This is a genomic window from Hymenobacter mellowenesis (assembly GCF_030581005.1).
GTDB classification, from domain to species: domain Bacteria; phylum Bacteroidota; class Bacteroidia; order Cytophagales; family Hymenobacteraceae; genus Hymenobacter; species Hymenobacter mellowenesis.
Map to the genome: position 1 here is coordinate 115,344 of NZ_JAUQSX010000012.1, position 57,671 is coordinate 173,014.

Sequence of the window (57,671 nt, forward strand, 5' to 3'; positions counted from 1 at the left end):
CGATTTGGTGGGGCAGTTCCTGGTCGAGAACGTGGTGCTGGCTCTGGTGGGCGGGCTGCTGGGCCTGGGCTTGGCCGCCGGCGCCCTGGCCCTCGTGAACGAGGCGCACCCCATTGCCTATGCCCACTTCGCCTTGAGCTGGAGCGTGTTTGGCTGGGGCATGGTGCTCACCCTGCTCTTCGGCCTGATGAGTGGCGTGTACCCGGCCTGGAAAATGTCGCGCCTCAACCCCGTGGCCGCCCTGCGCGGCGGGGGAGAGCAGAAGTAAGGTGAACAACAGGGCAAGAGAACGTCATGCAGAGCGCAGCGAAGCATCTTGCCCGCAGTTACTAATCCAATCCCAAGGGCGTCATTGATTACTGGTGGCGGGCAAGATGCTTCGCTGCGCTCAGCATGACGTTCTTTTTTCTTCCTGCCAATTCCTAATCCCCATGCTTCGCCACCTCTTCACCCTCATCTGGAACCGCAAGCGGGCCAACCTGCTGCTGATTTCCGAAATCTTTTTCTCGTTTGTGGTGCTGTTCGGGGTGGGCACGGTGCTCATCACCGCCGCCCGGAACTACCTGGCCCCGCGCGGTTTCGAGCCCACGCAGGTGTGGCGGCTGCTGGTGCGCGCCGGCCAGGGCCAGAAGATGCCCCGCGCCGAGCTCGACGACGTGCTGCGCCAGGTGAAGGCCCTGCCCGGCGTGCAAACCGTGGCCCTCACCAGCAATAACCTGCCCTTCACCTTCAATACCAACAACTCAGACTTTATCTACAAGGACCGCAAATCGCCCTTCGCCAACACCTACGACGCCGACGACCACTACGCCGAGGCCCTGCGCCTGCGCCTGCGCGAGGGCCGCTGGTTTGCGCCGGCCGACGACGGCACCCACCACCGCCCCGTGGTCATCAGCCAGGACCTGCGCGACATCCTGTTCGGCGATGAGCCGGCGCTGGGCAAAATCTTCACCTACAACATCCCCGGCAAAGCCACCAAGCCCGAAGACGAGTTCCAGGTGGTGGGCGTGGTGGACAACGTGCGGATGACGACCGATTTCGACGAGGCCATTCCCAGCGTGTGGAAGCGCCTCATTCCCTACGATACCACCCACTGGGAAACGGCCGCCGTGCTGGTGCGCGTAGCCCCGGACCAAGGCGGCGTGCTGCAGGAAAAAATAGCCCGTACCGTGGCCGGCGTCACCCGCCAGTGGAGCACCGAGGTGCGCGTGATGGAAGACGACCGCCTGCACCGCCGCTTATACACGCTGGTGCCGGTGGTGGGGCTGTGCATCATGGGCTTGTTTCTGATTATCAACGTGGCGCTGGGTTTGTTCGGGGTGCTGTGGTACAACATCAGCCAGCGCCGGGCCGAGATTGGGCTGCGGCGTGCCATGGGGGCCACGGGCGCGGGCATCGGCTGGCAGTTTCTGGGCGAGATGATGGTGGTCACCACTTTTGGGGTGATATTGGGCAGCCTGCTGGCGGCGCAGTTTCCGCTGCTCAATGCCTTCGACTTGCCGGCCCAGCCCTACCTGCTGGCCATCGGCGCGGCGGCGGGCGCGGTGTACCTCATCACGGCGCTGTGCGCGTGGCAACCCAGCCGGCTGGCGGCGTCCATTCAGCCGGCCGTGGCCCTGCGCGAGGAGTAGCGGCCGTGCGATGTAGGGGCGGGGCCTGTCCCCGCCCGGACGCTCACGCCGCCGTAACGATTCCGTTCAACGACGGGCGGGGGCAGGCCCCGCCCCTACATCGTTCATTGGTCTATTTGCTTTAAAGCTTCAGGCAACCCCGGCTGCCGCAGTCGCATCTGGCTTCCCGAACCCAGTCGCTTTTCTCATCTTTTCCCCTCTGCAGTTTTATGAAAAACCTTCTCGCTCTCGCCCTGCTCTGGTTGCTGGCTCTCGTGCCCGCCCTCGCCCAAACCGCTCCGGAAGTGCGCGTCGTTGGCGCCTTCCGCGCCCTCAAAGTGTCCGATGGCGTGCAGGTCACGCTCGTTTCGGGCAGCACGCCGCGCGTGGAAGCCAGCGCCGACAACGAAGAATTCCTCAACCGCCTTAAAACCGACGTGCGCGACGGCGTGCTTCGCGTGAGCTTCGAGCACAAAATGAACGAGAGCTGGAGCAAAGACAACCGCCCCAAAAACCTGCGCGTGAGCATTGTGGCCGCGCCGCTCACCGGCATCGAGGCCAGCAGCGGCTCGCGGGTAGACGTGAAAAACGCCTACGACGCCGGCGATTTCACCTTGGAAGCCTCATCGGGCGCCGTCGTTTCGGCCCCCAGCTTCACCGGCCGAAGCGTGAAGGCCAGCGTGAGCAGCGGCGCCGTGGCCAGCCTCGGCGGCAAGGTGCAGAGCCTGAACGTGCAGGCCTCCAGTGGCGGCGTATTCAAGGGCCAGGACGTGCAGGCTGCCACCTGCGACGCCTCGGCCAGCAGCGGCGGTACCGTAGCCGTGGCCGTGCAAGACAAGCTGGTGGCCAACGCCAGCAGCGGCGGCGATGTGCGCTACAGCGGCTCGCCCCAGGTGACGAAGCACACCAGCAGCGGCGGCAGCGTGAAGGGCCGCTAGTGGCGCGTTGAAACCTCCAACTTCGGCCGTCATGCTGCGCTGCGCTCTGCATGACGTTCTGAAATAACGTTTTACATACACTTTCCTTTCTGCAATCATGTTCCTCATTGTCGACGACGACCTCGCCGTCCGCACTTCGCTTAAGCTGCTGCTCAAGCAGGCCGGCTACTCCGCGCAAGCCGTGGCCACGCCCGCCGAGGCCCTGGCCGCCGTGCGCGAAGCCGCCCCGCAGCTGGTGCTGATGGACATGAACTACTCCCTGGCCACCACCGGCGAGGACGGTCTGGCCCTGCTGCGCCAGGTAAAGCAGCTGGCCCCGCAGGTGCCCGTCATCCTCATCACCGGCTGGGGCAGCATTAGCTTGGCGGTAGAAGGTATGAAGGCCGGCGCGGCCGAATTCGTGACCAAGCCCTGGCACAACGACGCGCTGCTCCAAACCATCCGCACGGTGCTGGCCGTGCAGGAGGCCGCGCCCGACGACCCGGCCGGCAGCCCCGCCGCCAGCCGCCGCCAGCTCGATAAGCAATACCGCTTCGCCGATATTATTGGCCACGACGACCAGCTGCTGCACGTGCTGCGCAACGTGGGCCAGGTGGCCGCCACCGACGCCTCGGTGCTCATCGAAGGCGAAAGCGGCACCGGCAAGGAGCTCATCGCCGAAGCCATTCATCGCAACAGCCAGCGGAAAAACCAGCCCTTCGTGAAGGTGAACCTGGGTGGTATTTCGAGCAGCTTGTTTGAGAGCGAGATGTTTGGTCACCGGCGCGGCGCCTTCACCGACGCCAAGGCCGACCGCGTGGGCCGCTTCGAGCTGGCCAACGGCGGCACCATCTTCCTCGATGAAATCGGGGAGCTGGAGCTGGCCAGCCAGGTGAAGCTGCTGCGCGTGCTGCAGGACCGCACCTACGAGGTGCTGGGCGACTCCAAGACGCGCCGCCTCGACATCCGCGTCATCGCCGCCACCAACCGCAACCTGGCCGAGATGGTGCAGCAGGGCCGCTTCCGCGAAGACCTGTTCTACCGCATCAACCTGATAACCGTGCGCCTGCCCGCCCTGCGCGAGCGCGCCGCCGACATTCCGCAGCTGGCCCAGCACTTCGTGGACCAGCTGCGCGCTACTTACCGCCGCCCGGCCCTGAAAGTGGGCACCCGCGCCCTGCACTGGCTGCGCGAGCAGCCGCTGTCCGGCAACATCCGCGAGCTGAAAAACCTGGTGGAACGGGCCGTCCTCGTCAGCGGCAAAGACGAACTGGGCCCCGAAGATTTCCAGGCCAACGCCCAGCGCCTGCCCGCCCGCGCCCCCGCGCCCGGCGAGCTGCCCACCCCCGGCACCATGACCCTGGACGAGCTCGAAGCCCAGATGATACGCCAGTCGCTAACGCACTACGAAGGCAACATCAGCCGCGTAGCCAAGGCGCTGGGGCTGAGCCGGGGTGCGCTGTACCGTAGGTTCGAGAAGCACGGCATCCCGTACGACGAGTAGGGGCGAGGTTAGCAAAAACCAATAGGAGCGTCATGCTGAGCGCAGCCGAAGCATCTCTACCGCAGCAGTAAATCCAATAATAAGGGATTGCGTTGCGCGGTAGAGATGCTTCGGCTGCGCTCAGCATGACGTTGTTTTACCAATCGTTCTGCCACTCCGAATCCATGTCCCTTCGCCTCCAGTTCCTGTTCTTCGTCACGCTCATTCACGCTGTGCTCATCGGGCTGGCGTGGCAGGTGCGCACCACCAATCTGTATCTGTTCTTTGGCAGCGAGGTGCTGTTGATAGCCAGCATCACGCTGGCGGTGCGGCTATATCGCGGCTTCGTGCGGCCGTTTGAGTTGATTGCGGCGGGCACGGCCGCCATCCAGGCCAAGGACTTTAGCATGAAGTTCGTGCCCGTGGGCCAGCGCGAGATGGACCAGCTCATCGGCGTCTACAACCAGATGATTGACGAGCTGCGGCAGGAGCGCGTGAGCCAGCACGAAAAAAGCTTCCTGCTCGAACGCCTTATTCAGGCCTCGCCGGCCGGCGTGCTCATTCTGGATTTCGAAGGCCGCATCGAAAGCGTGAACCCCGCTGCCGAACGGTTTCTGGCCCAGCCCGCTGCCGCGCTGCTGGGCCGCGCGCCCGCCGAACTGCCCGGCGCTTGGGGCCCGGCCCTGGCCCAACTCACCGAAAACCAGCCGCAGGCCCTACAGCTCTCGGGCCTGCAAACCTACCGAGCGCACGTCGCGCACTTCTTCGACCGGGGCTTTATGCGCCGCTTCATCCTGCTCGAAGAGCTGACCCAGGAGCTGATGCAGCAGGAGAAGCAGGCCTACGGCAAGCTCATTCGGATGATGTCGCATGAAATCAACAACTCCATCGGCGCCATCAACTCCATCCTGCACAGCTTCGCCTACTACGCCCCCCAGCTCGATGCCGCCGACCAGCCCGATTTCACCCAGGCCCTCGACGTGAGCATTGCCCGCAACACCCAGCTGGCCAACTTCATCGGCAGCTTCGCGCGCCTGGTGCGGCTGCCCGCCCCCGCGCCCCAGCCCACCGACCTGCACGCCCTGCTGCGTAGCATCGCCCGCCTGCTGCAGCCCCAGAGTGAGGAGCGCCACATCCGCTGGCACTTGGACTTTGCCGACGCGCCGCTCATTGCCGCCTTCGATGCCCAGCAGCTAGAGCAGGCCCTGCTCAACATCGCCAAAAATGCCATCGAAGCCATTGGCCATGGCGGTAATATCTGGGTGCGCACCACAGCCGTGCCGGTGAGCGTCGTCATTGAAAACGACGGGCCCGGCCTCACGCCGGAAGTAAGCAAAATGCTGTTCACCCCCTTTTTCAGCACCAAGCGCGACGGGCAGGGCATTGGCCTCACGCTGGTGCGGGACATACTGCTCGGGCACGGCTTCCGCTTCCGTCTGGAGACGAACGAGGCGCAACGCACGCAGTTTGTTATTGAGTTAGAGCCTGCCTGAGCGAAGGAGGTGAGGGGCAAATAATGTTTGTTTTTGGAAAATACCCCATTAAACGGAAGGGGTAATTTGAAAATTGAGTATTAATTTCGTGGAGTAGCTCTAAAATATGCTCCCGTTATGACGCGCAAACAATATTTAGCCACGGCCTGTCTGGGCGTTATCCTATTGTTGGCCGGTCTGGCCGCCTTCCTGCCCCAAAACCACCCCGACGCCAAGCCCGACGCCTTCAACCCCGCCGACCTGGCTTGGATGCTGTCGGCCTCCGGGCTGGTGCTGCTGATGACGCCGGGCCTCGCCTTTTTCTACGGCGGCATGGTGAGCAAGCGCAACGTCATTTCGACCATGCTGCAGAGCTTCATCGCGCTGGGCGTGATTTCGATATTGTGGTACGTGGTGGGCTTCTCGCTCTCGTTTGGCGACAGCATCGGGGGCGTTATCGGCAATCCGATGACGTTTTTCATGTTTAATAATGTGGGCACGGCCCCGCACCCGCGCCTGGCCACCAACCTGCCGCTGGTACTCTTTGCCGCCTTCCAGCTGAAGTTTGCCATCATCACGCCGGCCCTCATCAGCGGTGCCTTCGCCGAGCGGATTCGCTTCTGGGGCTACCTTTTGTTCATGTGCCTGTTCAGCCTGTGCATCTACTGCCCGCTGGCCCACTGGACCTGGCACCCCGACGGTTTCCTATTCAAATGGGGCATCCTGGACTTTGCGGGCGGCACGGTGGTGCACATTTCGGCCGGCTTTGCGGCGCTGGCGGGCGCGCTGGCCCTGGGCCGCCGCCGTACCCACCTCGAAGGCCACACCCACGTGCCGCCCAACGTGCCCTTCATCCTCATCGGCACCGGCCTGTTGTGGTTTGGCTGGTTCGGCTTCAATGCCGGCTCGGCGCTGGCGGCCAATGCTACGGCCGTGCAGGCCTTCATGACCACGCACTTAGCCTCAGCCGCCGCCATGCTCACCTGGATGATGATTGAGGCCGTACGCGGGCAGCGGCCTTCGGCGGCGGGCGCAGCCATTGGCGCCGTGGTGGGCCTGGTGGCCATCACGCCGGCGGCGGGCTACGTGAGCTACGGCCCGGCGCTGTTCATCGGCGTGGTGTCGGCGGCCATCAGCGCCGGCGCGGTCGATTTGAAAAACAAAACCACGCTGGACGATACCCTGGACGTATTTCCCTGCCACGGCGTGGGCGGCATCGTGGGCATGATTCTCACAGCCGTATTTGCAAAAGAAGGCGGCTTGGCCACCACCGGCGACTGGACGCTGCTGCTCAAGCACCTCGGGGCGCTGGCCTTCATCTCGGTGTTCACCTTCGGTGGCTCCTACCTGCTCTATAAGTTCACCAACCTGCTCATACCCATCCGCGTCAATGCCCTGCACGAAGCCGATGGCCTCGACATGAGCCAGCACGGCGAAACGGTATTGCCCGTGGTACCGGAAGCGGTTCCGGAAAGCGAGCTGCGCTACGTGGTACGGGCCTCGTAATGTAGCGTGGACTCTGAGAGTCCGCGCATCGTTGAATGTTTGGGCAAACGCGGACTCGCAGAGTCCGCGCTACGTTCCCAGCACAAATACCGTCGGAATCTTGTGCAGCTCCGGGGCCGGTAGCCGCTTCCAGTCCGAAACCGTCAGGGTTTTGATAAACTCCCCGGTGCCCGTCACATCGGCCGCCACGCACAAGCGCGTGCCGGGCTGCAGGTGCGCCAGCAAATCGGCAAACAAAGCCCCGTTGCGATAAGGTGTTTCGATGAACAGCTGCGACTGTTGCCGCTGCTGCGCCTCCTTCTCCAGTGCCTTAATGGCCGCCACGCGTGGCGCCTTCTCGATGGGCAGATACCCGTGGAAGGCAAACTGTTGCCCATTCAGCCCCGACGCCATGAGCGCCAGCAGCAGCGACGACGGGCCCACCAGCGGCACCACCCGTAGGCCCTGCCGGTGCGCCTCCCGTGCCAGCGCCGCGCCCGGGTCGGCAATGCCGGGGCAGCCGGCTTCGCTCAGAATACCGGCGTCAATGCCCTCTTTTACCAGCGGCGCGAGGGCGGCTTTCACGTCCGCATCGGTGCTGTCTTTGTCGATGACGACGAAGCGGATGTCCTCAATAACGCGGTGCGGGGCCACGCTTTTCACAAAGCGCCGGGCCGTGCGGGCATTCTCGACCAGGAAGTAGGGGAGGGCGGCCACGGCCGCCACTACTTGCGGAGGTAGCACCTGCGGGGCCGTGTCGTCGGCCAGCGGCGTGGGAATGAGGAAGAGGGTTTTCAATAGAAAAGTAGCTTGGACTCTGCGAGTCCGAGCCGCGAGCAGAGCGAGCATCGCGGGGCAGGACCCATTGTTTATTATCAACCAGACGCCAGCGGCTCGCTTTGCTCGCGGCTCGGACTCGCAGAGTCCAAGCTACTTTCAGCTCAGCGCGAACGCCTTCACCATCTCAAAAATCTCCTCCGGCTTTTCGGCGTGCACCCAGTGCCCGGCATCGACCACAGTAGCTACCTGAGAGTGCGGAAACAGCGCCGGAATGCCCGTCAGCTTGTCCTCGGCGGTGATGTAGTCGGACTTGCCGCCGCGGATGAATAGCGCGGGCTTCAAAAACGGTGCGTGGCCGGTGGTTTCTTCGCCCACGGCGGGCAGCTGGGCGGCCAGTACGTCGAGGTTGATGCGCCAGGCAAAGGTGTTGTCTTCCGTGCGATAGAGGTTTTTGAGCAAAAACTGCCGGGTGCCCACGTTGGGCACGTACTTGGCTAAGGCCGTATCAGCTTCTTGCCGGTTGGTGCAGGTGGTGAAATCGACGGACTTGAGGCCGGCGATTATATCGTCTTGGTGCTCCATATCGGAGAATCGCGGGGCGATGTCGACCACGATGAGCTTGGCCAACCGCTCGGGGTGGTCAAGGGCGAGGCGCATGGCTACTTTGCCGCCCATGCTGTGGCCCATGAGCGTGGTGTCGGGCCCGAGCTGCAGGTGGTCGAACAACGCCAGGACGTCCTGCGCCATGAGGGCGTAGGTGTGTTCGGGCGAGTGGAACGAGCGGCCGTGGTTGCGCAAATCGACGCTGACGACGCGCAAGCCGGCCTCGGTGGCCCAGCGGCGGGCCAGGCTCTGCCAGTTGTCGAGGGTGCCAAATAGACCGTGGAGGATAACCAGCGGGCGGCCCTGGCCCTGGTCGAGGTGATGGAGTAGCGGCATGGCGCAAAAGTAGCGAAGGCCCGCCCGGCACGGTGCCAGCGCCACGTTGGGCTGGGAATAAGCTTCACAGTTTCAACATCTGAAAACCGGGACCTTTCGCCCAATTTTACGCCTGCTTCTTACTTCTTTGATGCTGAAACGCCCTTCTTTTCTGCTCGGCGCGGCCTTGCTGCTGGCTGGCACTGCCCACGCCCAGGTCACGCCGCCCGGTTCCACCACCCCCCCTACGCCCCCCAACGCCGCCTCGGCCCAGGAGCCGCTGCACCAGCCCGCTGAGAAAGCCGGCAACTGGAGCCTGCACTTTCAACAGACGCTCATCGACCAGTGGCACAATAACCTGACCACGCCCTACACCGGCGACTACAGCCTCGCCGACCGTGAATCGGCCAAGCTTTCGCTCACCAGCACGTTCTTCATCGGGCGGCGGCTGTGGAAGGGCGCAGCCGTGTACTTTAACCCCGAAGTGGCCGGCGGCAGCGGCCTGAGCAGCGCGCGCGGCATCGCGGGCTTTCCCAACGGCGAAACTTTCCGCATCGGTGTGGCCGACCCGGTGCTGTACCTGGCCCGCCTCTACGTGCGCCAGGTGTTTGCCATCGGCCCGGAAAACGATGTGGACGAGGACGACCTCAACCAGGTGGCCGGCCCCACGCCCCGCCGCTATTTTGCCGTCAACCTGGGCAAGTTCAGCGTGGCTGACTTTTTCGACCAGAACAGCTACTCGCACGACCCGCGCACCCAGTTTATGAACTGGAGCCTGATGAGCGCCGGCGCCTGGGACTACGCCGCCAACACCCGCGGCTACACTGTGGGCGGCGTGCTGGAGTACATCACGCCCGGCTTCAGCGCCCGCTTTAGCTCCACGCTGCTGCCCACCTACGCCAACGGCCCGGAGCTGGACTACCGCTACGGCCGGGCCCACGCCGAAACCCTGGAACTCACCAAAACCTATCACCTGGGCGCGCACCAGGGCACCGTGCGGGCGCTGGGCTTCCGCAACGTGGCGCCCATGGCCACCTACCGCAGCGCCGTGGCCCTGGGCTTGGCCACCGGCCAGCAGCCCGACGTGGAGCTGTTGCGCCGCGACGGCCACACCAAAGTGGGCTTCGGCCTGAACGCGGAGCAGGAAGTTGCCCCCAACGTGGGCCTCTTTGCCCGCGTGAGCTACAACGACGGCCGCAACGAAACCTGGGCCTTCACCGAAATCGACCACAGCGCCAGCCTGGGCCTGGTGAGCACCGGCGCCCGCTGGCACCGGCCCGACGACCGCCTCGGCGCCGCCGTGGTGGCCAACGGCATCAGCGCCGAGCACCGGGCCTACCTGGCTGCGGGCGGCTACGGCTTCATTATCGGCGACGGGGCCCTGAACTACGGCCTGGAACAGATTGCTGAGGTGTACTACAGCATAAGCCTCTCGCACTACCACGCCGCCATCAGTCCCGATTATCAATTCATTATGAACCCGGCCTACAACAAGGACCGCAGCGGGCCCGTGCACGTGGTGGCCATGCGCCTGCACGTGGAATTCTAAAAAAGCGAAACGATTTTTTTAGGTAGAAAAGGAAAAGAATAAATTCGGGCAACCGCCGTAACGTTTCTGGCATCAAGGGGTAATCGGGCTTACTCACTCACCCCTTTACCTTTTTTCGCATGAAGAATTTCCGAATTACCTCGATGTGCGCCAGCCTGGTGCTGCTGGCCGCGGGCGCGCTGTCGTCTTTCACCACTGCCACCACCCGGCCGCTGGCCGACCGCGAAACCCGCTCGGTGGGCGCATTCACCGAAATCAGCCTGGGCAACTCAGCGCACGTGATAGTGAAACAGGGCAGCCCCCAAAGCATGGCGTTGGAAGGCAGCAAAGAGGACTTGGCCGATTTCGAAACCGACGTGCAGGGCGGCAAGCTGCGCCTAAACTTCCGTAACCAGGAGGGCAAGATGTTCAGTAACAAAAACCACGGCCCCGTGACGGTATACGTGACCGTGCCCGTCCTGACGGCGCTGCGGGTGGGCGGCGCGGGCAAGCTCGAAATGAGCGGCCCCCTGCAGGCCGACGCCCTGACGCTGGCCTTGAGCGGCTCGGGCGACCTGGTGGTTCCCCAGCTTCAGGCCAAGCAGCTCGAAACGAGCGTATCCGGCTCGGGCGGGGTGATGGTGGGCGGCAGCTGCGCCAGCAACGACATCCGCATCAGCGGTTCGGGCAAAGTGAAGGCCCACGACCTGAAAACCGAAACCAGCCGCGTCCGCATCAGTGGCTCGGGCGATGCCCACGTGTACGCCAGCCGCACGGCCGAAGGGTCGATTTCCGGTTCGGGCAGCCTGTACGTGGCCGGGGGCGCGCAGCTCAGCAGCAACACCCGCGGCAGCGGCCGCGTGGTGAAGGAGTAGGGGCCGTTAGGCCTTGGGCGGCTGTTGGAAATTAAACCGTCTGTCATCCTGGGCATTCTGCTTTAATCGCAGAATGCCCAGGATGACAGACGGTTTTACGCTTAACGCTTAACTGAATACCGGCCTGTTGGTGTAAAATTCGGGCATATCCGGGGGCGGGGCCGACCGCCGCGGGCGCGGCGCCGTACCTTTGCCCGGCCGCAAGGCGCGTTAGATTTCCCCACCCAACACCAGTCCGTGTACCTTCATCATGTGGCGTCCTACCTTCCGGAGGCCGTCGTAACCAACGCTCACTTCACCCGCCTCAACGGCCTGGCCAGCGAGTGGATAATTGAGCGAACCGGCATTCAGGAGCGCCGCAAAGCGGGCCCCGGCGAAAATGCCAACACCATGGCCATTGCCGCCACCCGCGCGGCGTTTGCCGCCGCTCCCGCCTTTGCTTCGGATAGTGTCGACCTGATTGTGGCCGGAACCTACACGCCGCACGACACCATTTTCACGGCCGCGCACGCCGTGCAACGCGATTTGAACGTGAACGAGATTCCGACGGTGAGCATCTCGTCGGCCTGTTCGTCGCTGCTCAACGCGGTGGAAATCGTGGAAGGCTACTTTGCCATGGGCAAGGCCAGCCGCGCCGTGGTGGTGGTCACGGAGCATAACACGGCTTACAACAACGAGGAAGACACAATGGCCGGCCACCTCTGGGGCGACGGCGCGGCCACGCTGCTCATCAGCAAGGAGCGCCTCAGCCCCGATGACCTGCACATCAGCGAAGTGCTGACCGGCGGGGCCGCGCCCGTGAGCAAGGCCGACGAGGCCGTGACGCTGAAGCCCGTGGAAAAAGGCATTGTGATGCCCTTTGGCCGCGATGTGTTTCAGCAGGCCTGCCTTTACATGGCCAAGGTGACGCAAACGCTGCTCGACAAGCACCACATTGCCACCGACGAGCTGACTTACCTCATCCCGCACCAGGCCAATCTGCGCATCTCGAAAAACGTGGTGAAGCAGCTCGGCCTCGACCCCGCCCGCGCCGTCAACAACATCGACCGCCTCGGCAACACCGGCTGCGCCGGCGCCGCCATCGGCCTGGCCGAGGTGTGGGATACGCTGAAAAGCGGCGACAAGGTGATTATTACGGTGTTTGGCGGCGGGTATTCCTACGGGGCCATGCTGTTGAATAAGTAATGTAGCGTGGACTCTGCGAGTCCGCGCCTGCCCGATGTGGCTAACCAGATAATGCGCGGACTCGCAGAGTCCACGCTACTTTCGCCCAATGCTTCCTCCTGCCGCCGCCTTTCTGCCCGAAATCACCTTCCAGACCAGCCGGGCCAGCGGGCCGGGCGGGCAGAACGTGAACAAGGTTGAGTCGCGCGTGGAGCTGCGCTGGCACCTGATGGATTCGCAGGTGCTGACGGAGCCACAGAAGATGCTGATAGGGGAGAAGCTGGGCAACCAGCTCACCGCCGATGGCCTGCTGCTGCTGGCCGCGCAGGAAGACCGGAGCCAGCTCCGCAATAAGGAAATTGTGCTGGCCCGCTTCCACGACTTGCTTTTGAAAAGCCTGCGCCGGCCCAAGCCCCGTAAGGCCACCAAGCCCAGTAAGAGCGCCGTGCGCAAGCGCCTGGAAGGCAAGAAAATTCAGGGCGAGAAGAAGGCCAGCCGGCGCCGGCTGGAGTAGCCGATAAGCCCGCGTATTTGCGGGTTTTGACAGTGTGGCGGGCTGGTAGCCAACTGACGGCTTTCGTGGCGTTCCTTTGCCGAGCGCCTTCGTTTCGCGCACCCAACTCATGTCTTGGTCGACCAACTTCCGCCGTTTTTGGTGGCTACTGCCCGCGGGCGCCGGGCTGGTAGGAATTCTGCTGCTGGCACTCGCCAAGGGGCACCCCCGGCGTCCCGCAGCCGCCTCAGTGCAGAAGCTGCCGCGCCCGAAGGCCGCGCCGCGCGTGCCCGGTGTCGTCAGCTCGCCCTTGGGCTCGGAAGAGCACATGGTGGTGATGGCCGATTTCAACGGGGACGGCCACCTCGACCTTGCCCATGCCAATGAGAATTACGGTGAGTTCAATTTCGACCCGCAGGGCACCGTGAGCGTGTGGTATGGCGACGGCCGCGGCGGGCTGCGCCACGGGCCGGTGCTGGACGACACGGATGTGGCGGTGCTGGCCACCCTCGACGCCGATGGCGACGGCGATGCCGACCTGCTGGCCGGGGGCGATACCTTGCTGCTGTGGCGCAACGAAGGCCGGGGCAAGCTGGTGCCGCAGCCCGTTCCCATGTCCACCGATGTGGGCAGTGGCATCGATGACGTGGCGACCGGTGACCTCGACGCCGACGGCGACATCGACGTAGTGCTGGCCGGCGGGGCGCGGCTGGCGGTGGGGCTGAACGACGGGCGGGGCCATTGGCAATTCCAGGAAGTGGCCCAGAAGCACGGCTTCTACAACGAGCCCTACAAGCGCGTGGCCCTGGCCGATGTCGACGGTGACCACGACCTGGACATCCTGTCGCCCGGCCGGCGGGGCAATATGCTGCTCAACGACGGCCGGGGCCGGTTTGGCCACGAGCAAATCCTGCCAGCCAGCAGCGGCTACAGCGTAGCCATTGGCGACCTCAACGGCGACGCCCGGCCCGACCTGGTGATGGAGCTGGGCGACATTGGCGAAGGCCAGTTGGGCGTGTTCCTGAACGACGGCCGCGGGCACTTTGGCACGCCGGCCCTGACGGACACGCTGGAGCAGGACGGCCAAAGCCAAGTGGCGCTGGGCGACGTGGACCACGACGGCGACTTGGACCTGGTCATTGGCAACGGGGAAGTGGGGGTGCGCCTCAACCAGGGCCAGGGCAAGTTCGAGCCCCTCTACGGGGTGCCGACGCCGTCGTCGCACCTCCAGGAGCTGCATCTGGCGGACATCAACCACGATGGCCAGCTCGATATGCTGGTGCCGGACACGGGGCCGCTGTTCCATCCTCCGCGGCCACGCCGCGCCACTTTGGCCACCTTGCGCCCACCCACCGGCGAGGAGTGTTACGAAGCCCCCGACCAGCTGCCCACGGCCGTGGACGGCGGGCCGGCGCAGCTCGTGGCGGAAGCCGCCATGCAGGCCCGGCTCGTGCTGCCCGCCGGCTACAGTGTCACCTCGGCCTACCCGCCGTACCGGATGGAGCTTGTTATCGGCAAAAGTGGGGCGGTGGAGCACGTCTGGCTGGGCGGGCAGATTGCGCCCGCCGTCGATTCGGCCATGCTGGACACGCTGCGGCACCTGCGTTTTGCGCCCGGCCGGCTGCATGGACGGGTGGTGCGGGTGCGCCTGCCCCTGCAGCCCCGGCTGGCGGCGCAGGGCCCCCCGCGCACCTTGCTCGCCCCGGAGCCCGGCGAGGCGCCGATATACGCCCGCGTCGGGCGCATGCCCGCCCCCGTGGGCGGCGGACCCCTGGTGCCGTACCTACGCGAGCAGGCCCTGAATCAATTTATTCTGCCCGACGACGCACCCGTGCCTCCGCACGGCCGCGTGGTACTGGGCGCAGTGGTAGAAAAAAACGGGACCGTAACCAGCCGCCGCGGGCTGGCCGATGTGCGTTCGGACATTGACGAGACGCTGGTACCGGGCCTGGGCAACTGCTGGCCGGTGGTGCCCGGCCGCTTGCACAGCCGGCGGGTGCGGGTGGCCGTGCGGGTGCCCATCGAGCTCACCGGGCCGCACGCGCCCTTGCGGCAGTCCGAAGCCCAGCGCCTCGAAGACCAGACCCGGCAGCGGGGCTGGGCCCGCCGGCGCCCCGGCGAAACCGACGACCAGTTCATGCGCCGGGCGCTGCCCCTGACGCTGACCTCCGGCGGCCTGGGGGCCCACGCGTGGCGGCCCGGGGCGTATGGCAGGCAGCTGTTCATCGTTTCCAGCTCCAGCCAGGGCGACAACCAGCACGGTGAAGACCTGCTGGTGCTCGACCCCTACCGCCCCCATCTATACGCCCTGGGCGTGCTGCCGATACCGCCCCTGGACGACGCCATTTCCGTGGTCGACTTCTTTTTTGCCGACGTGAACCGCGACGGGCGCCCGGAACTGCTGGTCCTGAAACGGTGCGACCTGCGCGGCACCCTGCTCACGCGCCACGGCCGCTCCACGTACTCCGGCTCCGAGCCGCGCTTCGCGACGGACGTTTTCTTCCTCGCCGGCACCAGCCGCACCGGCCGCCCGCGCTACCGCCCCGATACGGTCTATCGCCCTTACCTCGACGACCTGCCCACCGTGGCGGCCGTGCGGCGCGCTCTTACTCGGCACTGGATATGGGCCAGCCGGCGCAAATTGGAGTAGCAGCCGAAAGCTTCCGCCGCATGCGGCGGGTTATATAGGCACTGTACCCAAAGGGCCCGGCATCGGTAACGGTAGTGTAAGGCATGGGCGGCAACCCATACTAGTTCAAATCCAGGCCGAACAGGACGCCGAACCAGAGCTTGTGCTGGTACACCCAGTGCGGCCCATCGGGGCCCAGCAGCTGGTCGAGGCCGGCGGCGAGGCCGATGTTGAAGGCCCGGGCGTCGTAGATGGCGGCCAGGCCGCCGTGTAGCACCACGCCTTCGTAGTCGGCCGCGGTGGGACGGGTGGCGGCCGTCACGTCATCGGTGATGAAGGTAGAACCCGCGCCCAAGAAGGCCCCGTAGCCCAGCCCCGTGGCCCGGATGTGCGGCGTGGCCCCAAACGGCGTGGTGCGCTTGGTGCGCAGCGAGTAAAAATCGAGCCGCCGGCCCACGTAAATGGCGGCGTTGAAATTGGTGTTGAGCTGCACCGGCACCCCGGCCTGCGGCGGCCGCACCTTGAAGGGAATGGTGAACACGTCGAGGTCGAGCCGGCGGCGCAGCAGCCACAGCCGCTGGGTGGGCTGCAGAGCGTAGCGGTAGGTGCGGGGCTGGCCGGGAGGTGCATCGGGCGTGAGCAGCAGGGTATCGGCCCGCTGCTGCACGTAGAGCGGCTGCCGCGCCGCCAGGGCCGCGAGGGTGTCGGTAGCCGGGCGGTGTACCACCCGGTAGTAGCCGTCGTCGAGCTGCGTCACGTTGCCCAGCACCGCGCAACCGCCCAGGGCCAGCGCGGCGGCGGGCAGCAGGAGCAGGAATGGGCGGTGCTGCGGCATGAGCGGGTGATGGCAGGTTGGTGTAGAGACGCATACTTGCGGCTCGCCATTGAACGGTGATGCCTGAACGGGATGGACAAAGCGGTTCCGCGCGTTCAACGACGAGCTGTAAGTATGCGTCTCTACAGCAGCGTGCCGCGCAGTATCAGCAGCGCTACCGAGAAGTAGATAATCAGGCCCGTCACATCGACCAGCGTGGCCACGAAGGGTGCCGACGAGGTGGCCGGGTCCAGGCCCAGCTTCTTGAGCAGCAGCGGCAGCATGGAGCCCGCCAGCGAGCCCCACAGCACAATGCCCACCAATGCCACGCCCACCGTGAGGGCCACCAGTGCCCAGTGCTCACCATAGATGGGCGTGATGGATTGCCAGATGGCAATGCGCCCGAAGCCCACCAGCCCCAGAATCAGGCCCAGGGCCAGGCCGGTGATGATTTCGCGCCGCAGCACCCGCCACCACTCGCCCAGCGTGAACTCGCCCAGCGCCATGGCCCGGATGATGAGCGACGTGGCCTGCGAGCCCGAATTGCCGCCGGAGCTGATGATGAGCGGCACGAACTGCATCAGCACAATGGCCTTTTGCAGCTCGCCTTCGAAGAACTGCATAGCCGACGCCGTGAGCAGTTCGCCCAGAAACAGCACCACCAGCCAGCCGGCCCGCTTCTGCACCAAGCGCAGCAGGGGCATGGTGAGGTAGGGCTCGTCGAGGGCTTCGGAGCCGCCGAACTTCTGGATGTCCTCGGTATCTTCTTCTTCCCGAATGCTGAGGATGTCGTCGATGGTCACGATGCCGAGCAGGATGCCTTGGTCCGACACCACGGGCAGGGCGTTGCGGTCGTTGCGCCGGAAGATGTCGATGCCCTCTTCTTGGTCCTGGTGGGCCATCAGGCTCACGTAGCGGCGGTCCATCAGCTCGCGCACCCGCACGGTGGGCGCGGCCAGCAGGAATTCCCGGATGCGGATGTCGTCAATCAGCACGCCGTGGGCGTCGGTGACGTAGAGCATACTCAGCGTTTCGGACTGCCCGCCGTGCTGCCGGATGTAGTCGAGCACCTGCTGCACCGTCCAGTTCTCGCGAATGGCGATGTAGTCGGGCGTCATCAGGCGGCCCACCGAGTATTCGGGGTAGCCCAGCAGCTGCAGCGTCACCTTACGCTCTTCCTCGCTCAGGCTTTGCACGAGCTCGGCCACGAAGTTGGCGGGCAGGAATTCGAGCAGGGCCGTACGGTCGTCGGGCGACATCTCGTTGAGGATGTCGGCCATCTTGTCCTGGGCCAGATTGTCGAGAAAGTGCCGCTGCACTTCCAAATCGAGGTATTCGAACACCTCGGTGGCCAGCTTCAGCGGCAAGAGCCGGAAGATGATGAGCTGTTCCCGTTCCTCCTCGGCCTCAATGAGCGACACCAGCTCCGAGGGCTGGAAATCGCGGAGCAGCTGCTTGAGCTTAAAAAATTCGCCCTCCTGAATCAGGGACGTGATGGTTTCCACGGTCTGCGGCTGCATGAAAAAGAGGAGGGGGAGATGCTTCGCTAGGCAAGCGGGGTTGATGAAGGGAATAAGCGCCACAAAAGTAGGGCGAAGCAGGCGGTAAATGGGTACCGTAGACCGATAAAAGAACGTCATGCAGAGCGCAGCGAAGCATCTCGCGTGTGGTAGTAATCCAATCGCCAGGATTAGTGGTGGCACGCAAGATGCTTCGCTGCTTTCTGCATGACCGCCTTAATTGCGTCTCGATACGTAACAACCGCGCGGGCCGCCCCATCTTGCCGCCCCAACCCCGTGCTTATGCCCACTGATACTTCCGTTGCCCCCGCGCCCCTGGGCACCCTCGTGGTGCTGGGCGGCGGCGACGACGACCCCATGCTGGCCCTGCTGGCCCGCCTGCTGCCCGACCGCAACGTTCCCATCGAAATCCTCACTACGGCCAGCCGGCGCCAGCCCGCCCGCACCGCCGCCGCCTACGCCCACGCCCTGCACCAGCAGGGCTGCCCCCACGTGCGCCACCTCCAGGTGGATGAAACCAACCCCGCCGACGACCCCGCCACCCTCACGCGCCTGCGCCGGGCGGCGTTGGTGTTCATGAGCGGCGGCGACCAGGAGCGCATCACCGAGTTTCTGCTCGGCACTGAGTTTCTGACCATCCTGCGGCACAAATACGCCACCGAGGCCCATTTCATCGTGGCCGGCACCAGCGCTGGCGCCTCTGCCATGGCCGAGGTGATGCTGGTGAACGGCCACGGCTGGCGCAGCCTGCTCGGCGGCAATATCGAGGTGAAGCCCGGCCTGGGCCTGCTGCCCGGCGTGCTACTCGACCAGCACTTTGCCGAGCGCGGCCGCTACCCGCGCCTCATGCACGCCGTGCTGGCCCGGCCCGAGTTGCTGGGCATCGGCCTGAGCGAAGAAACCGGGCTGGTGGTGCGCGCCGGCCAGCCCGCCGAGGTGTTCGGCGAAGAAGCCGTGGTGGTGGTCGATGCCGCCGATGTTACCCACAACAACCTGTTTGATTTGGCCGAAGACCAAGTCATCAGCGGGCACAACCTGCGCCTGCACCTGCTGGTGGCCGGCCAGCAGGTGGATTTGACCACGCGGAAGGTGAAGTAGTGGGTTGGCGAATGAGTGGGTTGGTGGATTGACGTTGGACCGTAACCTAAATATCGTCACAATTGAAAGTCAATCCACCAATCCACTCATCCACCAACCCACTACTTGGGCACCAAAGCGCGCTACATTTGCGTTAGGGCCGCGTCAATATTTAAGGCAATTCATGCGTAATTCTCGTTTGTGGCTGCGGCCGCTGCGTTTCCTGGGGGTTTGGTTGGCGGTGCTCACGTTGTTGCCGTGGGCCTGCACGCGCAAAACGGTATCGTTCAAAAGCACGCCCGATGAGCCGCTGGCGCTGGTGTCGGACACGCTCACCACTACCGGCGACACCCTCAACGGCAAGCCTTCGCTCAGCACGGCCCGCAAGGCGGTGCTCACCAAAGAGCAGGAAAAAGCTGCCAAAGACGCCGAGAAAGACGCCCAGCGCAAGTCGAAAAAGAAGAAGAAAAACGTCTTCCTGGGTGAGAAGATGAAGAAGGCTTTCGTGAAGACCGGTCCGAAGGGGCGCAACCAGAAAATCACCATTTTCTACTACCTGAAGTACCCCAAGGCGCTTAATGCTTACGCCCCAGCCTACTATTACTACGACACTAAGAAGCACAAGATTCTGAAGCTGGCGGCTGTGGAGGAAGACGCCTCGCAGCTCAAAATCCTGCACGGCCCCTACAAGGTGATGCAGAACAACAAGGTGCTCGAATCCGGCTATTATGCCCTCGGCACCCGCCACCTGCGCTGGGAAACCTTCGACAAGAACGGCGTGCTGCTCACCAAAACCCACTACGAAATGGGTTTCCCGCGCGACGCTAACGTGAGCTACTATGGCGAAGACCGGGGCAAAATCAACGAAATTGTGCCCTACGTGAACGGCAAGCTCGAAGGCGACTACGCCAAATTCTTCCAGAACGGCCAGCCCGAATGGCGCGGCCAGTTTGAAAACGGCAAGCGCGTGGGCACTTGGACCAAATTCTGGGGTTTCCGCTCACGTCGGCGCTACGAGTACCAGTACGGCGAATCTGGCTACGACCCCGAGGTGACCGAGCCCGAACTCGTCCGCGAGTACTCGCGCGAGGCCAAGCTCATCTTCGACAAGGAGAAGAACCTCGATACGCGCAACGAGCCCACCGCCGACCCCAATCCGGCCCGCCGCCCCGGCTACACGCCCCGCACCGTGCCCAAAGCCGCCCCCAAGGTGACGCCGAAACGGCGGTAACTGGTTGGCAGGAGGCGTAGTGAGAGCAGTTCGGAAAGAATAAACGCTATGTCGAGCTTGCCGAGACATCTCGTGTGCCACCACTAATCCTGTCGATTGGATTAATGTTGCACGCGAGATGTTTCGGCAAGCTCGACATGACCGTTCTAGAGCTTATTAAACCGTCTCATTAATAAAACGCATCCTCAAAATGCTCGATGCGGAAGCCCTGGCTGAGCAGTGTCAGGGCCACGATGTCGAAGCGGATGTCGCCGCGCCAATCCAGCTCTTCCTGCAGATGCGTGGCCGCGAGGCGGAACAACTCCTTTTTGCGGGCCGAGACGAAGGTTTCCGGCGTGCCGTATTGACCCGAAGAACGGGTTTTCACTTCGGCAAACACTAGCAATTCATTGCCGCGCCGCAGCACAAGGTCGACCTCGGCGCGGCCGTGGCGGTAGCTGCGGGCCAGCACCTCGTAGCCGCGGGCCACAAAATAGTCGGCGGCGGCCGTTTCGCCAGCTTGTCCTAGGTCGTGGGGGGCGTGGGCCATGAGCAAGAGTGGGAGAGGGCGCCGGCTGGCCAAAACCAGCCGCACGGTACGCAAGCTAGCTGCCGGACGGCGTAAGCCAAAGCCTACGGCGGTTAGTACCTTTGTGTCCCGTTTCATCAACCCTCGCTCATGGCTTCCCTCGCCGAACCAACTTCCGCGCCGCTGCTCGACGCCCGACTGCCCGCTGGCCCGGTACCCAACCGGACGCTGCAGGTGCAGCGCCTCGGTCTGGTGGAGTACGTGCCCACCTGGGAGATGCAGGAAGAGCTGATGGCCGCCACGCTGGCCATCAAAACCCTGAACCGCCAGGCCGAAACCACCGGCGCCGCGCCGCTGCCCACGCCCAACCACCTGCTCCTTTGCGAGCACCCGCACACCTACACGCTGGGCAAAAGCGGCAAGCCCGAGCACCTGCTGCTCGACGACGAGGCCCTGACTGCGCACCACGCCAGCTTTCACCGCATTAACCGGGGCGGCGACATCACCTACCACGGTCCCGGCCAGCTGGTGGGCTACCCCATCCTCGACCTCGACAATTTCCGCAACGACATCCACTGGTACCTGCGCACCCTGGAAGAGGCCGTCATCCGCACTCTGGCCGAATACGGGCTGAATGCCGGCCGCATCGCTGGCCTCACCGGCGTGTGGCTCGACTGGGAAGAAGGCGCGCCCAACCCGCGCAAAATCTGCGCCCTCGGCGTAAAGTGCAGCCGCTGGGTGACTTTGCATGGCTTCGCCCTGAACGTGAACCCCGACCTTTCGTACTTCGGCCACATCGTGCCCTGCGGCATCACCGACAAGGCTGTGACCTCGCTGGCCCAGGAACTGGGCGCCGCGCCGGCGGTGTCGGTAGGGGAAGTGCAGGAGCGCCTGCTGCGCCACCTCACAGACCTATTGGCCGCGGCCGGGCCGTCTGCCTCTCCAACCTCATCTACCTCCAGCCTCAACGTTCCCTCGTGAAACAAGATATCCCCTTCGACCCCGTGGAAGGCGTCTCGGTTGCCGTCATCCCCGACGAGCAGGCCCTGACGCCCGAAGGCCAGCCCTTCTGGCAAGTGTACTTGCTCAACCACAATGCCTTTCCCCTCGAAAACGTCATCATCAACGCCAAGGGCTACGGCGAGCAGCCCGACGGCGAGAAGGTGCAAACGTCCACCCTGCGCTACCTCTTCGAGGAAGTGCCGGCCCACACCGCCGTGCCCGTTGAGTCCATCGACCCGGCCGTGTTTCACCTCAACAACCAGTATTGGGTGAGCTACTACCGCGGCGCGCAGATTTTCGACAAAAAATTTGTGTTCGTGCCCGATTCCATTGTGCCCGACAACCTTATTCACATTGCCCTACTCAACCGCCAGGGCGTTTTGCACAGCTAATTCCGTTTCTGCCTTTGCGCTGGTGACTGCTTCAGTCACCGGCATTGCTTATGCCGTAACCTGTTGTCTATGAATCATACTGATATTGCCCTGAGCTTGTCCTGGATGTGGGCGTTGCTGGTGTCGCTCTTCGCGGTGCCGTCCATCATCTACATCGCTCACCTCAAAAACATGCTTGATACCCCCAACGGGCGCACCGTGCACCAGTCGCTCACGCCGCGGCTGGGGGGCGTGGCCGTGTTTGCCGGATTCATGTCGGCCCTCACCATCTTCGCACCGCTCGAAAATGGCGTGAAGGAACTGCTGGCCGGCTGCATCATCCTGTTTTTTGTGGGCCTGAAGGACGACCTAGTGGGCATGTCGGTGGCCAAAAAGTTCGTCGGTCAACTTCTCGCCACCGGCATCGTGATGGTAATGGCCGATGTGCGCATCACCAGCTTTCAGGGCATCCTGGGCATCGGCACGCTGCCCATTGGCGTCAGCTACGCCTTCACGCTTGGCGTCATTGTTGGCATCACCAACGCCATAAATCTCATCGACGGCCTTGATGGCTTGGCCGGCACCATCGTGTCCATCATCTGCAGCACGTTTGGCTACTACTTCTACGCCTACGGCGGCCCCGGTTTCGGCAATTACGTGTACGTAGCGGTGTGCCTGGTAGGCGGCCTGTTCGGTTTTCTGCGCTACAACTTCCACCGGGCTCCCATTTTCATGGGTGACACCGGTTCGCTGGTGTGTGGCTTTATCGTGTCGGTACTAGCCATTCAGTTCATCGAAATGGGGCTGCACGTGGGGCAGCCGTTTGCTTCCGCTTCGCCTTCGGTAGCGGTGGGCATTCTATTTGTGCCTTTATTCGATACCCTGCGGGTTTTTTCGCTGCGCATGCTGGCCGGCAAGTCGCCCTTCTCGCCCGACAAGAACCACATTCACCACCGCATTCTGGCCATGGGCTTCCAGCAAATCAGCACCGTGCTGCTGCTGGGCCTGCTCAACATTCTGGTTATCCTGTTCGTCATCCGCTTCGCCTACCTCGGCAACACCATCCTCATTGCCGCGCTGGCCGTATTTTCCGCCCTGCTCAGCATCTTCTTCGGCGTGTATCAAAGCCGGATTTCCCGTCGCCAGCTCGCCGCCGCCCAAAACGGCAATTAGCCCCTTATGGCCACGCGCGGCGCATTTCGGTGGGTTTGGCTACTGCTCTGCAGCTTCGGGCTTGCGCTGCCCGGCAGCCTGCGCCCCGCCCACGCCAGCGAATACAAGCAGTTGCCTCCGGCCTCGCCCACGTCCCTCTCCTCCGATTGGCTGATTCACGACGCGGCGCGCAATCGGCTAATTTTCTATCTGCCCGGCTACCACCTGCCCGCCCACGCCTACTACCAATGGGTGCGGCTCAGCCACAGCCAGCCGTTTCCGCTCTCGTTTGCCGCGCAGCCTGGGCTGAGCTTGTTTATCGATAACCAGCTGGTTTTCACGGCGCGCACTGCCACCACCTACTTCCTCGACCTGGCCCACCTGCTGCCTGCCCAGCTGCCGGTGGGCTCGCACCTGCTCGCCGTCTGGCAGCCCGATGGCTACCCAGCGCTCACCTCCTTCTCCAGCTTGAGCGCCAGCGCGTCGGCCCCCGGTCAGGCTATTTCCAAAGTAGTGCAGGCGGCCCAGCCCCGGCTGCCCGGCCCGCAGGGCCAGAACGTGTACTTGGGCTTTTTGCTGGTGCTCGGCCTCTCGTACGGCGCCGTGCGCACCACTTACCAGCCCGGCCTGGCCCGTATTTTTCAGATTGAGGAGCTGTTCGGCAACGGCAGCGACCAACAGGCATTCTTGGCCAAGCCGGCCTTTTCGCTGCTCAACCTGTTGCTGGTGCTGCTGTTCGCGCTGTCGTTTGCGCTCCTCCTCACCGCCATTCACACCGACCTGCAGAACCTGCCCCTGCTGCGCCGCTTCTTCAACGTGCCCGAAACCGCCATCGTGGCGCGGGTACTGCTCTATACGGCCATCATCACCGCCTTCGTATTCGGCAAATACCTCTACGTAGGCATCTTGGGCTATACTTTCGGCTTGCAGCCACTGGTCGATATACAATACCGGGAGTTTCTACGCACCACCTTGCTGGCGGGGTTGGTACTGCCCGTTGTGCTCCTGCTCTACCTGAGCCTCAACAGCGGCCATCCGCGCACAGTGGCCTGGGCGGCCAGCGCCGCCATTGCGTTGGTATTGGTCGGCACGGTGCTGCGGGTGGGGCGCACCCTGCACCAGCACGCGTCGCTGATGAATCTGCATTTGTTTGCCTACCTTTGTGCCACTGAAGTACTGCCTTTACTGGTTTTACTTAAACTTATTGTTTTTACGTACTGATTAGCACCGCTCTGCGGCCTGCGCTTTTTTCATTTACTTACTCTTATTGTCCTAATACTACTCTTTTTCTTCCTGTATGGCCGAGAGTGCAGAAAAGCCGGGCACAGGCCGGCATGCCAAACGCATCAGTAGCATCCTGGTTACCCAGCCGAAACCCACCAACGATGTTTCTCCCTATTTCTCCATTGCCGAGAAATACGGCATCAAAGTGGATTTTCGCGAGTTCATCGATGTGCAGCCCGTATCCTACAAGGATTTTCGGCGCGAAAAAATAAATATTCTGGAATACACGGCCGTCATCTTCACGAGCCGCAACGCCGTCGACCATTTCTTCCGCATCTGCCAGGAAGCGAAGTTAGAAATGCCGGCGGAAATGAAGTATTTCTGCATTTCCGAGCAGACGGCCAACTACTTGCAGAAGTACATTGTGCTGCGCAAGCGCAAGCTGTTTGTGGGCGAGCGCACGGCGGCCGACTTGTTCGAGGTCATCAAGAAGCACAAAGGCGAGAAGTTTCTCTATCCCTGCTCCGACATTCGGAAGGACGACCTTCCCGTGTTCATGCGGGCCAACAACCTCAAGTTTTCCGAGGCAGTTATCTACCGCACCGTGGCCAGCGACCTGTCTGACCTCGCGGAGGTGAAGTACGATTGCATCGCATTTTTCAGCCCTTCCGGCATCAGCTCGCTTTTCATCAACTTCCCCGATTTCGTGCAGGATGGCACCCGCATTGCTGCTTTTGGGCCCACCACGGCCAAAGCCGTCATCGACGCCGGCCTCATCCTCGACATTGAAGCGCCCCACCCCAACGCCCCATCCATGACCGGAGCCATCGAGGCCTACATTCGTCGGCATGCCCAGCCCGATGTAGGCAAGAGTAGTACTAAAAATACCAAACCCGACGCCTGATAAGGGTAAAAGGTTGAAAACCGGAGCAACACCCTTGCGCCGGTTTTTTTTGGTTGAATTTTTTGAAGCCGGTTTTTGCCTTACATTTGGAAGCTATTCTTCCATTCGCAACACCCACCACCCCCACCTCCCTCTTCTTCACCCGTTACCACCACACCTGTCCTATGAAAGGAACGTTACTCGCGACCCTGCTCTTCACGGCCGCGGCCGGTTCGGCGTATGCCCAACAGCAGCCCCAGTTCACCCACTACGGTTTTAATGGCATGGCTCTGAATCCGGCGTATGCCGGCATCAAAGGGCAAGGCGAGGTGACCCTCATCGGCCGTTACCAGTACTTCAACTACGGCAACTTCGGCGATGCCAACGGTTCGCCCCGTACGGGCCTGATTTCCGCTTCGCTCCCCATTCTGGCCACCGGTGGCGGCGTGGGCGCCGTGGTGTACTACGACGTGCTCGGCCAGTCGAAAATGACCAACGCTGCGCTTTCTTACTCGCAGCACATCAAGCTGGGTTCAGGCAAGCTAGGCATCGGTCTGCAAGGCACCTATACCTACCTGAGCAAAGGAACCTATATCGCCCTCGACAAAGACGACGTGAACGTGCCCAGCGGCGCCTCCGACAGCAAGTTCGATGCAGGCGTGGGCTTGTGGTACGAGTCGCCCAAGTTCTACGCAGGTCTGAGCATGAATAACCTGCTGCGTTCGCAGTACACGTTCAAGAGCGCCGGCACCGCCGGTACGCCCAACCAATACATCGCCGAGAACCACGCCTATTTTACCGCCGGCTACAATATCGATGCCTCGTCGTCCGTTGTGGTGACGCCTATGGTATTGGTGAAATCCGTATTGCCGGGTGACTTTTCCAGCAGCAACAAATTTAATAACTCTAAGAACTACTCCTTTGAGGGTGGTGTTCGGGCGACTATCGACGACAAATATTGGATAGGTGCCAACTACCGGACCGAGGAATCCGTTTCGGGCCTGTTGGGCATCAGCTTTGCTAAGGACAACGCCGTCCGTCTGGGCTACGCCTTCGACTTTATTGCCTTCAACCAAGATGCGCGCGCTTTCAGCTCGCATGAGATTATGCTCTCCTACCGCTTGCCCAAGCCGGCTTCTAATATTCGCCCGGCTATCCGCACGCCCCGTTACAGCTTCTAATTGTCATATTCCTCGTTCGGCACCCAGAATGAGCATTATCCTAATCAAGTTAGGATAAATTTTAGGCGGCTTCGCAAGATATAATAAGGATTAACCGAGTTATTTACGCTATCCAGCGTGTTTGCCCTGAATTTGGTCGTGTGCAGTAAAGTTTAAGTATTGCACAGTTTCCTAATTTAGTGTAGATTTGCCAGCCCATCTAAATGGACTTTAGCGGTATCGGCAATTACTAAACAGAATTCTAACCCCATGAACAAGTTTCTAGCATTATCCCTTTTTGCTATCTCCGGTACATTATTGGGCGGGTGTTTTGGCAAAGGACCAACCGGTGACCTGGTTGGTTCCGAGGACCGGCCCTTCTTTATTCCTCAGGAAGTGCCATATGGCATGGTGCCCTGCCCCGGTGGCACGTTCCACATGGGCCAGACCGACCAGGACATTTCTGCCTCAATGGTGAACATGAACAAGCAGGTGACCATCGCCGGCTTCTACATGGACGAAACGGAGATTACCAACAACGAATACCGTCAGTTTGTCGATGCCATCAAGCAGGACTCACTCGACGTGCTGGGCGAAGAATACGTGATGACCGAGTTGTACCCCGATACCACGGTTTGGGTGCGCGACTTCACTTATCACATGGGCGACCCCTTGCTGGAGTACTACTACACCCACCCGGCTTTCGATGATTATCCGGTAGTGGGCGTCGACTGGTTTGCAGCAAAGTATTTCTGCAACTGGCGCACCAAGTTCCGCAACGCTGCCCGCGAAGAATCTGGTTACGCCAATGACCCCAACTTCCGCTTGCCTTCGGAGGCCGAATGGGAGTACGCTGCTCGCGGCGGCCGCGACTTGGCTACCTACCCCTGGGGTGGCCCATACCTGCGTAACACCAAAGGCTGCATGCTGGCCAACTTCAAACCCGGCCGTGGCGACTACGCATCAGATGGCTTTGCTTACACCTCGGAAGTAGGTTCGTTCTTCCCCAACGACTTCGGCCTGTATGATATGGCCGGCAACGTATCGGAGTGGTGCGATGACGCTTACATGGAAGCCTCGGTGCCGGTGGTGTGGGACTTGAACCCCACTAACCCGGACGACAACGAACCCCGCAAAGTGGTACGGGGCGGTTCGTGGAAAGACATTGCTTACTTCCTCGAAACCGGTACGCGCAATTTTGAATACCAGGACTCGGCCCGCTCTTACATCGGTTTCCGTTGCTCGATGATTCAGATTGGCATGGGTACCAACAGCTCGCTCAACTAATAATACACCACCTCAATTGGCGGGACGACATTAATTAACCACCCTCCCCTTCAACACCTTCTTCAACCCCTTTCAATCGTTAAACTCTCATGGCAGCTAAAGGAAGTTTTCTCTATGATTCGCTGATGCCCAAAATCTATGGCATCGGTGCAGCCGTTGTTATCGTCGGTGCATTGTTTAAAATTGAGCACTGGGCCGGTGCCGACATCATGCTCATCGTTGGTCTGGGCACGGAAGCTGTTATCTTCTTCCTGAGCGCATTCCAGCCCGCTCACAAGGAGCACGACTGGTCGCTGGTTTACCCTGAGCTGAGCGAGGGCTACGACCCTTCGACCGGTAATCCCAGCCTTTCGACTTCTGACGGTTCGGCTAAAGGCCTGACCATGAAGCTGGACGACATGCTGAAAAATGCCAATGTAACCCCCGAAGCCCTCACCAACCTGGGCCAGGGCCTGAATCGCCTCAGCACCACCACCTCGCAGCTTTCGCAGCTGGGCGAAGCCACCAACGTCACCGACGAGTACACCAAGAAAGTACGCTCGGCCGCTGATTCGCTGGAAAAAATCAACGTTGCTTACTCGAACACTGTGGATGCTATTTCGGCTATGTCGAACGCAACCTCGGATGCCAAAGAGTACCACATGCAGGTGCAAAACGTGACCAAAAACCTGGGTGCGCTGAACGCCGTGTATGAAATGGAACTGCAGGATGCCAATACGCACCTCAAGTCCATGAACCAGTTCTACGGTACGCTCAGCAAAGCCATGGACAACATGACTCAGGCTGGCAAAGACACCGAAAGCTTCCAGAAGCAAGTGGCCGACCTCACCGGCAACCTGACTTCCCTCAACCGCGTGTACGGCAACATGCTGAACGCCATGCGGGCCGGCGCCCAAGCCTAAGCGCCGTTTATCATCCCTTCCACACAATTTTAGCGGAACCAGATAATGGCAGGCGGAAACGAAACCCCGCGGCAGAAGATGATTGGCATGATGTACCTCGTGCTAACCGCTCTTCTGGCGCTTCAAGTGAACTCAGCGATTCTGCTGAAGTTCAAGTTCATCGATGACAGCCTGTTGGGTGTCAACGATAAGACCTCGCTAGGGGCAGACGGTACGGTAAAGGGCATTGAGGCGGCTGTTAAGAAAAACAACAACCAGCCCCGTGACTTGGCCGTGCTCAAACAGAGCGAAGAGATTCGTGCTAAAACCAAAGACTTAGTAGCTTACCTGCGCGATGTACGCCAGAAGCTGATGGTCGCCACCGAGAACAAGAACGGTGAGATGACCAACCTCAGCGGCGAAGACAAAGTGGCTATGACCATGCTAGGCGGCAAGCGCAATGGGTTGGCTTACACCGGTCTGAAGCCTAAGCTGAATGACTACGCGACCTACATTCAGCAATTTGTGCCGAATGCTCAGCCGCTGGCCATCGACGCTAAGAATGACCCGCGTGTAACCGAAAAAACGCAGAAGACGAAGAACTTCGAGGAACTCAACTTCGAGAATACGCCCGTAGTGGCCGCCTTGGCTACCATCTCGCAGAAAGAAACCGAAGTGCTGAAGTATGAAGCCGATGCGTTGTCGGCCCTGGCCCAGAAAGTAGGTGCCAAGACGATTGTGTTTGACAAGATTGGTGCTTTCGCTAGTGCCGAGTCTAACACGGTAGCGGCTGGCACCAAGTACAAAGCCGAATTGTTCCTGACGGCTTCGGCTTCGACCATCAGCCCGAAAATGACCCTCAACGGTTCGCCGCTGTCGGTGGGTCCGGATGGCAAAGGCAAAGTGGAGTTCACGGCCCGCCCCGGTGGGTTTGATGCTTCGGGCAACGCCAAGGCTTCGTGGACCGGCACCATCCGCTTCAACCAGAATGGGCGCGATACCACCTTCACTGTTAAAGTGCCTTACACCATTACCAAGCCGGTAATGCAGATTCAGTCGGCTTCGGTACAGGCGCTGTACTTCAAGTGCGGCAACAAGCTGAACGTATCGGTGCCAGCCCTCGGCGCGCAATACAAGCCCAGCTTCTCGGCTTCGGGCGCTTCGGCCATTGCCGGTACGAAAGTGGGTGACGTGACCTTGATTCCGAATGCAAGGGAAGTGACGCTGAACGTAAGCAGCGGCGGCAACGCCATCGGTTCGCAGACTTTCCAGGTTCGTCCCATTCCGAAGCCAACCATCAAATGCATGTTAGGTGGCCGGGAAGCCAACGAGAAACAGGGTACTCCCGGCACTGCTGTGCGCTCGATGACGCTGCAAGCTGTGCCTGATGCCGGTTTTGCTACCTTCCTGCCGGAAGACGCTCGTTTCCGCGTGACCCGCTACGAAGTGACGTTGGTGCGTGGTCGTCGCCCGGCCTTGGCCCCCATCACCGTAAGCGGACCGGTGGCTAACCTTAGCAGTGTAGTGGATAACTACCGCGATGGTGACCGCCTGTACGTGGAGGTGAAGGAAGTGCAGCGCATGAACTTCCAAGGTTCTACTGAGCCGGTGAGCGTTCAGAAGCAGTTTAATATTCCCTTGCTGTAATATCTGTGGCTTGGCCACGTTAGCGAACTATCCTACAATTAATTTGCTTTTGCCCGATATGAAATCCATTCACACCTTGGCCGCAGTAGCGGCGGGCTTGTCGCTGTCATTGGCAGCTTCGGCCCAGGAGCAAGCCACTACGGCGAGCAGCACCGGTTCGCACCGGCCCATTCCTCCGTCCGACCAAATGTTTCGCAAGAGCATCTGGCGGCAAGTGGACCTGCGCGAGAAGCAGAACAAGCCGATGTTTTCCGAAGGCAAGGAAATCAGCCGGGTTATCCTCGATGCCGTGAAGCGTGGTGAGCTGACTGCTTACAAGAACGACTCGCTGACTTCTACTTTCACTTCGCAGGAAGTGCGGACTAACTCTTCCTACGTTGATGAAGCCGTGAAGCTGAGCGACGAGGAGAAGGCGGCTGGTTTCAGTGAAAAGGATTTGAACGGCGGCGGTGATGACGGCTGGGGTGCACCCGCACCGAAGAAAAGCGGTGGTAGCGGTGCTACCACCAAGCGTCAGCCCAAACTGGGCGCCAACGGCAAACCCCTCAAGGACAAAAAGGGCAAAATCATTTACGAAACCGTAGCTGTAGCTCCGCCCGCACCGCCTGCACCAGTAGGCAATGAGTACCGGCCGAAGGATTTGTATGAGATGGAAGTGAAAGAGGATATGATTTTCGACAAGAAACGGTCGAGAATGTATCACGACATCAAATCCATCACGCTGCTGGTACCCTCGACGCTGCCTACGAACATCTCGGGCATTGAGAAGCCGATTGGGACGTTCAAGTACAGCGACTTGGTGAAGGTGTTCCGCGCTAACCCGCAAAATGCCATCTGGTTCAACGCTGAGAACGATGCGCAGCACAAAAACCTCGCTGATGCGTTTGAATTGTGGTTGTTCAACTCGTACATCACTAAAGTGTCCAACGCTGGCGACAGCCGCTTGGACGACATCTACGGTGGTGCCCAGCAAGGCATCCTGGCTGCTCAGCAGACGGCTGCTGATCTGGTAGAGTACGAATACAACCTGTGGAGCTTCTAATCCCACTGGTTTAATGAAACAAAAGAGCCCCTCGCAGTGATGCGAGGGGCTCTTTTGTTTTACGGCTGAACCGGGAGCTGTTTGGGAAGCATTGGGTGGGAAGGAGCTTCGTTTTCGGCGAAGTAGTTCTGGAGAACTTTCGCTTTGGCTTTGCCTACTTCGGCGATGAGCTCGGCTTCGGTGAGCTCCCGGATTTTCTTGACGGACTTGAACTTGTTGAGCAGCTTGTCGGCGGTGATAGGGCCGAGGCCTTTGACGTCGGTGAGCTCGGTTTTGAGAGTGGCGGCGTCGCGGCGGGAGCGGTGGAAGGTGATACCGAAGCGGTGAACTTCGTCGCGCATGCGCTGGAAGAGGCGCAGGGATTCGCTCCGCTTGTCGATGTAGATGGGTAGTGGGTCGTTGGGGACGTAGATTTCTTCGAGGCGCTTGGCGATGCCGATGATGGCAATCTGGCCCCAGAGGTTGAGGTCTTTCAGGGCCTTGACGGCCATGCTGAGTTGGCCCTTGCCGCCATCGACGATGACCAATTGCGGGAGGCTGGCGCCTTCATCGACGAGGCGGCGGTAACGACGCGTCACGACTTCGTACATGCTGTCGAAGTCGTTGGGGCCGATGACGGTTTTGATGTGGTAGTGACGGTAGTCCTTCTTGCTGGGCTTGGAATTGCGGAAGCACACCATGGCGGCCACCGGATTGTCGCCCTGGAAGTTGGAGTTGTCGAAGCATTCAATGTGTTTGGGCAACTCGGTGAGGCGCAGGTCCTTTTTGATGGTTTCCATGATGCGGACCTCGTTCACGTCCTTGCTCTTCTCGTTCATGCTTTCCTTCTCCTTGCGGGCGTAAAGCACGTTTTTGAGGGCCAGTTCGATGAGCTTACGCTTGTCGCCGATTTGGGGAACGGCGAGGGCAACGCCGGGCAAAGGGAGCTCGACGGCTACGTTGGTGAGGATTTCCTTTGACTCACTCTCGAATTCCTGGCGCATCTGCATGATGATGGGCGCGAGGATTTCGGCGTCTTCTTCGTCCAGCTTCTTAGTGACTTCAAGCGACTGGGTGAGAATGATGCTGCCGTTCATCACCTTCAGGTAGGTGATGAAGCCCGATTTTTCGTTGCTGGCGATGGCAAAGACGTCGATGTTGGTGAGGGCGGCGTTGACGATGGTAGACTTCGCCTGGAAGGCCTCAATCTTATCAAGCTTGACCTTGAAAGCGTGCGCCAGCTCGTACTGCATGTCCTGGGCGGCAGCCGTCATGCGCTCGCGGAAATACTGCTTGGGAATGCGCAGGTCGCCGTTGAGAATCTGGCGGATTTGCTGGATGTAACCGCTGTAGGTGGCCTCGTCTTCTTTGGCTACGCAAGGGGCGTTGCAGTTGCCGAGCTGCAGCTCCAGGCAGGGCCGGAACTTGCCGGCTTCGACGTTAGCGACGCTCAGGTTGTAGTTGCAGGTGCGTAGCGGGTAGAGGGCCCGGATGAGCTCCAGCAGCACGTTGAGGGCCGTGCCATTGGCGTAGGGGCCGTAGTAGCGCGAGCCGTCGTTGATTTTGTTGCGGGTGGGGATGAGGCGCGGGAACCGCTCGTTGGTGAGGCAGAGGTAGGGGTAGGTTTTGCCGTCCTTCAGCAGGATGTTGTACTTGGGCTGGTGCTGCTTGATGAGGTTGTTTTCCAGCAGAAAAGCGTCAGACTCGGAGTCGACGATGGTAAACTCTAGGCGCTTGATGTTGCGGACGAGCGTCTGGGTTTTCTTGTTGTGGTCCTGCTTGGTGAAGTAGCTACTCACGCGCTTGCGCAGGTCGATGGCCTTGCCCACGTAGATGATGCCTTCGTCGTCGAAATACTTATACACGCCGGGCTTGTGGGGCAGAGCGTTGATTTGGGCTTGCAGTTCGGGTTTGGCGGCCATGAGAAAGGCGGAGGTGAGCGGATTGATTATAACGAAATATGGCTGACGAAAGTCGCCAGCCATATCAAAATTGTGAAGGATTTAGGTCTGCAATAAAAACCTACTGGAGAGTTGCGCCAGTCTTCCGCAACAGTTGGCCTAGATGTCCTTATCATCCAAATCGGAAGCGTCGGGCACCTGCATCTTCTGGTCGTAGGGGATGGTGTCGCGCTGGCCGCCGTAGTACTTCGAGCAATCGAGCTCGATGCTGAGCGGGGCGGCGGGCTTGGGGAAAGGGCTGGTGTTGATGCCGATGCTCTTGTCCTTGTACACTTTCTGCATGAAGAGGCCGTAGAGCGGCAGGGCGGCGCGGGCGCCCTGGCCGTAGGCGCCGGTGCGGAAGTGAATGCTGCGGTCTTCGCCACCTATCCACATGCCGCACACCAAATCGGGGGTGATGCCCATGAACCAGGCATCGGAATAGTTGGAGGTGGTACCGGTTTTGGCGCCGATTTCATAGGGAAACTTGAAGCCCGTGTGCAGAATGGTGCTGGTGCCGCCGGGCTCGGTGGTACTGGCCTGCAGCATGTTGGTCATGATGTAAGCCGTTTCCTCGTTGAGCACTTCCCGGGTCTGGGGCACGAATTCGCGCAACACGTTGCCGTTCTTGTCCTCGATGCGCGTGACCATGATGGGGTCGGTGTGGATGCCCTTGTTCACGAAGGTGCCGTACACCCCGCACAGCTCAAAAATGCTGCAATCGGAGGTGCCGAAGCCCATCGAAGGCACGGCATCGACGGGTGAGGTGATGCCCAGACGCTTGGCATAGGTGGCGATGGTTTCCGGCCCCATCTTCATCACGAGCCAAGCCGTGATGGAGTTCATGGAGCGGGCTAGGGCCTGCCGCAGCGTGAAGGTGCGGCCCGTGAAAGTGCCCTCAAAGTTCTTGGGGGTATAAGCCGCGCGGCCGGCCACGGCCGGGAAGGTAGTGGCCACGTCGGGGCGGGGGAAGCAGGGCGAATAGCCGCCCTGCTCAATAGCGGCCGTGTACACGATGGGCTTGAACGTGGAGCCGGGCTGGCGCTTGCCCTGGCGCACGTGGTCGAACTTGAAGAACTTGTAGTTGGGGCCGCCCACCCAGGCCTTCACCTGGCCGTTCAGCGGGTTCATGGCCATGAACCCGGCACGCAGGTAGCGTTTATAATAGGCCAGCGAGTCGAGCGGCGACATCATCATTTCCTTCTCGCCCTGCCAGGTGAACACCGGCATCTTGTACTTGCGGCGCAGGTAGAAGTTCACGGAATCGCGGTTGCCGTCGTACTGGTTCATCAGCGACTTGTAGCGCTGGGTGCGGCGCATGGCAATGTTGAGAAAATCGGGGATGACCTTGCCGTTTTCGTCGCGCCAGGGCAGCTGGCCCTTCCATTGGGCGTTGAACCACTTCTGCTGCAGGGCCAGGTGCTCGGCCACCGATTTCTCGGCGTATTCCTGCATCCGCGAGTCGATGGTGGTGTAGATTTTCAGGCCGTCGGCGTACAGGTCGTGGTCGGTTTCCTTGGCCCAGGCCACCAGCGACTTCACCACCTCGGCCCGGAAGTAGGGGGCCAGGCCCTTGCTGGGGTTCTCCACCGAGTAGTGTAGCACAATGGCCTTGGCCGTATCTTGGGCCAGCTCGGCGTCGGTGATGTAGTGCGACTTGGCCATCTGGCGCAGCACCCAGTTGCGGCGCTTGCGCGAGCGGTCGGGGTGCACCACGGGGCTGAAGCGGCCGGGCGCGTTCACGATGCCCACCAGCGTGGCGGCCTCGGGCGTGCTCAGGTTTTTGGGCGATTTGTTGAAGAACGTCTTGGCCGCCGTGTTGATGCCGAAGGAGTTCGAGCCGTACTCCACCGTGTTGAGGTACATGCGGATGATTTCGCGCTTGGTGTAGTTGCGCTCCAGCCGGATGGCCAGAATCCACTCCTTGGTTTTGGTGATGAGCATGCCGATTTTGCCGGTGCCGTTCAGGGAGCCGTCGTTCAAATCCTGCCGGGTTTTGAAGAGCACCTTGGCCACCTGCTGGGTGAGCGTGGAGCCGCCGCCGTTGTGCGAGAAGGTCAGCACGCCGGTCACGGCCCGCAACACGCTCTTGGCATCGATGCCGGAGTGCTGCTCGAAGCGCACGTCCTCGGTGGCAATGAGGGCGTCAATCAGGTTCTGGGGCAAGTCTTTGAAATCGACGGGCGTGCGATTCTCCCGGAAATACTTGCCCAGCAGCACGCCATCGGCCGAATAAATCTCGGAGGCCAGCTCGGAACGCGGGTTTTCCAGCGTCTTGAGGTTGGGCATGCGCCCGAACAGGTTCAGGAAGTTGCCGCTCACGGCCAGCACAAACAGGCCTAGGCCCACCACGCCCGCGCCAAACAGCACCCACATGGTCCGAACAAACGCCGTGAACCGTCCGTTGCGCGCAGGTTTCAAGGGCTGGGGCTTCGGGCGGCGAGTAGGAGGGGAAGTAGGCATAAGAACAAAACAGAAATAATCAGGCAAAAATAAAGCCTCCGAGGGTGGGCGGAGGCTTTATACGGTTCAGCGGCATTGGTCACCCATGCCCGCGCAGCAACTGCCCGCGTCGGCTATTTATACACGCGCTGGTAAAAACTCAAATACCCCGCCAAATCACCCGAGGCTTGCAACAGCGCCAAGTTCTCCATGCTGATAACCAGGGTCTGGTAGCCCTGGCCCCGCAGGCGCCCCAGCGGCGACTGCGGCCCGCGCAGCTTGGTGGCGTAGCTCTGGGCCACTTTGGCGCCCGGCAGCGCCCGCACCACCACCAGCGTCTGGTCAGCGCCGAGGGCCGGCGTTTCCACCTGCAGGTTGTTGGCTTTGAAGTAGCGGCCGTTATAAGCGCCCAATTGCGTGGCAAGGTCCGCAGCCGGCGGCGTGGCTTTCGGAAACACCAGCACCACCGCGTGCGCTCCGCTCAGCTGCGTGGTGTAGGCAGTGGTGGGAGCTTCCGGCGCAGGGGCGGGCGCCGGAGGTGTACTAACGGCCGGCGCCGCGCCCGCGCCAGCCGGCGCCGGGGCCGGGGAAGCGGTGGGAGCCGGAACTGAAGCAGCTGGAGCATCTTTTGCGGCTGGAGCTGCCTTGGTATTCCTGGGTGTCTTGGCCACCGATTTTTCAGTGGCGTCTTTATCCGAAGCAACCACCGACGCGGGCCCGGCCGAACCGCTGGGAGCAGTAGCTGCTGGTTTCAGGTCAGAGGCCGGGCTTGGGGATGCCGGGGGCGTTTTAGCCGGTTCGGGCACGGCTCCGGTGGGATTCAGGGCCTTGGCCGGGGTTTCGTCCTCGCGATAAAAAATGCGCATGCGGTTGTCTACCTCGCCGGGGCGGAACAGCGACACCACTGGTTTTTCGGTCGAAGCCAGCGCGCCAGCCAATTGCCCCGAATCCTGCTTCTTGTAAGCTTCGGCCAGGGCCTGGGCCTGGGGCACCAGTGGGCTGTCGGGGTAGTCTTTGTAGAATTTTTCCACCGATGAGCGCGCCGTGAGCGGCGCCTGGGTGCGTACCACCAGCAGCGTTTTCATATAAGCCACCCGGTCGCTCAGGTCGCTCTTGGGGTAAAGCTTTTCGGTGCGGGCCAGCACGGCGTTGGCCTTGCCAAAATTCTGGTTTTTGTAGTAAGTGAACGCCGAATCGACGCGGCTGGCCACGGCATTGTGCAGCGCCAGCTCGTGCTCGCGGTACAAGGGGTCGGCAATCAGCTTGGCGTAGATGGAGGTCGGGAATTCCTTCTGCAGCGCTGCCGCATACTGCGCCATTTTGGCCGCATCGGGCTTGTCCTTGTAATACAAGTAAAGCAGGTAGTAGGCATCGGGCGCGTGTGCGCCGCGGGTGTAGCGCGTCACCTGCTTTTCGTACGTCTCGAAGCCCTTTTCGCGCTCCCTCAGCATCTCTTTGTAGATGCCCGCCAACTCGTACAGAGCTGCCTCAATCTGTTTGTCGGATGCCTCCAACTGCGTCGGGGTAGTCGGTAGCGCGCTGCGGTACTTGGCCACCAGCGCATTTTTCTCAGCGTTGGGGTCTACGGGAGCCGCTTTCGCTATCGAGTCAGCTTTGGCACTGTTCACGGCTGTGGTCGAGTTGCCGGTCATGCTCAGCGGCACGCCGCCGTTAGCCACAGTGTTGGGCGAACTGCTGGCCTGGCTCACGGTGCGCCAGTTGTCCTGGAGCTGGCGCCCCTGCCACTTCCGCACAAACTCGGCCCGCGCCGTGCCCAGCGCTGCCGGGTTGTCGAAATACCACTTCGAGCCATTAGCCACGGCCAGCGGGTCGAACGACATCGGGTCGGCGGCGGTAGAGCCGGGCGCGCCCGGGATGCCGCTCGGCGCCAGGCCGGAGCCGATGCCGCTGCTGCCACTCGGCTGGCGGCTGGCAAACTCCGCCTCCTTCGCCGCCGCTTTCTGCTGCGCGGCCAGCTTGGCGGCCTCCTTCTGCTTTGCCGTAATTTCCGCCTCGGCATACAGGTTAAGCTGCTGGTCCAGCGCCTCCTGCGGCAGCTTGGCCAGGGCCTGCAGGCTGTCCTGCGTTTCAATGATGGTGTACTGCTTGGCGAATTCCTTCAGAATGTCGCTGCGCTCCTTGATGGCGGCGTAGGTCTTGGCTTCCTTGTTCAGGTTTTGCACCGTGCTGTCGTAATAAGCGGCCGCCAGCCGGTACTTCTGCAGGTTCTCGTAATAGATGCGGCCCGCCAGCAGGTAGGTGTAGCTTTTCTGCGTCTTGTTGGTAGTAGTGGCCGCAATGGATTGCCGGAGCAGCTTCAGCGCCTCCGGGTAGTTCTTTTCGCGGTAGTTCAGCCGCGCCATCTCGTAATAAATTTTGTCGCGGTAGTCCTTGTTCTTGAGGTCTTTCAGCAAGCCCGCGAAGTTCTTGTTCAGCCGCTCCCGGTCCTGCGCCCCCAGCTCCGACACCTGGGCCAGCAGCAGCTTAGCCTGAAAATCCAGCTCGTACGGCGGGTTGCGGCTCAGAATCTGGTCGAGCTGGTCGTAGGCCTTCTTATTCTCTCCCTGGTCCTGGTAAAGCTGGGCCAGAATGTAGCGCGTGCGCGACCGTTCGTTCTTGAACTCAATCAGCGGAATAGCCTTTTCCAATTGCGGAATGGCCTTCGCCGGCTCCTCGGTGCGGATGTAGTAGTCGGCCCGCGTCAGGAACAACTGGCGGGCGTCCTGCGGCAAGCCCTGTTCCTTGTCCAGCAAATCCGACACCGCCTTGGCGCTTTCCATCTCACCCTGCGCCACGAAGGTTCGCATCAGCCCAATCAGGGCCTCGTGCTTGGCGTTGGCGTCCTTGCTGGTCGAGTTGACATACTTAAATGTCAGCGCCGCGTCATCAAACTGCATCTCATAAAACCGCGCCCAGCCCACCACGATGTAAGCGTCATCAGTCCAGTCCGAGCCCGGCCGGTTCTGAATTGGCATCGAGGCTTTCTTGATGACGTCGTTCAAATCGGCCCGGCTAGCGCGCACCGTGCCGCTGTCGAGGCTCGGAAACAGCGGCAGCGTCTGGTTGTAGTCGTTGATGCGCCCGGCGTAGAGCTTGTCCTCGGTCAGCAGCAGCTTCTGGCGGGCTAGAAAATAGGCGTTGTCGCGGGCCGCCACGTTGTTGAAGGCGTGGGCCACCAGGTTTTTGTCCGACGCGCAGCCCGCCACGCCCACCCCAATCAGGAAGACCAGCAGCGCCGCCCAGCGGTATGTCAGCGAAGAATGTGTCAAAGTCAAAGCAATAGGAAAGGACGGGTCCGGGCTGGCGAAACGCGCAAAGCTCCCGGAAATGTTCGATAACTCCGCACGTTAACGAAGCGGAACGAGTAAAATTACGTTTTTCCCGGTCCAAACCCCGCGCGCGCCCCGTCGTAACTTTGCCAACCGCCCTTCCTTCCCGCCCATGCCCACCCCTCCCGACCCCCAGCCCGCCGGCAACAGCCGCCTCCAAGCCGTGATGAAGTACTCCGGCCTGGCCTTCCAGATGCTGGCCATCATCGGCGGCAGCGCTTGGCTCGGCTACTGGCTCGACGGAAAATTCAACACGCAGCCCTGGCTCACCATTGTGCTGTTGCTCCTGGGCGTCTTCGTAGCCGTGTTTCAGGTTATCCGCAGCCTCACCAAGGAGTCGTTATAGTTGAAACGCTACACTTGGTCATGCTGAGCGGAGGCGCAGCCGCAGTCGAAGCATCTCTACTGCAATAGTAAATGATTACGTTGCGCGGTAAAGATGCTTCGACTGCGGCTGCGCCTCCGCTCAGCATGACGTTTTGTTTTTGACTTTGCCCCACCCATGCCCAAGTTCCCACGCCAGTTCCTTGTCTTCACCGCTGCGCTGGGCCTGCCCATCTACGTCCTGCACCGTGTCTACGGCGCGGCCGTCATCCACCCGCGCACCGGCCTGCTGTTCGCTGTCATGGCTGCCCTCACCTACTTCGCCTACAGCCTCACCGCGCGCCTCGTGGCCCGCGACCCCAATAGCCTCGGCATGGGCTACCTCATCGGCATGACGGTCCGCTTACTCACCTCACTGGGCCTCGTGACGTGGCTGCTGAGCAGCGGAATTGCGCGCGAGCCGCGGGGCGTCTGGACCTTCCTCGGGGCCTTCTTCATCCTGTACTTTTCGTGGGCCGGGTTTGAAATCTGGGCTACTTTGAGTAACTTGCGGCCGATTTCAGGAAAGCAAGTAACGCAAACATAGTGCGTTAGCCTGAAATCAGTCATTAATTAACTTTGGATGAAGCGTTTACTCTCGATTCTTCTTTGTTTCGTTTCCCTCTCCGTTTTCGCTAACGAGCCCGCCGGCGAGGGCGCAAAGGCCGAAGGCTTCAATCCCGGCGAAATGATTTTGCACCACATCGGCGATTCGCACGAGTGGCATTGGCTGGCCACCGACAACGGCAATTTCACCACCTACCTGCCCATCATCGCCTACCGCCCCAACAAAGGCGTGTCGGTGTTCTCCTCCGAGAAAATCTCCAACGGCGAAGCCGAAGGCGCCGCCAAAGAATACGACGGCCTGAAGCTGGAGCACGAGCACCTCGTGAGCACCGATGGCAGCAAAGTCTACGACTTCTCCATCACCAAAAACGTGGCCGGCCTCATTGGCAGCGCCATCCTGATGCTCGTCGTGTTCACCCTCGTAGCCAGCGGCTACAAGAAAAACCACGGCCGCGCCCCCAAAGGCATTCAGTCGTTCTTCGAGCCCATCATCGTCTTCATCCGCGACGAAGTAGCCAAGAAAAACATCGGCCCGAAGTACGAGCGTTACATGCCGTACCTGCTCACGGTGTTCTTCTTCATCTGGTTCAACAACCTGCTGGGCCTCACGCCCGGCGCAGCCAACCTCTCTGGCAACATCGCCGTGACCATGGTGCTGGCCGTGATGACCCTGATTATCACGCTGGCTTCGAGCAACAAGTACTACTGGGCCCACATTTTCGCCACGCCCGGCGTGCCCAAGCCCCTGCTGCCCATCATGATTATCGTGGAGGTGATTGGCATTTTCACTAAGCCCTTCTCGCTCATGATTCGTTTGTTCGCCAACATCACGGCGGGCCACATCGTGGTGCTGAGCTTCATCAGCTTGGTGTTCATCTTTAAATCGTGGGCCGTAGCGCCGGTGACCTTGGCTTTCGGCCTGTTCATCAACGTGCTCGAATTGCTGGTGGCCGTGCTGCAGGCCTTCATCTTCACGCTACTCACCTCCATGTACATCGGCGGCGCGGTAGAAGAGCACCACGACGCCGACATGCAAATGGGCTACGACGACGGCTCTGCCTCGACCCACGCCCACTAACCTGACTTAACCGGCCGGGCGCCCGCCGCCCGCCAACTGGCTGTTTCGGCCAGACCGTGGCAATCCCCCCCCCCCGCTGCGGGACTGACGAACTTTTTCTTTTCCCCCTTTTTCCAATTTTTATGTTGCTCTCTTTGTTTTTGCAAGCTGTCGCTATGGCGGCTAACTACGGTCCTGGTCTGGCTGTAATGGGTGCCGGTATCGGTGCTGGTCTGGTAGCTCTGGGCGTTGGCCTGGGCATTGGCCGCATCGGCGGCAGCGCCATGGATGCTATCGGCCGTCAGCCGGAAGCTTCGGGCAAAATCCAGACGGCTATGATTATCGCCGCCGCTCTGATTGAAGGTCTGGGCCTGTTCGCAGTCGTAGTCTGCGTGCTTATCTGGACGAAACTCGTTTAGTGCCGGCCGGGCTTCGGGCCCGGAAGTAGTTGGAAGCCCGCCGCCCGCTGCTGCAAAATGCAGTTGGCGCGGCGGGCTTACCTGCTCCTAATCTGTTATTTGATTAGTTGACATTCTTTAAAATACAATCGCAATGCTGCCAGCTTTTTTATCCCCTGAACTCGGCCTGATTTTCTGGCAACTGGTTATTTTCCTGCTGGTGTTGTTCCTGCTGGCGAAGTTTGCCTGGAAGCCGATTTTGTTGGCCCTCAAAGAGCGCGAAGACAACATCGAAGGCGCTCTGCGCATGGCCGACCAGGCCAAGATTGAAATGCAGCAGCTGAAAGCCGGCAACGAGAAGTTGCTCGCCGATGCCCGCCTCGAGCGCGACCGCATGATGCAGGAAGCCACCCAAATGGCCAACCAGCACCGCGAAGCCGAAAAGGCCCGCGCCACCGCCGAAGCCAACACCATCATCCAGCAAGCCCGCGAAGCCATCCAGACGGAGAAAAACGCGGCCCTGGCCGAAGTGAAAAACACCGCCGCCAAGCTGTCGCTCGACATCGCCGAGCGCATCCTGCGCCGCGAGCTGACCGACCCCGCCGCCCAAACGCAGCTGGTCGATTCTTACCTGAAAGACGTGAAATTGAACTAACGTCTGTCATGCTGACGAAGGAAGCATCTTATCACCGCTGCTTTCGTCAGATTTAGCTTACCGAGCGGCGCGAACCTGATAAGATGCTTCGCAAGCTCAGCATGACAAACTTCAAAAAACTATGGCTGACCAACGAGTAGCGGCCCGCTACGCCAAGTCGCTCCTCGACTTGGGCAAGGAGATGGGCACCCTGAGCGCAGTGAAAGCGGACATGGACCTGCTGAGCAAAACCATGGCCGAAAGCCGCGAACTGCGCCTGCTGCTGCGCAACCCGATTGTGAAGCACGACAAGAAGCTGGCCATCCTGAACGCCATCTTCAAAGGCAAGGTGTCGGACATGACGCTGCGCTTCTTCACCATCCTTACCGAGAAAAACCGCGAGTCGGCCATCGAAGGCATCGGACCCGAGTTTCTGGCGCAGTACAACGTGATGCAGGGCGTGCAAGCGGCCCAGGTTACGTCGGCCACGCCGCTGTCGGCTGCCGCCCGCGCCGAGATTCAGGCGCTGGTGACCAAGCAAACTGGCTTGGCCGAGGTGCAGCTCACCGAGAAAGTGGACCCGGAACTCATCGGCGGCTTCGTGCTGCGGGTGGGCGACAACCAGATTGACGATTCCGTGCGCACGAGCCTTCGCAAGATGCGCACGTCGCTGCAAGAAAATTCTTACCAACAAAAACTGTAGGGTATAGGAAAGTTGGGATAGGGGATACGCTCTCATTGTCCCTGCCCCATATCCCGTATTCCCTATACCTTAATTCCCAATACAAATGGCAGAAGTACGTCCGGATGAAGTCTCCGCAATCCTGCGGCAGCAACTGTCCAATTTCAAGTCGGAAGCCGAGCTGGAAGAAGTCGGCACCGTGTTGCAGGTCGGCGACGGCGTGGCCCGCATCTACGGTTTGAGCAAAGCCCAGGCCGGCGAACTGATTGAATTCGAGAACGGCCTGCAAGGCCTCGTGCTCAACCTGGAAGAAGACAACGTGGGTGCCGTAATGCTCGGCGACTACTCGGAAATCCGGGAAGGCGCTACGGTGAAGCGCACTAACAAAATCGCCTCCATTAAAGTGGGCGAGGGCATTGTGGGCCGCGTGGTAAACACGCTGGGCCAGCCCATCGACGGCCGCGGCCCCATCCAGGGCGAGCTGTACGAGATGCCGCTGGAGCGCAAGGCGCCCGGCGTAATCTACCGTCAGCCCGTGACCGAGCCGATGCAAACCGGCATCAAGTCGATTGACGCGATGATTCCGATTGGCCGTGGCCAGCGCGAGCTGATTATCGGTGACCGCCAGACCGGTAAGTCGGCCGTGGCCATCGATACCATCATCAACCAGCGCGAGTTCTTCGAAGCCGGCCAGCCGGTGTTCTGCATCTACGTCGCCATCGGCCAGAAGGCCTCGACGGTGGCCCAGGTGGTGAACGCCTTGACCAAAGGCGGCGCAATGGACTACACCGTGGTGGTAGCCGCTTCGGCTTCCGACCCAGCTCCGCTGCAATTCTATGCTCCCTTTACCGGTGCTGCCATTGGCGAATTCTTCCGCGATACGGGTCGTCCGGCGCTGGTGGTTTACGATGACTTGTCGAAGCAAGCTGTGGCTTACCGCGAGGTGTCGCTGCTGCTGCGCCGTCCTCCGGGCCGCGAGGCGTACCCCGGCGACGTGTTCTACCTGCACAGCCGTTTGCTGGAGCGGGCCGCTAAAATCAACGCTTCGGACGAGATTGCGCGGAACATGAACGACCTACCCGACAGCATCAAGCACCTGGTGAAAGGCGGCGGTTCGCTGACGGCGCTGCCCCTGATTGAGACGCAGGCCGGTGACGTATCGGCTTACATCCCAACCAACGTGATTTCGATTACGGACGGCCAGATTTTCCTCGAGACCAACCTGTTCAACTCGGGCGTTCGCCCGGCTATCAACGTGGGTATCTCGGTATCGCGCGTGGGTGGTAACGCCCAGATTAAGTCGATGAAGAAAGTGGCCGGTACGCTGAAGCTCGACCAGGCCCAGTTCCGCGAGCTGGAAGCCTTCGCCAAGTTCGGCTCCGACCTCGACGCCTCGACCAAGCTCACCATCGAGCGCGGCCGTCGCAACCTGGAGATTCTGAAGCAGCCCCAGTACTCGCCCGTGAAGGTGGAAGACCAGGTGGCCATCATCTACGCCGCCACCAACGGCCTCCTCGACAACGTACCTGTGAACCGCGTGCGCGAGTTCGAGAAGGAGTTCGGCCAGACGATGAACTCGCGCTACCCCGACGTGCTGAAGGCCCTGAAAGCCGGTAAGCTGGAGGATGCCGGCACCAAGGCCATCCGCGAGGTAGCCAAGGACGTTTCGGCGAACTACGCCAAGTAAATTTTTAATGAGGAGTGCAGAATGAGGAATGAGGAATTGTCGCTTTCGTTTCTGAAGCATCAATCCTTCATTCTTCATTCCTCATTCTTAATTCAACCTAAATGGCAAGCTTAAAAGAAGTCCGCAACCGCATTCAGTCGGTGAGCAGCACGCAGCAGATTACCAAAGCCATGAAAATGGTGGCGGCGGCCAAGCTGCGGCGGGCCCAGGACAACATCGTGCGGATGCGGCCCTACGCCCAGCGCCTGAATGCCATCCTGACCAACCTGACCCGCAACGCCGACGATGATATCGTGAGCGACTACGGCGTGGCCCGCGAGGTGCGCAAGGTGCTGGTTATTGCCATCACTTCGGACCGTGGCCTGGCCGGTGCGTTCAATACGAACGTGTTCAAGGGCGTGAACGCGGCCATTGCTTCACGTTATTCCAACCTGCCGGCGGCCAACATCTCGGTGATGGCCATTGGTAAGAAGGCCCACGACTACTACGGCCGTCGCGGCCAGACGGTGGGCGACTACACCCATGTCTTCGCCAAGCTCTCGTTCGAGACGGTGCGGGCGGCCGCCGAGGTGGCCATGCAAGGCTTCCGCGATGGGCTGTACGACGAGGTGGTGATGGTGTACAACGAATTCCGTAACGTGGCCACGCAGATTATCCGCACGCAGCAGCTGTTGCCGCTGGTGCAGGAGGAAACGCCCGCTACGGCTACGCCGGAGGCGAACGTGGACTACCTGTTCGAGCCCTCGAAGGAGGAAATCGTGCAGACGCTGATTCCGCAGTCCATTAAGATTCAGCTCTACAAGGCGGTGCTGGAAAGCAATGCTTCGGAGCACGGTGCCCGTATGACGGCCATGGACAAAGCCACCGACAACGCCGGTGAGCTGCTCAAGGCCCTCAAGCTGACTTACAACCGGACGCGTCAAGCGGCCATCACGACCGAGATTCTCGAAATCGTGGGTGGGGCCGAGGCGCTGGCGGCAGGGTAGCCGTAAGATGGCAAATGAGTAATTGAGTAAAGGCCCGTTTCCGTGAGGAGGCGGGCCTTTTTTTGTGCGGGATGGGGAGGTGCTTCGGGCTTGGTAGACCCCAGGCGTGGGTTGGTATACTTATTTGTTCGACTAAGCATTTTCAGACCAGAAAACCTATGCAAATAAGTACCTAGAGGCTTCATTTTCTGGATGTAGCCATGCGATACTTAACTCTGCGGCGGCTGGCTTCGAGCAGCCTGCTATTGTTGGCCCTATTGCTGGGCCTGACTGGGCCGACCGCCCACGCGCAAGCCCCGGCCTGGCAGCGCGCCGTGGCCGCCAGCGGCGACGTTTCGCTCGTGCAGGCCACAGTGGCCGATGCCAGCGGCAACATCTACGTGGCGGGGTCTTTTGAGGGGACGTTGGGGCTGGGCGCGGTGAGCCTGATGAGTGCGGGCGGCCCCGATATTTTCGTGGCCAAGTGGAGCACGGCCACCAATGCCTTCGTGTGGGCGCAGCGGGCCGGCGGCACGGCCTACGACCGGGCCGTGGCGGTGGCCGTGAGCGGCAGCAACGTGTATCTGACCGGCTATTTCCAGAACACCGGCACCTTTGGCAGCACCACCATGCAGGCCCCCGGTTCCAGCAATGCTCTGTTCGTGGCCAAGCTCACCGATGCGGGCAGCAGCGGCAGCTTCGGCTGGGCCGTGACGGGGGGCAACCTAAACGGGGGCACCACCAGCGTAGCCGTGAGCGGAACGAGCGTGTACGTTGCCGGCAGCGTGTGGGGCACGGCCAACTACGGCACCACCACGCTGACCAGCCTGGGCACCAGCGATGCCTTCGTGGCCAAGCTGACGGATGCCGGCAACAGCGGCGCTTTCGTGTGGGCCCAGCGCTGCGGCGGCCCGGGCGGGGATGCCGCCACGAGCGTGGTGGCCAACGGCAGCAGCGTGTACCTGACCGGCGGCTTCTACAACACGGCCGACTTTGGCACCACTAACCTGACCAGTGTGGGCGGCGGCGACGTGTTCGTGGCCAAGCTGACCGACGCGGGCGCCACCGGCAACTTTGTGTGGGCGCAGCGCGCTGGCAGCACCGCCACCACCACCGACCTCATTGCCGGAGTGGCCGTGAACGGCAGCAACCTCTACGTGACGGGCAACATCGGCGGGACAGCCGATTTCGGGGCCACCACGTTGAACAGTCCTTCCTCAGTGGGCGGCGATGCGTACGTGGCCAAGCTGGTTGATGCGGGCCCCACGGGCAGCTTTGCCTGGGCGGTGATGGCCACCGGGCCGCGCTTCACGGCCCCGCGCGCGGTGGCCGTGAGCGGGGCCAACGTGTACGTGAGCGGCTATTTCATTGGCTCATCCACCTTCGGCGGTACCACGCTCACCACCACCACGGGCTCGGACTACGACGTGTTTCTGACTAGCGTACCCGATGCCGGCACCAGCGGCAGTTTTGCCTGGGCCCTGAAGGCCGGTGGGGCAAACGACGACCGGGCCGATGGCCTGGCCATCAGCGGCGGCAGCGTGTATGTGGGCGGCACGGTGGCCCCGCCGGCCAGCTTTGGCAGCCTGGCCATTGCCACGCCGACGGCCAATGCCGTGGGGTCCCTGGCCTCGGTGCGCGATGTGGCCCTGCCCACCCGGCCGGCGGCGGAACTGGCCGGCTTCAGCCTCGCTCCCAACCCTGCCCACGCGGCGGCCACCGTGCTGCTGCCAGCGATGCCCGGGGCCGTTGCGGCCACACTCACGCTGCGCGATGCGCTGGGCCGGGCCGTGCGTACGCAGCAAGTGCCCCTGCTCGCCACCGGCACTACTGCCGAAATCGCGTTGGCGGGCCTGGCGCCGGGCCTCTACCGGGTGCAGGTGCAGGCTGGCGGGCAGCAAGCCAGCCGGGTGCTGGTAGTAGAATAGATGGGATGGCTGCTCAAGGCCCTTAAGCTGACCTACAACCAGACGCGTCAGGCGGGCATCATGACCTGGATTCCTGAAATCGTGGGTGGTGCCGAAGCCCTGGCGGCGGGGTAAGCACTGCGAGCATTACACAATTTGAGAGGCCCGCTTCCGTTGGAGGCGGGCCTTTTCTATGCTGCTGCAACTTGTGCTTCGGCTATTAAGTACAGAGAGGCCAATTAGGCTGTGTGGACAGTGAGAAAAAGGAACGTCATGCTGAGCTTGCCGAAGCATCTCTACCGCTTCGTTGTGGAGCAATTGGATTACTCGCGCGGTAGAGATGCTCCGGCAAGCTCAGCATGACGTTCTAAATGGGATTTCCAGCCAACTGTCCACAGACCTTAGAAGGGAATTATCCGATGCGCTGCTATCCCACCTTATTCTTTCCGATTCGCTATGCCAACAACTGTGTTGTCGCCCCGCGTGGGCTTGCTGCTGGGCTTGCCCATCATTTCCCTGACAGGCGTTGAAGCATGAGGCCAAACTCGCGTGGCGCTCGACAGCGTAAGCGTATACCCCAACCCGGCCCACATCCGGGCCACGGTAGCGGTGCCGGCGGTGGTGGGCACCACGCGCGCTACCATTACGCTGTTTGATGCGCAGGGCACGGTGGTATTTGAGCAGCCCGTGAGCCTGCTCGCGGGCGGCAGCACGGCCGAGGTGCCGCTACTGGGCCGCGCGCCTGGCCTCTACCGGGTGCAGGTGGTGGCCGGCGGGCAGCGCGTGGCCCGCACCCTACGAGTAGAGTAGGCTGCGCCGGACCCTTAAAATGGGCACCCGGGGCCGCTTGCACAAGCTGCCTGCTGGGTAGTAGCTTTGGTGCCGCTTCCTGAAAACCAAGGGCAAAAGCGCCCGGCACCCCTGCCTGAATGGGGGTATTGCCGACGCGCCTTTAAACCACCTGTGCGGCTTTGGGGCGCGGCCTTACCTACCCGTGCCGGACCCATGACCAATACCGAAATCTTCTCCGAGCCCTACGGCCGCGTGCTGGTGGACGAAGCCGTGCCGTGCGTGGTGATTCAGTGGCTGGGCTTTGCCAACCGCACCGAGTTCATTGCCCTGCAGGAAACCGCTTTGCGTTGCATCGAAGACCACGCCACGCCCAGCCGGCCTTGGGGCATGGTGGCTGATGTGCGCCGGATGGGGGCCATTCCTACCGAGGCGCAGCTATGGCTGGTGCACGAGTTCAACCCCCGGGCGCAGGCCGCCGGGCTGCGCGAAGTGAGCGTAGTGCCCGCCGAAGGCGTGTTTGGCCAGTTGGCTACGCAGCGCTACATCCGCGAAAGCGAGCTGGAAGGGGGCGTTGCGCCGCTGCGCACGAAGCTTTATCCCACGATGGAAGCTGCCTTCGACGGGGCCCGCGCAGCCCTGGACGACACCGGGCGCTAAGACGGCAGGACTTGGCTGGTTCCGCGCAACGGCGGTGGGCCGAAAGACTGCGCCGGAACGTGACGAAGGACTGCTATCCTGTGATAAAGGCTTGCAATGACGTGGCGGAAGCGGCCGCTTCCATGCCCCCAGTATTTCTACGGGGGTTCTATCCTGAAGAACAGGCCGGCTTACGATGCCGTGAAGCTACCCACCCCTACGGGCCTGACACTGGCCCAGCAAGCCGCGGGGCCGGCGCTGGCCATCACCGGCGGGCACGCCCTGCAGGTAAACTGGCTGCTGAACCTGTCCGGCGGCACCGCCAGCAACGTGTACGTGGTACGCGCCGGCAGCGCGGCCCTGCACCTCACGGTGGAATAAGGCCTAGGCCGGTGGGCTTGCTGCCGGGTGTTTCTCAAAGCCGCTGCTCTGCCTGAGCCGCGGCTTTTTGCTGCTTGCGGAAGTAGGCAGAATCAGCGCGACCGCGGGCGCCTGCGGGCCTTGCGTAGCACTGGCTTACTTCGGAAACAGACCCCGCCCAGGTTCAGCACGGAGCCGGTAGATGGGAGTGGTAATGGCCGTACATAAGCGCGCAAAGATTGATTTTATGAATAAATATGTAAAGTATAGATATAGTATTTGTAGTATCATGAAATGACGATAGATTTGTACGAAGACAGTTTTTTTCTTATTCTAAACTAATCCTTTGCTGATGAGAAATATCTACGCTCATTGCTTGGCAGCCGCGGGGCTGCTAGTGGCTGTCTGGCAGCCCGCCAGGGCCCAATCCGGCTCGGCTCAGCAAGCCACCGAACTGGCCTGGCAAACGCGCCAGCAATGGACCAGCTCCCCTGTGGCGGTGGCAGACCTGCGCATTTCCAGCGCCCACACCGAGGCGCCGGGCCTGCTCTACGCCTACCCACAGCAGCTGCAGGCCGGCATCCCGGTCTACAACCAAATAGTGACGCTGGTTTTCAAGAACGGCAAGCTGGCACACCACGCGGGCAGCTTTGTGCCAGCCAAGGCCTTTGCCGGCTTGTCGGCCGTGCCCCAGGTACCGGCCGCGCGGGCGGTGGCTACGGCGCTGGCTACGCTGCCGGGCCATCCCGACGTGCGCCCCGCCGCCCAGGACAGCCCCGCCGGCCCCGACCAGCAGCAGCGCTTCGCTCCGGCTGGGGTGGCGCGCCGGCCCATTGTGGCCCGGCTGGTATGGGCCCGGGATAAAAGCCAACAGCTGCACCTGGCCTGGAACGTGAACGTGGACGTGATAGCCTCCGCCGACTGGCTCAACATCCGAGTGGACGCCGTTACCGGCCGGGTGCTGGAACAGGACAACTGGACAGTGAGCGAAAAAGCCGCCCACCCGGCTACCACGCCCGCGCTCCGGCCCGTGGCCGGTGCTGGCCCGGCCCGGCCCGCCGCTGCGCCCGCCTGGCGCGGCCCAAGCGGCGCGAAAAGCACGCTAACGGTGACGCCGGCCAGCTACTTGGTGGTGCCCTTCCCCGGCGAGCGGCCCGACGTGACGCCCATCACCACCGACACCAATCCCTGGCTGCGCGCCGGCGCCGGCAACGCCGCCACCACCCACGGCTGGCACTTTGATGGTACCACCAACTACACCGACACGCGTGGCAACAACGTGTGGGCCTACGACGACAGCCTGAAGCAGAACGCCCCCGGCCGCCTGGTGCCCTCGACCGGCACGGGCAGCTCGCTGGTGTTCAACTACCTGCCCGACTTCACCAACAAGCCCACGCTGGGCAAGAACCGCCGGGGCGCCACCGTGAACCTGTTCTACTGGAATAACCTGATTCACGACGTGCTGTACCAGTACGGCTTCACGGAAGCCAGCGGCAACTTCCAGACCGATAACCAGGGCCGGGGCGGCGTGGGCGGCGACTACGTGCAGGCCGAAGCTCAGGACGGCTTGGGCGTGAACAACGCCAACTTCAACACCCCGCCCGACGGCACCCGAAGCCGCATGCAGATGTACCTGTGGAACCCGGTGACGGCCAACGCCATGGAGGTGACGGCCCCGGCGGCCATTGCCCGCACCTACACCGTGGCCGAGGGCGCTTTCAGCACTGCGAACCTGCTGGCCAACAAGGGCACCATCTCCGGCACGCTGGCCTACTACACCGACCCCGGCACGGGCACGCACAACGCCTGCACCTCGCCCTCGACGACGAGCGTGAGCGGCAAGATTGCGCTTATTTACCGCAATACCTGCATGTATACCATCAAGGTGAAGGCGGCCCAGAACGAGGGCGCCATTGCGGTGGTGATGATAAATAACGTGGCCGGTGCGCCCGTGACGATGGGCGGCACCGACAATACCATTACCATTCCGGCGGTGATGGTGTCGCAGGCCGACGGGGCCCTGCTGGCCGGGCAGCTCGACGGCGGGGCCACCGTGCAGCTCACGCTGCGCCCCCCACTGCAGCTCGACGGCGACCTGGACAACGGCATCATCACCCACGAGTACGGCCACGGCGTGAGCAACCGCCTCACCGGCGGCGGCAGCAACGTGAGCTGCCTGGGCAACGCCGAGCAGGCCGGCGAGGGCTGGAGCGACTTCTTCGCCCTGATGATGACCACCGACTGGACCACGACCCAAACCACCGACGGCACACGGGCCCGGCCCATGGGCACCTACGTGCGCGGCCAGGCCGCCACCGGTGCCGGCATTCGCAGTTACCCTTACAGCACCAACTTGAGCGTGAACCCGCTCACCTACGCCAACATGGCGACCAACACGGAGGTGCACGCCATTGGCGAAATCTGGACCGCCACGCTCTGGGACATGACCTGGAACATCATTCAGCAGCAGAACAGCATCGAGCCCAACCTCTACAACAGCGCCAGCACCGGCGGCAACGCCGTGGCCCTGCAACTGGTGATGCAGGGCCTGAAGCTGCAGCCCTGCGAACCCGGCTTCCTCGACAGCCGCGACGCCATTCTGGCGGCCGACTCGCTGCTCTACAACGGGCGCTACCACTGCGCCATCTGGGGGGCCTTTGCCCGGCGCGGTATGGGCTACAGCGCCCGCGAGGGCTCAAGCAACAGCGCCTCTGACCAAACGGCCGCCTACGACGTGCCCGGCGTGCGCCTGCGCCGCCGCAGCACCCCGGTGGTGGGCAATCAGTTTGCCATCAACCTCACCGCCACCTGCGAGTGCCAGACCCAGGCCCCGGTGTCCATCACCGACCAACTGCCCACCGGCCTTCAATATATCAGTAGCCCGGGCGGCACGCTGGGGGCGGGCAACACCGTCACTTTCTCCGGCCTGAGCTTCACCACCGGCCAGCAGCGCACCTTCCAGATTGTGGCCCGAACCGCCACCGGGGCGGGCTGTGCCGTGACGACTCCGGTGAATGATGACCGCGACGGCAACACCGCGGGCAACTTCACGCCCGCCGTGGTGACCAGCGGCGGCGGCAACGCCTGGGCCGCCACCACGGCCCGCGCCCACGGCGGCACCAGTGCCTGGAATGTCGGCGACCCCAACACCACTTCCGACGTCACCCTGACGTCGGATGCGTTCACGCCGGGCGCCTTCTCGGTGCTGACTTTTTACCACTACTTCAACTCGGAGGCCCAATACGACGGCGGCATGGTAGCCATCTCGGTGAACAACGGTGCCTGGCAGGACGCGAATGCGCTGTTCCTGCAGAACGGCTACAACAACGTATTCGCCTCGGGCACGGCTTCGGTGGGCAAGCCCTGCTTCGCCGGCAAGTCGTCGGGCCTGGAAGGCGCGGCGGCCTTCCAGCAGTCCGTCATCAACCTGGCCTCGTTTAGCGGGCAGTCCATCCGGGTGCGCTTCCAGTTCCAGTCAGATTCGAACAACCCCTACGGAAATGCTCTGCCGGGCTGGTTCGTCGACGACATCCAGGTGCAGAGCGGCTGCGGCGGCCTGCAGCAGGTGCAGCTGCTCAACAACGCGGGCACCGTGACGGGCAGCTACGCCCAGGCCACTTTCCTCACGCCGCTGGTGGCGCCCGTCATCACCCTGCTCAACCCGAACAGCGGGCCGGTGGGCACCAGCGTCACCATCACGGGCACGGACCTGGCCAACGCCACGGGCCTGACCCTGAACGGGGCGGCCATCGCCGTGGGCGCCATCACGGCCAACACTGCCAACAGCCTGACCTTCACGCTGCCCGCCGGTGCCACCACCGGCCTGCTGACCGTGACCACGGCCGGCGGCACCAGCAACGGCCTGACCTTCACGGTGACGCTGCCGGTGGCTACCTGGACGGGCGCAATGAGCACCGACTGGTTTACAACCGGCAACTGGACCGGCGGGGTGCCCACCATCTCGCTCGACGCCACTATCTCGGCTTCGGCGCCGAGAATGCCAAACATCAGCAGCGGCACGGCCTCCGTCCGCAGCCTGACCCTGAACTCGGGGGCATCGCTCACGCAAAGTGGCGGCACGCTCGACGTGCGAGGCAGCCTGACCAACAACGGCACTTTCACTGCCACGGGCGGCACCGTAGAGGTGGGCACCACCACGGCGGCCAGCATCCTGGGCAGCAGCAATACCCGCTTCTGGAACGTGACGGTAGGCGCCAACGGGGCGCAGCAAAGCACCTCGGCCAATACCTCGGTGCAGCGCGTGCTCACGCTCAACGGCATCCTCGCCACCAACGGCAACCCGCTCACGCTGGAATCGAGCGCCACGGGCACGGCGATGGTTGTGAACAACGGCAGCAACGTGGTGAACGGTCCTGTGACGGTGCAGCGCTACATCGCGCCCGACCTGAACCCGAACCGGGGGTACCGCCACTTCGCGGCGCCGGTGGGCAATGCCACGGTGGGCAGCCTGGCCACGGCCAGCTTCACGCCGGTGGTGAACCCGGCCTACAACGGCTCGGCTACGCCGGGCTTGGTAGTGCCCTTCCCCATCGTGTATGGCTACGACCAGGGCCGCCTGGCCACGGCGTCCAACAACCTGAACGCCTTCGACAAAGGTTGGTACTCGCCCGCGGCGCTGAGCACCCCGCTGGCCGTGGGCCAGGGCTACACCGTGAACGTGCCGGCCAACCAGACCTTTAGCCTGACGGGCCCGCAGAACAACGGCAACGTGGTGCTGAATCTGGCCCGCAACAGCGGAGCCACGGCGGCCGACGCCGGCTGGCAGCTGATTGGCAATCCCTACCCCTCGCCGCTGGACTGGTCGCAGGTGCAGGACGCCGAACGCCCCGGCCTGGACCCCGCGCTGTATGTCTTCGCCAGCGACAACCCGGCCAACGCCTACGTGGGCACGTACAGCACCTACAACAACGGCATCGGCAACGCCAACCCGGTGCTGCCGCTGGGCCAGGGCTTCTTCGTGCGCGTTTCGACAGGCCAGACGGCGGCCGTGCTCACGCTCAAAAACAGCCACCGCCCCACCGCCTACACCAGCCCCACCTACCACCGCAACGCGGCCGAAACCCGGCCGCTGGTGCAGCTTACGCTGCGCGGGGCTGCGGCGGGCACGGCGTCGGACGAAACCTTCGTGTACTTCGAGGCCGGCGCCACGGCTGGCATCGACTCGCAGTTCGATGCCGTGAAGCTGCCCAACAGCACGGGCCTGAACCTGGCTTCCTTCGCCGCCGGCCAGCAGCTAGCCATCAACGGCCTGCCCCCCGGCAGCACCGCTACGGTCACCGTGCCCTTGTTCATCGGGCTGCCCGCCACGGGCACTTACACGCTGAACGCGACGCAGGTGCTTAACTTCTCGGCCGGCGCCCAGCCTTTCCTGCGCGACCTGCAGCTGGGCACCCTCACTGATTTGAGCGTGAGCCCGACCTACACCTTCACCCAGAATGCGGCCAACACCACCCCGCGCTTCGAACTCGTGTTTGGCCCGCAGGCCGTCCTGAGTACGGCATCGGCCGCGCTGGCCGCCCAAGTGAGCGTGTTCCCCAACCCGGCTAGCAAAGCCGTATTTGTGGAGCTGCCCGCCGTGTTAGGCCGCAAAGCCGTAGCGGTGGCGTTGGTTGATGCGCTGGGCCGTGCGGTGCACACGCAGGTGCTGCCGGCCGGTCCGGCCACGCACACGCTGCCGCTCAACGGCATCGCTGCGGGCGTGTATTCGCTGCGCCTGCAAACCGAGGCGGGCGTCATCGTGAAGAAACTGGTGGTGGAATAGCCGCCCTTTTCAAGGTCCTGAAAAAAGGCCTCGACTGCGCTGGCAGCCGGGGCCTTTTTCGTGAACGAGGCTGGCGTCTAGGTCAGCTGCATGTAGTTGCGCTGGGCGCGCTGCTTGTCGGGCTTGGGCGCGGTGGGCTGCTCGGCCAGCAGCTCCAGCAGGCGCTGGGGCGCGAGCTCGGTGAAATCGTTGATGACGGTGAGCGGGGCCTGGAAGGCTTTGGCCGGCAACGACGAGGCCACGGCCACGCAGCGCATGCCGGCCTTGTAGGCGGCCTGCTCGCCCAGCACGGCGTCCTCGAACACGATGCAGGTTTCGGGAGCGGCTTTCAGCTTGGCGGCCACTACGGAGAAAGTGTCGCCGTGGGGCTTGCCGCGGGCCACGTCGTCCTTGCCCACCACCACGTCGAAGTGGCGGCGCAGGTCGAGGTGGTCGAGGATGTAGGCAATGGTTTCGGGCGGCGAGCTGGTGCCCAGGCCGATGGCGAAGCCCGCCGCCCGGGCCGCCTCCAGAAACGGCACGAGGCCGGGCATGGCGCGCCGCTGGCTCCAGTACAGGGTGCGGTAGAGGAACTCGCGCTGCGAGGAATACTCCTGCAGCTGCTTCTCGGGCACGGGCTTCTGGAACACGGTTTTGAGGATGTTGGTGGCGGGCATGCCGTTGAGGCGCTGCAGCAGCTTGCGGGCGTTGGTGGTCAGGCCCAAGTCGCGGAACAGGAGCTGGAAGGCGCGGGCCTGCGCCGGCGTGTTGTCGACGAGGACGCCGTCCATGTCGAAAATGAGGGTTGGGGTCATAGGGAGTAGCGCGGACTTTCAGTCCGCGGGTCAGTAAGGCCGTGTATTCGCGGACTAAAAGTCCGCGCTACGGTGCAGGGGCGGTTTGGCAACCCTGCCTACGCATTATGGGGGAGCGGCGGCGGTATCTTTGCCCGGCTTTCGCTCTTTTGCTGATTCATGAAGAAGACCATGCTCCTGGCTTTGTTGGCGTTGCCAATGCTAGCCGCCAAGCCCGAAAAACCCCTGCCGCGCCCCAAGCTGGTCGTCGGCATCGTGGTCGACCAGATGCGCTACGACTACATCTACCGCTACTGGAGCAAGTACCCGGCCGGCGGCTTCCGGCGTTTGCTGGGCGAGGGCTTTAGCTACGCCAGCTGCCACTACAACTACGTGCCCACATACACCGGCCCCGGCCACGCCAGCGTATACACGGGCACCACGCCGGCCGTGCACGGCATTGTGGGCAACAACTGGTTTGAGCGCGAAACCGGCAAAGGCACCTACGTGACCGAGGACAAAACCGTGCGAGCCGTGGGCGGCACCGAGGCCGCGGGCCAGATGTCGCCGCGCCACCTGCTGGCCACCACCATCACCGATGAGCTGCGGCTGGCCACGAATTTCCAGGCCAAAACCATTGGCGTGAGCATGAAGGACCGGGGCAGCATCCTGCCCGCCGGCCACGCCGCCACCGCCGCCTACTGGTACGACGGCACCAACGGCGCCTTCATCAGCAGCACGTTCTACCAAGCCGCTTTGCCGGAGTGGGTGGCGAAGTTCAACGCCGCCGGCCACGCCGCTGAGTATCTGAACAAGCCCTGGAACACCCTGCTGCCCATCGCCGACTACACCGAAAGCTCGCCCGACGACGTGGCCTGGGAGGCCGCCTTCAAGGGTGAAACTAAGCCCGTGTTTCCGCACGATTTGCCGGTGCTCTCGGCCGGCGCGCCCGCCTCGGTGGCGCCCGCCCTCAAAAACTCGGGCGACGCCAAAAACCCTCAGACGCCTAACCAGAACCTCGACCTTATCCGCAGCACGCCCTTCGGCAACAGCCTGACGACGGATTTCGCCCTCGAAACCCTGCGCCAGGAGCAGATGGGCCAGCGCGGCATCACCGATTTCCTGGCCATTAGCTACAGCAGCACCGACTACGTGGGCCACCAGTTCGGCCCCAACTCCATTGAAGCCGAAGATACCTACCTGCGCCTCGACCGCGAGTTGGCCCGCCTCTTTGAGGCCTTGGATAAGCAAGTGGGCAAGGGCCAGACGCTCGTCTTCCTCACCGCCGACCATGCCGCCGCTCACGCTGTAGGCTTCAACCAGGCCCACCGGCTGCCCGGCGGCGGGGTGGGCTCTAGCGTTATCCGCGACTCGGTGCAGCGCGCGCTGGTGCGCCAGTACGGCGCCGGCCAATGGGTGCTGAGCTACGAAAACCAGCAGGTGTACCTCAACCGCCCGCTGCTCAAAACCAGGAACATCGACCTCGGCAAGGCCCAGGCGGCCGTGGCCGCCGCCCTGCTCACGCTGCCCGGCGTCACGCAGTCGCTCACGGCCCTGGATTTGCAGCGCGCCCACTGGAGCGAGGGCCTGGGCATGTACCAGGAAAACGGTTTCTACGCCCCACGCTCTGGCGACGTGCTCACCGTGCTGGCCCCCGGCTGGCTGGAGGCCTATTCGTACCCGGTGGTGAAGGGCACTACCCACGGCTCGGCCGGCGCTTACGATACGCACGTGCCACTGCTGTTCTGGGGCTGGGGCGTGAAGCACGGCGAGTCGGCGGCCGCCGTCCACATCACCGACATTGCGCCCACCATCGCGCAGTTTCTGCACATTCAGGAGCCCAGCGGTTGCTCGGGCGTGCCCCTGACGGAAGTGCTGGGCCGGTAGCCGGTGCCCGGTCGGCCCGCCTGGGGCGGGCCGACCGGGCACCGGCTACCGGCCAAATGTGATTTCTTCGACCGGTCGGCCCGCCTAGGGCGGGCGGACCGGAGCCCTGCGTCTGGTTTCATCCGGCTTTAAGTACCAAACTACCTTTCCCGCGTGTAATTTTGACCACCCCAACCGCCAGGCAGGCGGTTGTTTATCCCTCTTATGACCCATTTTAACCCCTGGCACGACGTGTCGCGCGGCGACGAGACGCCCACCATCGTGCAATCCATCATTGAAATACCCAAAGGCAGCAAGGGCAAGTACGAGCTCGACAAGGAAAGCGGCCTGCTGAAGCT

At 62.2% G+C, this 57,671-nt stretch carries 47 protein-coding genes and 1 pseudogene (2 of these 48 cut by a window edge); 39 read left to right on the top strand and 9 right to left on the bottom strand.

All coding sequences use genetic code 11. The annotated features are described in order from the left end of the window. The 6 genes from Q5H92_RS20435 to Q5H92_RS20460 all read left to right on the top strand — a co-directional run. Positions 1-268, top strand: partial view of an ABC transporter permease gene (locus Q5H92_RS20435; RefSeq protein WP_305013411.1) — the end only. Its footprint begins 992 nt before the window's first position; 268 of the gene's 1,260 nt are visible here — the last part of the coding sequence; the start codon falls outside the window, past its left edge; the stop codon is at positions 266-268. Positions 269-431: 163 nt separating this feature from the next. After that, complete coding sequence (locus tag Q5H92_RS20440) at positions 432-1,631, top strand: ABC transporter permease (protein WP_305013412.1); 1,200 nt, start codon at positions 432-434, stop codon at positions 1,629-1,631. A gap of 209 nt (positions 1,632-1,840) precedes the next feature. Further along, the gene (locus Q5H92_RS20445) at positions 1,841-2,548 is read left to right on the top strand and encodes a head GIN domain-containing protein (protein WP_305013413.1); all 708 of its coding nucleotides are present in this window, start codon (positions 1,841-1,843) and stop codon (positions 2,546-2,548) included. Between the two features lie 97 nt (positions 2,549-2,645). Then, a complete protein-coding gene (locus Q5H92_RS20450) occupies positions 2,646-4,031 on the top strand; it encodes a sigma-54-dependent transcriptional regulator (protein WP_305013414.1) in 1,386 nt (461 codons plus the stop codon). A 164-nt stretch (positions 4,032-4,195) separates the two neighbouring features. After that, positions 4,196-5,503: a sensor histidine kinase gene (locus Q5H92_RS20455; RefSeq protein WP_305013415.1), complete on the top strand. Its 1,308-nt coding sequence runs from the start codon at positions 4,196-4,198 to the stop codon at positions 5,501-5,503. Positions 5,504-5,620: 117 nt separating this feature from the next. Continuing rightward, positions 5,621-6,988: an ammonium transporter gene (locus tag Q5H92_RS20460; protein ID WP_305013416.1), complete on the top strand. Its 1,368-nt coding sequence runs from the start codon at positions 5,621-5,623 to the stop codon at positions 6,986-6,988. Between the two features lie 69 nt (positions 6,989-7,057). Here the strand turns inward: Q5H92_RS20460 and Q5H92_RS20465 are convergent, their stop codons facing one another. Further along, positions 7,058-7,765 carry an SAM-dependent methyltransferase gene (locus Q5H92_RS20465; RefSeq protein WP_305013417.1) on the bottom strand — a complete coding sequence of 236 codons (708 nt, stop codon included), beginning with the start codon at positions 7,763-7,765 and terminating at the stop codon, positions 7,058-7,060. Between the two features lie 138 nt (positions 7,766-7,903). Further along, positions 7,904-8,686: an alpha/beta fold hydrolase gene (locus Q5H92_RS20470; RefSeq protein ID WP_305013418.1), complete on the bottom strand. Its 783-nt coding sequence runs from the start codon at positions 8,684-8,686 to the stop codon at positions 7,904-7,906. Between the two features lie 130 nt (positions 8,687-8,816). Between Q5H92_RS20470 and Q5H92_RS20475 the strand changes: the two genes are divergently transcribed. The 5 genes from Q5H92_RS20475 to Q5H92_RS20495 all read left to right on the top strand — a co-directional run bounded on the left by Q5H92_RS20475 (position 8,817) and on the right by Q5H92_RS20495 (position 15,375). Next, positions 8,817-10,214 (top strand): carbohydrate porin, encoded by a 1,398-nt coding sequence (locus tag Q5H92_RS20475; protein WP_305013419.1) that lies wholly within the window; start codon positions 8,817-8,819, stop codon positions 10,212-10,214. Positions 10,215-10,333: 119 nt separating this feature from the next. Beyond that, positions 10,334-11,068 carry a head GIN domain-containing protein gene (locus tag Q5H92_RS20480; protein ID WP_305013420.1) on the top strand — a complete coding sequence of 245 codons (735 nt, stop codon included), beginning with the start codon at positions 10,334-10,336 and terminating at the stop codon, positions 11,066-11,068. Positions 11,069-11,305: 237 nt separating this feature from the next. Beyond that, the gene (locus Q5H92_RS20485) at positions 11,306-12,253 is read left to right on the top strand and encodes a 3-oxoacyl-ACP synthase III family protein (protein ID WP_305013421.1); all 948 of its coding nucleotides are present in this window, start codon (positions 11,306-11,308) and stop codon (positions 12,251-12,253) included. An 88-nt stretch (positions 12,254-12,341) separates the two neighbouring features. Continuing rightward, positions 12,342-12,746 carry an alternative ribosome rescue aminoacyl-tRNA hydrolase ArfB gene (gene arfB / locus Q5H92_RS20490; protein ID WP_305013422.1) on the top strand — a complete coding sequence of 135 codons (405 nt, stop codon included), beginning with the start codon at positions 12,342-12,344 and terminating at the stop codon, positions 12,744-12,746. Between the two features lie 109 nt (positions 12,747-12,855). Continuing rightward, complete coding sequence (locus Q5H92_RS20495; RefSeq protein WP_305013423.1) at positions 12,856-15,375, top strand: FG-GAP-like repeat-containing protein; 2,520 nt, start codon at positions 12,856-12,858, stop codon at positions 15,373-15,375. A gap of 100 nt (positions 15,376-15,475) precedes the next feature. Here the strand turns inward: Q5H92_RS20495 and Q5H92_RS20500 are convergent, their stop codons facing one another. Together Q5H92_RS20500 and mgtE are read right to left on the bottom strand one after the other, a co-directional pair. Beyond that, positions 15,476-16,189, bottom strand: coding sequence for a hypothetical protein (locus Q5H92_RS20500; RefSeq protein WP_305013424.1), 714 nt, complete (start codon positions 16,187-16,189; stop codon positions 15,476-15,478). A gap of 122 nt (positions 16,190-16,311) precedes the next feature. Then, complete coding sequence (mgtE, locus tag Q5H92_RS20505; protein ID WP_305013426.1) at positions 16,312-17,688, bottom strand: magnesium transporter; 1,377 nt, start codon at positions 17,686-17,688, stop codon at positions 16,312-16,314. 282 nt (positions 17,689-17,970) lie between these two features. Here mgtE and Q5H92_RS20510 point away from each other — a divergent pair, with 282 nt between their 5' ends. Beyond that, positions 17,971-18,786 carry a cyanophycinase gene (locus Q5H92_RS20510; RefSeq protein WP_305013427.1) on the top strand — a complete coding sequence of 272 codons (816 nt, stop codon included), beginning with the start codon at positions 17,971-17,973 and terminating at the stop codon, positions 18,784-18,786. 163 nt (positions 18,787-18,949) lie between these two features. Next, positions 18,950-19,996 carry a toxin-antitoxin system YwqK family antitoxin gene (locus tag Q5H92_RS20515; protein ID WP_305013428.1) on the top strand — a complete coding sequence of 349 codons (1,047 nt, stop codon included), beginning with the start codon at positions 18,950-18,952 and terminating at the stop codon, positions 19,994-19,996. Positions 19,997-20,165: 169 nt separating this feature from the next. Here Q5H92_RS20515 and Q5H92_RS20520 read toward each other — a convergent pair whose 3' ends face one another. Then, the gene (locus tag Q5H92_RS20520; protein WP_305013429.1) at positions 20,166-20,525 is read right to left on the bottom strand and encodes a YraN family protein; all 360 of its coding nucleotides are present in this window, start codon (positions 20,523-20,525) and stop codon (positions 20,166-20,168) included. 129 nt (positions 20,526-20,654) lie between these two features. Between Q5H92_RS20520 and lipB the strand changes: the two genes are divergently transcribed. The 10 genes from lipB to porN all read left to right on the top strand — a co-directional run bounded on the left by lipB (position 20,655) and on the right by porN (position 31,153). Then, positions 20,655-21,485, top strand: a complete 831-nt coding sequence (lipB, locus tag Q5H92_RS20525; protein WP_305013430.1) for a lipoyl(octanoyl) transferase LipB — start codon at positions 20,655-20,657, stop codon at positions 21,483-21,485. Then, a complete protein-coding gene (locus Q5H92_RS20530) occupies positions 21,482-21,898 on the top strand; it encodes a hypothetical protein (protein WP_305013431.1) in 417 nt (138 codons plus the stop codon). The genes lipB and Q5H92_RS20530 overlap by 4 nt, the downstream gene beginning before the upstream one ends. A gap of 69 nt (positions 21,899-21,967) precedes the next feature. Next, a complete protein-coding gene (locus tag Q5H92_RS20535; protein WP_305013432.1) occupies positions 21,968-23,050 on the top strand; it encodes an MraY family glycosyltransferase in 1,083 nt (360 codons plus the stop codon). Between the two features lie 6 nt (positions 23,051-23,056). Next, complete coding sequence (locus Q5H92_RS20540) at positions 23,057-24,250, top strand: DUF4271 domain-containing protein (protein WP_305013433.1); 1,194 nt, start codon at positions 23,057-23,059, stop codon at positions 24,248-24,250. A 76-nt stretch (positions 24,251-24,326) separates the two neighbouring features. Beyond that, on the top strand, positions 24,327-25,157 hold the full coding sequence (locus Q5H92_RS20545) for a uroporphyrinogen-III synthase (protein ID WP_305013434.1): 831 nt from the start codon (positions 24,327-24,329) through the stop codon (positions 25,155-25,157). A 164-nt stretch (positions 25,158-25,321) separates the two neighbouring features. Next, positions 25,322-26,317, top strand: coding sequence for a PorP/SprF family type IX secretion system membrane protein (locus Q5H92_RS20550; protein ID WP_305013435.1), 996 nt, complete (start codon positions 25,322-25,324; stop codon positions 26,315-26,317). A gap of 249 nt (positions 26,318-26,566) precedes the next feature. Then, positions 26,567-27,583, top strand: a complete 1,017-nt coding sequence (gene porK, locus Q5H92_RS20555; RefSeq protein ID WP_305013436.1) for a T9SS ring complex lipoprotein PorK/GldK — start codon at positions 26,567-26,569, stop codon at positions 27,581-27,583. A gap of 125 nt (positions 27,584-27,708) precedes the next feature. Beyond that, complete coding sequence (gene porL / locus Q5H92_RS20560; RefSeq protein ID WP_305013437.1) at positions 27,709-28,485, top strand: type IX secretion system motor protein PorL/GldL; 777 nt, start codon at positions 27,709-27,711, stop codon at positions 28,483-28,485. Between the two features lie 45 nt (positions 28,486-28,530). Beyond that, complete coding sequence (porM, locus tag Q5H92_RS20565; protein ID WP_305013438.1) at positions 28,531-30,111, top strand: type IX secretion system motor protein PorM/GldM; 1,581 nt, start codon at positions 28,531-28,533, stop codon at positions 30,109-30,111. A gap of 58 nt (positions 30,112-30,169) precedes the next feature. Further along, positions 30,170-31,153, top strand: coding sequence for a type IX secretion system ring subunit PorN/GldN (gene porN, locus Q5H92_RS20570; protein WP_305013439.1), 984 nt, complete (start codon positions 30,170-30,172; stop codon positions 31,151-31,153). Between the two features lie 59 nt (positions 31,154-31,212). Here porN and uvrC read toward each other — a convergent pair whose 3' ends face one another. The 3 genes from uvrC to porW form a co-directional block, all read right to left on the bottom strand. Then, the gene (gene uvrC, locus Q5H92_RS20575; protein WP_305013440.1) at positions 31,213-33,054 is read right to left on the bottom strand and encodes an excinuclease ABC subunit UvrC; all 1,842 of its coding nucleotides are present in this window, start codon (positions 33,052-33,054) and stop codon (positions 31,213-31,215) included. A gap of 138 nt (positions 33,055-33,192) precedes the next feature. Further along, positions 33,193-35,535, bottom strand: a complete 2,343-nt coding sequence (locus Q5H92_RS20580) for a penicillin-binding protein 1A (RefSeq protein WP_369811168.1) — start codon at positions 35,533-35,535, stop codon at positions 33,193-33,195. A gap of 113 nt (positions 35,536-35,648) precedes the next feature. Further along, a complete protein-coding gene (porW, locus tag Q5H92_RS20585; RefSeq protein ID WP_305013441.1) occupies positions 35,649-38,783 on the bottom strand; it encodes a type IX secretion system periplasmic lipoprotein PorW/SprE in 3,135 nt (1,044 codons plus the stop codon). Between the two features lie 172 nt (positions 38,784-38,955). On the opposite strand from porW, the gene Q5H92_RS20590 reads away from it, so the two are divergent. From Q5H92_RS20590 to Q5H92_RS20655, 14 genes and pseudogenes are all read left to right on the top strand, one after another. Beyond that, positions 38,956-39,189, top strand: coding sequence for an AtpZ/AtpI family protein (locus Q5H92_RS20590; protein ID WP_305013442.1), 234 nt, complete (start codon positions 38,956-38,958; stop codon positions 39,187-39,189). A 156-nt stretch (positions 39,190-39,345) separates the two neighbouring features. Continuing rightward, positions 39,346-39,753 (top strand): hypothetical protein, encoded by a 408-nt coding sequence (locus Q5H92_RS20595; RefSeq protein WP_305013443.1) that lies wholly within the window; start codon positions 39,346-39,348, stop codon positions 39,751-39,753. Positions 39,754-39,789: 36 nt separating this feature from the next. Next, positions 39,790-40,851, top strand: coding sequence for a F0F1 ATP synthase subunit A (gene atpB, locus Q5H92_RS20600; protein ID WP_305013444.1), 1,062 nt, complete (start codon positions 39,790-39,792; stop codon positions 40,849-40,851). A 122-nt stretch (positions 40,852-40,973) separates the two neighbouring features. Continuing rightward, positions 40,974-41,249, top strand: coding sequence for an ATP synthase F0 subunit C (gene atpE / locus Q5H92_RS20605; protein ID WP_168671467.1), 276 nt, complete (start codon positions 40,974-40,976; stop codon positions 41,247-41,249). A gap of 133 nt (positions 41,250-41,382) precedes the next feature. Further along, entirely contained in the window at positions 41,383-41,883 is a 501-nt protein-coding gene (gene atpF / locus Q5H92_RS20610; RefSeq protein WP_305013445.1) for a F0F1 ATP synthase subunit B, read from the top strand. 121 nt (positions 41,884-42,004) lie between these two features. Continuing rightward, positions 42,005-42,565, top strand: a complete 561-nt coding sequence (gene atpH, locus Q5H92_RS20615; RefSeq protein WP_305013446.1) for an ATP synthase F1 subunit delta — start codon at positions 42,005-42,007, stop codon at positions 42,563-42,565. Positions 42,566-42,650: 85 nt separating this feature from the next. Continuing rightward, complete coding sequence (atpA, locus tag Q5H92_RS20620) at positions 42,651-44,231, top strand: F0F1 ATP synthase subunit alpha (RefSeq protein ID WP_305013447.1); 1,581 nt, start codon at positions 42,651-42,653, stop codon at positions 44,229-44,231. Between the two features lie 101 nt (positions 44,232-44,332). Next, complete coding sequence (gene atpG / locus Q5H92_RS20625) at positions 44,333-45,217, top strand: ATP synthase F1 subunit gamma (RefSeq protein ID WP_305013448.1); 885 nt, start codon at positions 44,333-44,335, stop codon at positions 45,215-45,217. A 200-nt stretch (positions 45,218-45,417) separates the two neighbouring features. Beyond that, positions 45,418-47,124 (top strand): T9SS type A sorting domain-containing protein, encoded by a 1,707-nt coding sequence (locus Q5H92_RS20630; RefSeq protein ID WP_305013449.1) that lies wholly within the window; start codon positions 45,418-45,420, stop codon positions 47,122-47,124. Positions 47,125-47,127: 3 nt separating this feature from the next. Beyond that, a pseudogene (locus Q5H92_RS20635) lies at positions 47,128-47,238 on the top strand (F0F1 ATP synthase subunit gamma); the annotation flags it as partial. 414 nt (positions 47,239-47,652) lie between these two features. Then, positions 47,653-47,913: a T9SS type A sorting domain-containing protein gene (locus tag Q5H92_RS20640; protein ID WP_305013450.1), complete on the top strand. Its 261-nt coding sequence runs from the start codon at positions 47,653-47,655 to the stop codon at positions 47,911-47,913. 195 nt (positions 47,914-48,108) lie between these two features. Next, on the top strand, positions 48,109-48,552 hold the full coding sequence (locus tag Q5H92_RS20645) for a hypothetical protein (RefSeq protein WP_305013451.1): 444 nt from the start codon (positions 48,109-48,111) through the stop codon (positions 48,550-48,552). 180 nt (positions 48,553-48,732) lie between these two features. Then, positions 48,733-48,912 carry a hypothetical protein gene (locus Q5H92_RS20650; protein ID WP_305013452.1) on the top strand — a complete coding sequence of 60 codons (180 nt, stop codon included), beginning with the start codon at positions 48,733-48,735 and terminating at the stop codon, positions 48,910-48,912. A gap of 331 nt (positions 48,913-49,243) precedes the next feature. Further along, the gene (locus Q5H92_RS20655) at positions 49,244-54,673 is read left to right on the top strand and encodes a M36 family metallopeptidase (RefSeq protein ID WP_305013453.1); all 5,430 of its coding nucleotides are present in this window, start codon (positions 49,244-49,246) and stop codon (positions 54,671-54,673) included. Positions 54,674-54,750: 77 nt separating this feature from the next. Here Q5H92_RS20655 and Q5H92_RS20660 read toward each other — a convergent pair whose 3' ends face one another. After that, the gene (locus tag Q5H92_RS20660) at positions 54,751-55,467 is read right to left on the bottom strand and encodes an HAD family hydrolase (protein WP_305013454.1); all 717 of its coding nucleotides are present in this window, start codon (positions 55,465-55,467) and stop codon (positions 54,751-54,753) included. A 159-nt stretch (positions 55,468-55,626) separates the two neighbouring features. On the opposite strand from Q5H92_RS20660, the gene pafA reads away from it, so the two are divergent. Both pafA and Q5H92_RS20670 read left to right on the top strand, forming a co-directional pair. After that, a complete protein-coding gene (pafA, locus tag Q5H92_RS20665) occupies positions 55,627-57,333 on the top strand; it encodes an alkaline phosphatase PafA (protein ID WP_305013455.1) in 1,707 nt (568 codons plus the stop codon). Positions 57,334-57,537: 204 nt separating this feature from the next. Then, positions 57,538-57,671, top strand: the 5' portion of a protein-coding gene (locus Q5H92_RS20670) for an inorganic diphosphatase (protein WP_305013456.1). The gene runs 418 nt beyond the window's last position; only the first 134 of its 552 coding nucleotides appear in the window; it begins with the start codon at positions 57,538-57,540; its stop codon lies off the right edge, out of view.

What these genes read in the sequence shown, in the direction of transcription:
- Q5H92_RS20660 (WP_305013454.1), bottom strand. Translation starts at nt 55,467, where the DNA reads ATGACCCCAACCCTCATTTTCGACATGGACGGCGTCCTCGTCGACAAC.
- Q5H92_RS20655 (WP_305013453.1), top strand. Translation starts at nt 49,244, where the DNA reads ATGAGAAATATCTACGCTCATTGCTTGGCAGCCGCGGGGCTGCTAGTG.
- Q5H92_RS20450 (WP_305013414.1), top strand. Translation starts at nt 2,646, where the DNA reads ATGTTCCTCATTGTCGACGACGACCTCGCCGTCCGCACTTCGCTTAAG.
- Q5H92_RS20510 (WP_305013427.1), top strand. Translation starts at nt 17,971, where the DNA reads ATGCCCACTGATACTTCCGTTGCCCCCGCGCCCCTGGGCACCCTCGTG.
- Q5H92_RS20540 (WP_305013433.1), top strand. Translation starts at nt 23,057, where the DNA reads ATGGCCACGCGCGGCGCATTTCGGTGGGTTTGGCTACTGCTCTGCAGC.
- Q5H92_RS20475 (WP_305013419.1), top strand. Translation starts at nt 8,817, where the DNA reads ATGCTGAAACGCCCTTCTTTTCTGCTCGGCGCGGCCTTGCTGCTGGCT.
- Q5H92_RS20595 (WP_305013443.1), top strand. Translation starts at nt 39,346, where the DNA reads ATGCCCAAGTTCCCACGCCAGTTCCTTGTCTTCACCGCTGCGCTGGGC.
- porN (WP_305013439.1), top strand. Translation starts at nt 30,170, where the DNA reads ATGAAATCCATTCACACCTTGGCCGCAGTAGCGGCGGGCTTGTCGCTG.
- Q5H92_RS20495 (WP_305013423.1), top strand. Translation starts at nt 12,856, where the DNA reads ATGTCTTGGTCGACCAACTTCCGCCGTTTTTGGTGGCTACTGCCCGCG.
- atpF (WP_305013445.1), top strand. Translation starts at nt 41,383, where the DNA reads ATGCTGCCAGCTTTTTTATCCCCTGAACTCGGCCTGATTTTCTGGCAA.
- atpE (WP_168671467.1), top strand. Translation starts at nt 40,974, where the DNA reads ATGTTGCTCTCTTTGTTTTTGCAAGCTGTCGCTATGGCGGCTAACTAC.
- Q5H92_RS20645 (WP_305013451.1), top strand. Translation starts at nt 48,109, where the DNA reads ATGACCAATACCGAAATCTTCTCCGAGCCCTACGGCCGCGTGCTGGTG.
- Q5H92_RS20515 (WP_305013428.1), top strand. Translation starts at nt 18,950, where the DNA reads ATGCGTAATTCTCGTTTGTGGCTGCGGCCGCTGCGTTTCCTGGGGGTT.
- Q5H92_RS20500 (WP_305013424.1), bottom strand. Translation starts at nt 16,189, where the DNA reads ATGCCGCAGCACCGCCCATTCCTGCTCCTGCTGCCCGCCGCCGCGCTG.
- Q5H92_RS20455 (WP_305013415.1), top strand. Translation starts at nt 4,196, where the DNA reads ATGTCCCTTCGCCTCCAGTTCCTGTTCTTCGTCACGCTCATTCACGCT.
- Q5H92_RS20470 (WP_305013418.1), bottom strand. Translation starts at nt 8,686, where the DNA reads ATGCCGCTACTCCATCACCTCGACCAGGGCCAGGGCCGCCCGCTGGTT.
- porK (WP_305013436.1), top strand. Translation starts at nt 26,567, where the DNA reads ATGAACAAGTTTCTAGCATTATCCCTTTTTGCTATCTCCGGTACATTA.
- atpG (WP_305013448.1), top strand. Translation starts at nt 44,333, where the DNA reads ATGGCAAGCTTAAAAGAAGTCCGCAACCGCATTCAGTCGGTGAGCAGC.
- Q5H92_RS20580 (WP_369811168.1), bottom strand. Translation starts at nt 35,535, where the DNA reads ATGCCTACTTCCCCTCCTACTCGCCGCCCGAAGCCCCAGCCCTTGAAA.
- Q5H92_RS20520 (WP_305013429.1), bottom strand. Translation starts at nt 20,525, where the DNA reads ATGGCCCACGCCCCCCACGACCTAGGACAAGCTGGCGAAACGGCCGCC.
- Q5H92_RS20440 (WP_305013412.1), top strand. Translation starts at nt 432, where the DNA reads ATGCTTCGCCACCTCTTCACCCTCATCTGGAACCGCAAGCGGGCCAAC.
- mgtE (WP_305013426.1), bottom strand. Translation starts at nt 17,688, where the DNA reads ATGCAGCCGCAGACCGTGGAAACCATCACGTCCCTGATTCAGGAGGGC.
- atpH (WP_305013446.1), top strand. Translation starts at nt 42,005, where the DNA reads ATGGCTGACCAACGAGTAGCGGCCCGCTACGCCAAGTCGCTCCTCGAC.
- lipB (WP_305013430.1), top strand. Translation starts at nt 20,655, where the DNA reads ATGGCTTCCCTCGCCGAACCAACTTCCGCGCCGCTGCTCGACGCCCGA.
- atpB (WP_305013444.1), top strand. Translation starts at nt 39,790, where the DNA reads ATGAAGCGTTTACTCTCGATTCTTCTTTGTTTCGTTTCCCTCTCCGTT.
- uvrC (WP_305013440.1), bottom strand. Translation starts at nt 33,054, where the DNA reads ATGGCCGCCAAACCCGAACTGCAAGCCCAAATCAACGCTCTGCCCCAC.
- atpA (WP_305013447.1), top strand. Translation starts at nt 42,651, where the DNA reads ATGGCAGAAGTACGTCCGGATGAAGTCTCCGCAATCCTGCGGCAGCAA.
- Q5H92_RS20535 (WP_305013432.1), top strand. Translation starts at nt 21,968, where the DNA reads ATGAATCATACTGATATTGCCCTGAGCTTGTCCTGGATGTGGGCGTTG.
- Q5H92_RS20445 (WP_305013413.1), top strand. Translation starts at nt 1,841, where the DNA reads ATGAAAAACCTTCTCGCTCTCGCCCTGCTCTGGTTGCTGGCTCTCGTG.
- Q5H92_RS20480 (WP_305013420.1), top strand. Translation starts at nt 10,334, where the DNA reads ATGAAGAATTTCCGAATTACCTCGATGTGCGCCAGCCTGGTGCTGCTG.
- pafA (WP_305013455.1), top strand. Translation starts at nt 55,627, where the DNA reads ATGAAGAAGACCATGCTCCTGGCTTTGTTGGCGTTGCCAATGCTAGCC.
- Q5H92_RS20460 (WP_305013416.1), top strand. Translation starts at nt 5,621, where the DNA reads ATGACGCGCAAACAATATTTAGCCACGGCCTGTCTGGGCGTTATCCTA.
- Q5H92_RS20550 (WP_305013435.1), top strand. Translation starts at nt 25,322, where the DNA reads ATGAAAGGAACGTTACTCGCGACCCTGCTCTTCACGGCCGCGGCCGGT.
- Q5H92_RS20630 (WP_305013449.1), top strand. Translation starts at nt 45,418, where the DNA reads ATGCGATACTTAACTCTGCGGCGGCTGGCTTCGAGCAGCCTGCTATTG.
- porM (WP_305013438.1), top strand. Translation starts at nt 28,531, where the DNA reads ATGGCAGGCGGAAACGAAACCCCGCGGCAGAAGATGATTGGCATGATG.
- arfB (WP_305013422.1), top strand. Translation starts at nt 12,342, where the DNA reads ATGCTTCCTCCTGCCGCCGCCTTTCTGCCCGAAATCACCTTCCAGACC.
- Q5H92_RS20590 (WP_305013442.1), top strand. Translation starts at nt 38,956, where the DNA reads ATGCCCACCCCTCCCGACCCCCAGCCCGCCGGCAACAGCCGCCTCCAA.
- Q5H92_RS20545 (WP_305013434.1), top strand. Translation starts at nt 24,327, where the DNA reads ATGGCCGAGAGTGCAGAAAAGCCGGGCACAGGCCGGCATGCCAAACGC.
- porL (WP_305013437.1), top strand. Translation starts at nt 27,709, where the DNA reads ATGCCCAAAATCTATGGCATCGGTGCAGCCGTTGTTATCGTCGGTGCA.